The following is a 57,250-nucleotide window of genomic DNA, read 5'->3' on the forward strand; positions in this document are numbered from 1 at the left end:
ATCAGGATGAAACTCAAAGGGCTGAGCCCTGTGAAATACAGGACCCAGCCCTCAAATCATCCCAGCCTATGAACCGTCCAACTTTATGGGGTCAGTTCATCAGCGGGGTCTTTTCATTTTGCACTAAGCTGCTATCCGGCCGTTAAGCACGATACCATCCTTGCGTGCAGTTTTGCCACGGTTTGACGGATTTCGCGCGGTGCTTGATAAGGTTGGTTGCCAAAGCTTACCTTTGGCTGTATTTCGCTTTCCCGGGGTTGTATCCTAAATTGCCGGAGGGAATATGCGCATACGTGCCACGATGGCGGCGAGCCTTGTCGCTATATCAACCATTCTATCGAGCTGTCAGACACCGCAGGAATCTGCGATGAATGCGGAAATGACCTGCCAGTCGCAGGGGTTCCGTCCGGGCACGCAGCGTTATAATCGCTGCGTCGGCGCGACCTACCAGTCCAATCGCGCCCAGGCGCAACAGGCTGAAAACCAGGCTGCCGCTCTGGCTGCTGCCGGCATCATCGGTGGCGTTCTCGTCGGCGCCGCTGTCAGCGATAATCATCATCACCGCGGCTATTATGGCCGGCCCTATTATCGCCGCTGCTATCGCTGCTGGTAAGTGTGGCTTTTATCTGCATTACATCACACTCCGTCGGCTCATGCAGGCGGAGTGTTCGTTTTCAGATCCAACGAACCTCAAGAGCAAGTCCAGGAAACTGCAGCGGTTTTCCGTCCGGAGTTGCGTAAAAGGCAAAGGGATGGGCGTTTTCGCGATTCGTGGAAAAGCGCGAAGACTCTAATCTGGCGGGCTCATTTCCTGGCGGTTGACGAGCTTCACGCTTCGGTCCGGCTGGACGATATAGGTTTCGATAACATCCTGGCCCCACTGGTTCGTAAAGTGATGCTGGAATTGCGACCCGGGAGGCGATTTCGTCAGTTTCATATGCGGCTGGCCGCCATAGGTGATGCTGCCCGGGATGGGCTGCACCGATTCCGTCGTGTTGCACGCGGAGAGCAGCGATAGGCACAACAGGAGACTCATTACATGGGGCTTCATTGCTTTGACTTTCCGCCCACTTTCCGTCTTGCGAAGTCCGTCGCACATAAAGACGGAAGGGCATCTATGAGTGTGGCTCCAAATCACTATATACAGATAATGACGGCGTGCTCGGCAGCAAGGTTGTTGTGCGGATTTACTTGATGGCGCCGCCGGATTTCGAAGGAGTCGCATATGTTTACGATTGCGAGATCGATAACTGCCGCAGGCTTTGGTCTTATACTGGCGGCGGGTGCCATCATGCCGGCGAATGCCCTCACCATGCCGACCCTGACAGTGCCTGCAACCGGACGATCGGACATCATCCAGGTTCGCGATCACGGTCATGGCCACGGCCATCGGCATCATCACCATAATCGTTGGGGCAGCGGCCATCGGCTGCATGGCTCGGACAGCTATTATGACGACGATTCGGATAGCGGCGTGCTCTTCAAATCTTTTGTGACCGGCACTTTGTTCAACAGGCAAGGCTCACAGAGCTATTACGGCGCTCATGCGCGTGACTGCGCAAGCCGCTACCGCTCTTATCGCGCCTCCGATAACACCTATCAGCCGAGCCGCGGACCGAGGCAACTGTGCCGTTGAACGGCAATTTTTTCTGAGCAGGCCGACACTTTTCGCTTGCGTCGGGAAACGCTAAACTCTAAACGAAACAAGCCGTTTCGGCAGGTCGGGGCGTAGCGCAGCCCGGTAGCGCACTTGACTGGGGGTCAAGGGGTCGCTGGTTCGAGTCCAGTCGCCCCGACCATTTATCTCCTTGAACTCCCAATCGAATTTCTGAAAATCAGCTACACCAGGATGTAGCCTGGCCGGTCCACCGACGCGCGAGACCTTCCGACACCATCTGATCGCCAAGCGAGCGCCCCGCGCGCATGGCAATGCGCAGCTTGCCCCCATTCGGGTCGTCGCGGCGGCTGCTGCCGGAAAGCACGAAGTTTCCATCGTTGAGAATGGCCTGCAGGCGCAGTTTCGCGGCCACGCCCCTCTGTCTTTCGCTGGGGCAGCGCGCGGCACCGGCGTCCGGCACATCGATATCGGCCAACTGAATCCGGATGCCATCCTGCCAGAAGGTATTGCCGTCGACGACGCAGTTCGTTCCGGATCCGGCGCCGCACAGCACGAAACGACCATCCGATTGTGCACGCAAGCTAGGTATCGGCCGTTCGACCGGTATCTTATTGACCGGCATCGCCACGGGAATGGCGGCGGGTGGCACCGGCAGGGCGGATGTCGCGCGCGGCTCCGAAGTGACTGCTGCCGTCCTTATCTGCGGCTTTGCCGCCGGCACGGGCGTCTCCCGGGCCATATGCGGCATGCCGGCGGCTGCTCCGGCATGCGCCAGCATCGACGGCATATCCTTGCGATGCTGATAGGCGTAGAGGCCGGCTACCGTTGCCAGGCCGACAACGCCCCATAGCCACATCGAATTGCCCGCCTTGGACTGCGGCTTGCGCCGCGTGCGTCGTTTCGCTTTCGCCATGGTATCGTCCCTCAATTGCGAGGGGGATTATCGCCGGCATTTCTTACCGATCCGTTGGCTTCCGCGGAGATCATGAACTGCGATGGGGCAAAGCTATTTTGCGGCCGCTGTCGGCGGCTTCAGTTTCACCGACATCGTCACCTGTCCGTTGATGGAAAGTCTCGTGCCGCGATTGTCTGGATTGTTGACCGAAGTATTGCTCGACAGAGCGCTGATCTCGCAGGCATCGGCGATGGTGTCGAGCAGGGTGGTGCAGCTGCTTGCGGCAATCTTATAGAAGGATTTCAAGGCCTTCTCCTGCTACTCCTCGCTGTCGCCGTCCGCCACGGGATAGGAGATCGATATTCCCGATTGCACGGAAATATATCCTTCGGGCGGCTGATGAGGGTTGCGCAGCGGAAGATTCGAAAAATTCTGTGCGAGGGCCGGTAGCGCCGTTGCTGCAAGCGCCAAGCTGAGAGCCGTCCGTATCAGAAATTTGGTCATCATTATGCCTCCGTTTTTTCCCGCTTATTGCATATGCGGATAAAGGCTGGGTGATGCATTAACTTAAAATTGTACCCTCGATCGAATCTCCGTAAAGTTTGCGAATCAGAAATGCATCGCCCGAAATGCTTCCTTGCCAACCCCACACGCAAGGCGCATAGTCTAATCCTGTCGTCGGGAATAAAACGGGTGCCGGCGAGGTACTGCGTGCTTCTGCCCACGGACTATGAGACGCGCAAATGCTGGACACACCTATCCATCCACGAGATCTGCCGCTGTTTTCAGACGATCTGGATCGCCTCGAGAAGGTACTGGACACGGTCTGCAAGGATCGCGGCATGGACCCCCGCAGCCTTGAGGCAGAGCGCCTCGGCGCATTGATTATTCAGCTTTATCGCCAGGGCGTGAAGGACGACGCAAAACTTCTCGCGCTCGCACGGGCTTATTTCTGACGCAACTGCGTTTTTTTATGGCCGGAAATCTAATCGATTTAAGCTGATTTCACATAGCAGCAATGATGCTTTGTGCCTGTTCGAAGCGGACCGGCCTCCCTATATTTGCTGCGTTGCACAAAGAGATTCGATTTCTCGATGTCACTGATTCTGGAAAGGAACAGTGCGCGCCAGCCCGCAGCGGAGGAAAAAACCTGCCGTGGCTGACGTGGATAGAAAGGTCCATGATGAATTTTAAAGTTCCGAGCCGGCTTCGCCGCTTGCTCGTCGATTCCGTCGAGCTGCCGCAGCTCAAATTTCCGATGACGCAGCCGCAATCGCAGCCGTCGCGCCGTCGCGTTCCCACGCGCCCGTTGCCGCAGCGGCTGACGGAAGTTTTGTGGTTCGGCCGCAATCCTGGCGATTTGCGCATGCTCGAATATGTGCCGCCGGGTGTGAAGGGGCCGATGCCGCTCGTCGTTGTCCTGCACGGCTGTCATCAGAATGCCGAGGATTTCGATCGCGCGAGCGGATGGACGGCACTCGCGCGCCAGCATGGATTTACCGTGCTTTATGCGGAACAGAAGGCATCGAACAACCCGAATCTCTGTTTCAACTGGTTTCGCCCGAGCATGGTCACGCGTGATCGCGGTGAACTCGGCTCAATCAGAGAAATGATCGATTTCAGCCGTCGCCTGCATGCAATCGACGATAGGAGGATTTTCGTCATGGGCCTCTCGGCCGGTGGCGCTATGACAGCGGCATTGCTCGCGACCTATCCAGAACTCTTTGCCGCAGGCGCCATCATCGGCGGCCTGCCTTTCAGCGCTGCCCGCGATGCCATGTCGGCACTTGATGTCATGAAACGCGGCTCAAGCCGCGCAGCGGAAAAATGGGGCGAGCTCGTTCGCGAAGTTTCCCCCGAAGCTGCTCGCTATCCGGCTGTCTCCATCTGGCATGGCGATGCCGATGATGTGGTGTCCTTCACCAATGCCGAGGCATCCGTCGCGCAATGGTTGACCGCACGCGAGCGTCCGCGCACAAAGGGTCGGCTGCGCCTTTTCGAAGGTGGCGAGCGGCGCGAATGGCGCGACGACTATGGCCATATGATCCTTGAGCTCGTGACGCTCAACGATTTCGGGCATGGCCTGCCGGTTGGCTCCATTGTTGAAGGCTGGGAGCCGGCAAACAACACCGAACGCTACATCCTGCCTGCAGCCCTCTCTGCGCCCGAAGAACTTGTCAAAGGCTGGAAGCTGGCGGCCTGAAGCAGATCGCGCAAGGCTTTAAAGGCAGGAAGCGGCTCCTGGAGATTGCTACCCTGCATCAGCTATCAATCGTCATTGGTGGCATTCAGGTTCTCAGGCCGAATGCCATCATTCTCGGACCAATGCTTGAAGCGAATGCCGGGGCCGCCGGTGCCGTCACTGCCGCCGGCGAGGAAAAGCACGCCGTGGTTCTCGAGGACGGAGCGAACTGTCGCAAGCGCCCTCATATCCGCTGAGCCGATCCCTGTTTCCAGCGCTTCGATCGCCGAAACCGGAAGTTTGCTCTCGCTGGCAAGCGTTTCCACTGTCAGTCCGAGCATGGCGCGCGCGCCGCGCAATTGTGCTGAAGTAATCATAAGTTAAGTCTATCGCATCGGCTTGAAAAGCGGAACCGATTTCCGACGAAAATCCTCTGCGAGTTTAAAGGGCCACCGCGCTCTTCTCCCGGCCCTTACGCTTATTGTCCAAAGTGGAGTTTGCTATCAACTCCAGTGGGGCAGGGGCGGGGTGGCCGAGTAGGTCGAGATAAATCTTCTCGGTCGCATCAGCCATGCCGGCCAGCGTATAGCCATCCTTGCGGCGGCGGGCTTCGGCGGTAAAATTGGCCAGCAACGTCGGATCGGCAAAACGAGCCATCGCGGCCGCCAACGCTTCCGGATTATCGCTGTTCGGCACGATGTAGCCGTTCTTGCCGTGCTCCAGCACCGTGCGTGCGCCACCGACATCGGCGAGCAGCAGCGGCTTGCCCGCGGCTGCGGCTTCCAGCATCACATAGGACATTGCCTCGTAGCGGCTCGGCATGACGACGACATCGAAGGCGTCGATGGCCGTCACACCCGGCACGCTGCCATCGATGCGGGCGCGATCTTCAAGCCCGGCCGCCTTGATCATTTCTCTTGTGACATCGACCAGCTCACCGATCCCGATCATCAGCAGATGGGCCTGCGGCAATTGGGTTGCTATCCGCGCAAAAGCCGCGACTAAGCGCTCGGGCGCCTTCTGCCGCGTCATCCTGCCGACGAAGCCCAAGAGCAAAGCTTCCTGAGGAATGCCGTAGCGTCTGCGGATGGCCGCTCGCTGGCTGAGCGGAGGCGCATTGACGCCGTTGACGACGACACGCAAGCGTCTTTCCGGAATGCCGAGCGACAGGGCGTGATTATATTCATCCTGCGAAACGCAGACCAGGCGATCCGTCAGCCATGTCCCGAGAAGGCGCTCGATCCCGCCATAGATCAGGCGGCCTTTCGCACCGAGCGTCGGATCCATGGTGCGGAAGGCATGCGGCGTGTAGAGAACGGGGACATGGCGCCCTGGTAGCCGCAGGCGCGTAAGCGCGCCGGCTTTCGAGCTATGACCATGGATCAAATCGAACGGCCCATGAACGGCCGCGATCTTGCGCAGTTGCCACCATGCAGTCAGATCCCAGGGGCCGGGCGCGCGTCGCATGCCGAGCGGAATGACATTGTCCAGGCCGATATTTTCCAGTTCTGCGACGAAAGCGGGCTCGGCGCGCACCGGGGAATAGATAGCGGTCACGGAGTGGCCGCGATGCTGCATGGCCCGGCACAGGTCGAGAAAATGTCGTCCCGAGCCACCGCCGCTCGGCTCGAGAACCTGCAGCAACGACAGGTGTTTGACGTTGGTGCGAATGTTCACGAAGCAGCTTTCCTTTTGTTCAAGTCACGCTGATACTTTTGCTCCAGCGCGCCACAGCCCCAGACGATGCCGATCAGCAAGTAGAAATGGCGCCAGTGGTCGGTATCGATGACGTTGCCGATGCCGACATGGCCGAGAATGACAATCCAGGCGATCATCAGGTAGGGCTGCCAGGGACGCTCCCTGAGGAGGTTGCGGAAGCCGATATAGATGGTCCAGCAAATCATGCTGACCCAGGTGACGAAGCCGAGCCAGCCATAAGTGGTCAGCGTCTTTAGCCAGGTATTGTGTTCGTCTTCGCGGAAGATCTGGCCGAAGACCAACGGCCCGATGCCGAAAGGCCGTTCCATGGACATTTGGAAGCCGATGCTGTGGCGCTCAAAGCGGCCAAGATGTCCGCCGTCATAACTCTGAACCAGCTGCAGGCGCGTCGAAAACAGGTCGCTGACCTGTGGGAACTGCAGCGCGCCGACGAGCAGCACGACCATGAGGATGATGGCCGCCAGCGACATCACCAGAATGCGCAGCCGGAAGGTATTGCTGCGGTGCTTCAGCAACATGCAGAAGATCAGCATCACCGAAGCGAAAGCGAAGAGGGCCCAAGCGGCGCGGGAGAAGGACAGAAAAATGCCGAAGGCGAGCACGAACAGGCAGATGCCCTTGATCGGCGCCTTCTTGAGGTCGCCGATCAGCAAGCCGTGCATGAGGTAAAGGCTTGGCGCCACGAGATAAGGGCCGAAGACGTTCGGATCCTGGAACGCCCCCATGGCGCGGTCATAGCGGGTGAAGATGTCGAAGCCCGGCACGGCATGGAAGTAGCCGAGGATGCCGAGGCTTGCGGTGATCAGCGCTGCCACGACCCAGGTACTGAAGATCAGCTTCAGCCGCTTTTCGTTGTCTTCGGTGATGGCGGCATAGAAGACGGAACTCAGCGCCAGGAAGGTGGAAACGGCTATATAGATCGGGCCGGCGAGATGATCGCTGGCGGCGAGATCATGCATCTGCGTAATCGACAGCATGCCACCAATATTGAACAGCAGGAACAGCGCCAGCAGTGGCGCGACGCTGCGCGAGATTTTGAGCCCGAGAATGAACCAGGTACCGATTAGAAAAGCGAGCCACAGCTCATAGGGTGCCGGCTCGGCGATAACGAAGCCCGACAGAAACACGCCGACGGCAACGCTTGCCGTGCCGACCAGCCGCATGGCCGCCAGCTGTGGCTGCGCGACGCGCGACGATGGCAGGTTGATCGCGCTCAATAGGCATTTTCCGTATTGAGCAGACGGAACGGCGTCAGGAAGAGGATTTTCAGATCGAACAGCAGCGACCAGTTCTCGATGTAGTAAAGATCATAGGCCGTGCGGAACTTGATCTTGTCATCGGTGTCGATCTCGCCGCGCCAGCCGTTGATCTGCGCCCAGCCGGTCACGCCCGGTTTCACGCGATGGCGCGCGAAATAGCCTTCGACGACGTCGGCATAGGTGCGGTTATGGCTGGCGGCCAGAACGGCGTGAGGACGCGGTCCCACAAGCGACAGGCTGCCGAGCAGCACGTTGAAAAGCTGCGGCAACTCGTCGATCGACGTTTTGCGGATGAAGCGGCCGACGGGGGTGACGCGCGGGTCGTTCTTGGTCACGGCATTGCGCGCCGACGGATCGCTCATATGGGTGTACATCGAGCGGAACTTGAAGACGTTGATGATCTCGTTGTTGAAGCCGTGGCGCTTCTGCATGAAGAAGATCGGCCCTCTCGAGGTTGTCTTCACGGCAATTGCCGCGCCGAGCATGATCGGCCAGAGCAAAGCAAGTGCAACCAGGCTGAAGAAGATGTCGAAGATGCGTTTTGCAACGCCATCCCAGTCGCGGATCGGCTTGTTGAAGATGTCGAGCATCGGCACGGCGCCGACATGTGAGTAGGCGCGGGGGCGGAAGCGCAGTTTGTTGGCATGGGCGGCGAGACGAATGTCGACCGGCAGCACCCAGAGCATCTTCAGCAATTGCAGAATGCGATCCTCGGCGCTGATCGGCAACGCGATGATCAGCATGTCTATGCGCACGAGCCGGGCGAATTCGACCAGTTCCGATACGGTGCCCAGCTTCGGGTAACCGGCAACCATGACTGGCGAGCGCTTTTCGCCGCGATCGTCAAAAATGCCGCAGATGCGGATATCGTTGTCGGGTTGATGCTCGAGCGCCCGGATGAGTTCCTTTGCCGGTTCGCCACCACCGACGATGACGGCGCGCCGCTCCATGACGCCGTTGCGAGCCCAATGGCGGATGCCATAGGCAAACAGCAGGCGAGCCACGAGAAGGAACCCTGCGCCTGCCGCGAGCCAAAGGCTGAGAAGCGAGAGGGAGTAGATGTTGTTGATGTCGAAGGGGAGGAGGGCGATAACCATGACCGCGAAGGCGGCAGCCCAAGACCCGAGAATCCGGTGCAGGAAGTGATGCGGCGAGCGCAAGACCGGTATCTGATAGGCATCCGCAATCTGCAGGAAGACGATAGCAAGACCGCAGAGGGCGGTCGTCACCACGGTCTTCGACAGGAAGGGATGACTATCCGAGGTCCCAAAGAGGAGGATCGCAAGCCCGAATGCGAGCAGCGACAGAAATTCGAACAGCCTGTATTGTCCGACGATGATTGCCGGAGACTGGTTGGTTTCGCGAAGCTGTTCGGCGATCTGCCGCGCATAGGCATTCATGCCGTCTGGGCGATCGCCGTGAGTCTCGCTCACACCGCGGGTGCGGATTTCCGAAACCTGCTTGCGAAGATTGTCCAAGTCGAATTGCTCGGACTTTTCCGTAGTGTTCATGGCAGCTTATCCGGTCGTTACCAGACAAGGGCGTATCAGATATCAGCTAAGAAACACTTACAACACTTGGCTGTATTCTAACCGTCGCGGTTCAGGCCAAGTATATTTTGATACAGGTGCAAAGTATCCCGCGCCATGGCCGAAGCCGAAAAATTCGATCGTATCGTCCCGATATCGGGCATGTTGCGAGCACCCCATAGCGGTTCAATGATCGCTTCAGCCATGATGCGCGAGAGGTCATCGGCATCTTCGGGTTTGGCGAGTGCGGGGCTGTTGTCGCCAAGTGCTTCCGCAACGCCGCCAACGCGTGAGGCGATGACGGTCTTTCCGGCTGCGAGCGCTTCCAGAACGATATAGGGCATGGCCTCGGCGCGCGAGGGGACGACGATGTTCTGTGATACCGTGAAGGCTTCCTGCACGCGCATCGCCGGCAGCATACCGATACGGTGACCGAGGCCCCGTTCGACCATCATCCGGTGATATTTGTCTCTGTCCGGCCCGTCGCCGATCATCAGCGCGGAAAGCGGCCTGCCGATACGCCGCTCCGTTTTCGCAAAGGCGTCAACAAACAGATCGGGACCTTTGAGGTCCCGCAGCATGCCGATATAGACGAAATGCACGGAGTCCGATCGTGTCGGTATGGTGCGAAAATCTCTTTCGCTGATGCCATTATAGATCATCACCGAACGGGTGCGCGGCTTGCCGATCTTTCTTTCATAGGTGCGGCGTTCGAAATCGCAGATGAAGATCAGGCCATCGGTGAGAAACTCGAGCACCCGTTCCAGGCTGTGCACCAGCATGCCCTGGAACGAGCTGCGCGAGAAATGCAGGCTTCCGCCATGCGCAGTATAGAGGCGGGCTACGCGACACCTGTTGACCCGCAGTATCGAGCCGAGAACGCGCGCAAGCAGGCCGCCCTTGGCGCCATGCCCGTGCAGTACATCCGGCCGCAAACTCTTGATTTCCTTGTAGCTGCTCCAAAGTGTCGCAGCATCCGAGAAGGTAATTTGCCGTCGGATCGGCAGGCGAACGACGCCAAGAGCCAGGAACGGCGCGATATCGTCGAACAGACGATCCTCATGCTCGCCGCCCGTCAGGCTGTCGCAAAGGATGCCGACTTCATGGCCCGCTTTGCTCTGTTCCTCCGCCAAATCCCGGACATGGCGGAAGACGCCGCCGACGGGCGATCTGAAGCAATGAAGAATACGAAGCGGTCGGGCCATGAGCGGTCGCGGTTAGAATAACCGCTCTCTGACGTAGATGGTGTCGCCTGCCAGCACCGGATCGGAGATGCCGACCCGTCCAGTCATGACATGACCGTTGATCTTGCGGGTGACATCCGCGTTGGATTGGTTGGCCCGGCTGGTGAACCCGCCTGCGACCGCGATGGCATTCTGGATGGTCATGCCCGGCACATAGGAATATTGGCCCGGCTGGCCGACTTCGCCCATAATATAGACCGAGCGATAGCGGTCGATGTCGATGGTGACGTCTGGATCGCGAATATATCCCTGGCGAAGCTTCTGCGCGATCTGGCCGGAGAGCTGCTGCAGGGTCCTGCCGCGGGCAGCGACCTGGCCGATCAGCGGGAAGGCGATATAGCCGGCCTGATCGACCGTATAGGTGTTGGTCAGCCCGGCTTGGTCGAACACGGTCACGCGCAACCGGTCGCCGCTATCAAGCGTATAGGGCTGGATCGTGGCCTCGTTGAAGGCCTTGGGTGCCGGTTGATAGGTATTGCAGCCGGTGAGCGCGGCGCTCACGGCAGCCATGCCGAGTGCAAGGACAATCTTTGGCTTTGCGAAGGGCATTTCGCGCTCATTGGAAAGGGAAGGACACTGCTGTCGTTATCGATCCGTTAGGGTTAACGGTCGGTAAAGAGCAAATGAAAATCCAGGAAAAAATTAGCGATGCCAAAAATAATGCTGACGAAATACTATTAACGCTTGGGTTACTATAGTCGTTTACGATTAATTCCGGCTTTCTATTACGGAGTTTTGCATATGTCCGGTGTCAACAGCACCCAGCAGGATGTGGACATCGATCTCGCTCAGCTCTTTCGCGCTGTGTGGCAGCGGCGGGTGCGCGTCGTTGCCATCACGCTGGCCGGCGCCTGCGCGGCACTCGCGATTGCCAAGGTCATGTCGCCGGAATATCGCAGCGAGGCCCGCATCCTCATCGAGCAGCGTGCGCCCGCCTTTGCGGCGACGACATCGAGCAACGATGCCGGTGCCGGCCCTCTGCTGGACGAGTTGAATATTGCCAGCCAGGTGCAGATCCTGCAGTCGGCGGATCTGGTCAAGCAGGTCATCACCAATCTAAAGCTTTACGATCGCCCTGAATTCGCTGCTGGCAACAACGGCTCCGCGTTCTCTGATATTCTGATCAAGCTGCATCTGAAGCAGGCGGCAGCCGACAAGGCCCCGGAAGAGCGGATGCTGGACGCCTTCAACAGCCGCCTGCAGGTCTATCAGATCAACAGCTCGCGCGTCATCGGCATCAGCTTCACGTCCCGCAATCCGGATCTCGCCGCCAGCGTGCCGAATGCCATGGCGCAAGTCTATTTATCCATGCAAAGCGGCGCCAAGCTCGATTCCAACAGCGAGGCGACGCGCTGGCTAGAGCCGGAGATCGCCAAGCTGCGCGATAAGGTCAGCGAGGCGGAAAAGAAGGTTGCAGATTATCGTTCCGCCAACGGTCTTCTCCAGACCAGTCAGAACAACAATTTCGCCACGCAGCAGCTCGCGGATATTTCGACGCAGCTGGCACAGGTGCGTGGCGACAAGGCCAATGCCGAGGCGCGGGCGCAAGCGGTGCGCAGCGCATTGTCCAGCGGCCGCTCCACCGATACTCTTGCCGACGTCGCAGGCTCGCAGACCATTCAGCGGCTGAAGGCGACCCAGTCGAATCTCGAGTCGCAGATCTCGGATCTCTCCACGACACTGATGGATGGGCATCCGCGGCTGAAGAGCCTGCGGGCGCAGCTCGTCGATATCCGTCAGCAGATCGATCGCGAGACCCAGAGGATTCTGGCAAGCATCGAGAACGAAGCAAAGGTAGCGCAGCTGCGCGAGCAACAACTCCTCGCCCAATCGAACACGCTGAAGGCCGACAGCGCCCGGGCAGGGGAGGACGAAGTCGGCCTCAACGCCCTGGAGCGTGAAGCTACGGCCGAGCGGCAATTGCTCGAGACCTATCTCGCCCGTTATCGCGAGGCGGCCTCTCGCGTCGACAAGAATTCCAGCCCTGCCGATGCGCGCATCGTTTCCACAGCGGTCGAGCCGGTCGATCCCTCTTTCCCGAAGGTCGGTCCGATCGTCGTCGTCGCTACCCTTGCCACTTTCATTCTCACCGCCATCGTTATCATGCTCGCGGAGCTGTTCAGCGGTCGCGCTTTGCGTCCGGTTGGGCTTGTTCGCAAGGAAGATGCCGCCGCGCTGGAGACGGCGCAGCGCACTCAACCCGTCACCGAACCGGCTCCGGTTCGGCCAGTTGCGCGAGCGAGCAGCGTCGAGACGCCCGCAAGCATGCTCTCCGTCCCCGTCGAGGAAATCCCGGTTCGGGCTGCGGATACCGTAACTGCTCCAGAGCAGGCAATCGCCTTGGACACCGCAATCGCTCCGGATCACGGGCCGAAGCAGGTTGCTCAGACTGCCGCGGAGGAAGAGGAGGATTTCTCCATCCAATCCGTCGCCGATTATCTGATCGATAGCGGCTCGCGGCTGGCGATCGCCATATCACCGACCGGTGACAACGGCTCGACCGCCACCGTCATGCTGGCGCGGACCATTGCCGATGCAGGGAGCCGTATCGTGCTGGTCGATATGACCGGCACCGGATGTCCCTCCAGGCTCATGGCCGAGCACGACGAACTTCCCGGCGTAACCGACCTGCTGTGCGGCGAAGCGGCCTTTGGCGATACGATCCATCCGGATCGCCTGTCGGACGCCCATCTCGTGCCGCAAGGCATGAGCGACCTTGCCCGCGCCATGCGCGGCGCCGACCGTCTGTCGCTGATCCTCGACGCACTGGGTTCGGCCTATGACATCGTTCTGGTGGAGTGTGGCGCGGCCGAAGTCTCCGGCGTCGCACGGCTGACGCGCAGCAAGGAGACGGAAATCATCCTCTCCATGCCCGAACCCGACGAAAGCCAGTTCATCGCTGCCATGACGGAATTCCAGAAGGCCGGCTACGAACACATCATTCTGATGTCCGGCTGGCGCGAGGAGCATGATCCGGATACGCGCCGGGACGCTGCCTGATCAATCCGCGTCACCGCCTCCGTCATCCGATGCGGCGCCGGTTCCGTGTCGCGCCCGCAGCCGCTGGATGAAGGAATAAAGCTTGCGATTGGATTTGATCGCGACCTTCGTACGCGTGATGACCCGGTTCGCGATCGCCGCGAGACGCCCTATGCCTGAGACAGGCAGGAAGAGATCATACTGCACCGTCTCCATCGAGCACCAGGAACGCTTGTAAATCTGGTCGCCGATACCGAAATCGAAGAGCGCGACGCCTTCGCGATGCAGCCGCTCGATCATCAGCCAGAACAGCAATTCGCCGGGGCTCGCCTCCGCAACCAGAGCCTCGTCGATCGAGGCAAACTGGCAGATGACATGATCTCCCTTGCGGGACAGGGCGGCGATGGCCGGAATATGGCCCTCATGCTCGCCTTTCAGGCGCAGCGCATGTATCTGCAGTGTCGCGCCGATGCCATCGTCTTGGCGTCGGTGCAACATAGCGTGCAGCGCGGCCTTGATCCGGTCATCCTTGAACGCATCGGGCAAGCCGGCATCCTTGAAGCGGACTGCCTTCTGCTGGAAGAATCGATCGAGCAATGCGTCCTGCCGATCAGGACCGGCGATCACATATTCGTAGCCACCCTTGGCATCGAGAAGCCTGCTTTGATGCTTGAACTTCTTGCGGCGGCGCTTGGCATTCACCTGCTTCAGACTTGCTTCGAAACTGCCGAGGAAGGGCATCTGAAAGGCATGGTTCTGGTTTTCGATCGACGTCAGCGGCGCGAGCGGGCTTTTGCGACCGCGCCATTCGAGCGGGACGTTGCGCAGGATGACGACGTCCACCCTGCCGCGCAAAGCCGCCGAGATGGCGCTCGCCTGAGCGGCCGTCAATTCTCCATTCGCCAGGAACCGGGCTGAAAACAGGCCCGTGTTGATATTGTTATGGTGGCCTCCGATGAACTCGGCCCGCCTTGTTCCGCGACTGCGGATGATCTCGAGCGGCAGGATGAAGGCGACGTGATCTTCGATGGAGCCCCTGACGATGGCGAGAGGGCGTTCGAGGTTCTCCACCCAAGCTGCGCACCAGTCATAGCTCTGGTGCAGCGAGTTGAGATCATCCCGTTCCAGTGCGCGCCATTCGGCTTCGAGCGGTGCCATACTGTCGAAGATGTCGATCCGCAGTTGATCGGCGGCCGCGGGCTTCATGTCGATGGACGCAATCCGCTCGTCCGCTGCTTGGGCGGCCATGTGGGCGATATCTCGCGTCTGGATCTGCATCCGGTCTTCTCCGCTCCGGCGGTATTCGGACGCAGTTTGGCGGGCAACGGCTTATTTTTGGCTTAAGATGGGACAGTCATGCGGGATGGGGCGCGGATCAGGGTTAGCCTAACGTAAATCGTGCCGGGACGAGCGTCATTGCGGGCGTGGCCCGGCCATCCATTTGATGATGCCCATCGCCGGCAGCACCCAGATGATGCCGCTGAAAAGGAAATACAGGAAATGCACCCAGCCGGGTTGATCTGCAAGCGTTCGCACTGCAACGATCATGGCAACGATCGCATAGATTGCAACCAGCAGCACGAGCAGGATCATGCCAATGAATTTGCGCAGGCGAAGGGGCACGGGTTTTTCTCCTCATTATGACAGCATGCCGCGACGGCATGCCGCAAACTCCCGGGACTTGTTTTGCACGCCCCTATCGGGCAAATCAACAGCCTGATCGAAGGGAGAAGCCATGGCTGCCACTAATTTTACGACCGAACAGGCTATTTTGAAGGAAGTGGCCCGTCAGGACCGCAATCGCCGCGCCATACGCATCTGGCTCGCTTGCGTACTTCTGGTTCTCTTCGGTCTCGTGCTGGTGGGAGGTGCCACGCGCCTCACCAATTCCGGCCTGTCGATCACGCAATGGCAGCCGATCCACGGCATCATCCCGCCGCTGAATGCACAGGAATGGCAGGACGAATTCGATCTCTACAAGCGCATCCCGCAATTCCAGATTATGAACAAGGATATGACGGTCGAGGAGTTCAAGGGCATCTTCTGGTGGGAGTGGGCGCATCGCCTGCTGGCGCGCACCATCGGCATCATCTTCGGCCTGCCGTTGCTGTTCTTCGTTCTGACTGGCCGTGTCGAGCGAAAGCTCTGGCTGCCGCTGGCCGGCATTTTCCTGCTCGGCGGCCTTCAGGGTGCGATTGGCTGGTGGATGGTCTCCTCGGGATTGGAAGCACGCACCGACGTCAGCCAGTATCGGCTTGCCACACATTTGGTGACCGCCTGTCTGATCTTTGCCGCCTGCATGTGGTTCATGCGCGCTCTGTCGCCGCATTCGAACGAGCCGCCGCCAACGCGTCATTCGGCGAAACTCGCCGGTTTGATCGTCTTCATGGCTTTGTTCCAGATCTATCTCGGTGCTCTCGTAGCCGGGCTGGACGCCGGTCTCAGCTACAATACCTGGCCGCTGATGGATGGTGCCGTCGTGCCCAGCGATCTTTTCATACAGTCGCCGGGCTGGATCAATTTCTTCGAGAACCCGAAGACGGTCCAGTTCGTTCACCGTCTCGGTGCCTATGCGCTCTTCGCAGTGGTCACGATCAATATGATCCTCTCGCTACGCGCGGCGGCGCAAACGACCCATGCGCGCCGGTCCGTCGTTCTCTTCGTGCTCGTGCTGATCCAGGCGATCCTCGGCATTTCGACGCTGCTGCTGCATGTGCCGCTGCATTTGGCCCTGGCGCATCAGGCTGGCGCCCTGATCGTCTTCGGCTTCGCGATTGCCAATTGGCGCGGCTTCTATGGTGAACTGCCGCGCCAGACCTCGATCGTCGTGAGAGATTGAGGCGCTTTGCGCCTCAAATCCCTCTAACGCGCGGAAGCGACGCTTGCAGCCGACGACATCCGCGAGACGACTTTCAACCGCTTGATTTCGCCGCGTCGGAAGGCAGCCAGGAAGCGGTTGTAATCCTTGAAGACAACGCAGCCATTCGATTCGCCGCGGCCGCCTCTGAGCATGTATGTGTGAGCCAGCAGGCCGTCGCGGCCATAGACGCGGGCGCCGCTTGCGGGTGTCAGGCGCAGGGCCTGCACGCCATGGAACAGGCTTTCCCTATATGTCAGGTTATAAGTTTCAGGCGGCGTCGGCCCGGTATTCTTGCGGTCGACATAGCGGGGATTGTCACGCATGTGGCCGAGACCGGAATGGGCCTCGAGGCGTTCGCCGCTCGGCAGGTAAACGGTCTTCGCTTCGATATCGTAGATCGCAGTGCCTGGGCCGGGGCTGATGGCGGCAAACGGGTTGATGAACGGCTTATTCTTGCGGACCGAGCTGTCATCCGGATCGGCATAGGCCATCATGCGCGATGGCGGTTGCGTGGTTGTTTCGCTGCCCGTTGCCCTGGCGATGGCGCTTGTGGCGCCGGCGCGTTGCACGGGCGTTTCTCGGGCGGGACGGGCCACGGGAATGACGTTCAGCACAGCTTCCGCCACCGCAATGTCGGCGTCTTTCGCAGGCACCGGCTTTGCTTCCGCAATGGCGGGCAGACTGATCTCCGGGGCCGCGGAAGCGACCGCGGGCGGCTGCTCCGTGGCTTTCAGGGGGCCTGCAGCCGGCATCAGGGCAGCCGCATATTTTGCCTGGCTTAGCGATTGCACTGCGGTTGCGAAATTGATCGCGATAACCTTGCGCAGATGGTCGATCGTCTCAGGCGAAGCCGCAGCTACTTCGAGACGGCCGCTCTTGATGCTTGCGGCCGCAATCTGAGCTTGCTTCATATCGGATGTCTGCTGTGCGAGTGCATATGCCAGTTGCGCATGAACCGCATCCGTCCCGCCAGCTTTCGTTTGAACCTCCGCAGCGGCGACGCTGCCGAAGCGGCTTTGCCCATGCAGCGAAGTGGTTTGACTCGCATAACGGACAGGGCGCGCCACATGGCTTTGCGGAACGATGAATGCCGATGCGCGGGGTGCCAGGAAATTATCGGTCGGCGCCGCCGCGCCGGGAAGCGACAGCACCATCGATTGCGTCGTCATCAGCGTTGCAGCCACCCAGGCGAAAGCCGCGACCGCGACGCCGGTGGCCAGGGTGCCGGGACGGATGCTGAGGGATTTTTTTGATCGCGAGGCGTAGCCGGAGCGCGAATTGAAGTTACCGAACGTTTCGGTTACGAACGCCATGATACTCGTTATCCAAACTACACAGACACCAAGCCGGCTCAAGAACGCACACGCGCCCTAACGCAAGTGTCGCGTTCGGTCGCCAACTTGCCGGCTGTCTGGAAGCATGCCGAATTATGGTAACCAATTCCTTTACGATGGCTCATTCTTGGATATTCATTGAAAAAGGGATGGTTTTTAACGTCCCACCTATTCGGGCCAGCAAAGCCGTTAAAGAGCAAATCCGGCCGACAATTGGTCGCAAGCCCAACGGTTGTTCACTTTTCCGTGTAGGTTCCGCTAATTTAGGGCAACGGCAAAAATAAGGCCGAGTACGGCAGCGGAGCCTAAATTGCGCAAAACTGCTTTTGACGTGAAAAGGCCCGGCCTGAATAAACGGGCCGGGCCTATCGAATTTCAATCCGCGTTGGACTGAGTTACGCGCTCAGCATCAAGTCCATGTTCTGTACGGCTGCACCCGATGCGCCCTTGCCGAGATTGTCGAGCAGGGCAACGAGGTTGACCTGCGCTCCGCCCGGCGTGCCGAAGACGAAGAGCTTCATCGTGTCCTTGCCGGCAAGCTCGACGGCGTTGACGCGGGGCAGGGCGCGGCTCTCATCGAGCGAAACGACCTGAACGATATCCTGGCCGGTGTAATGGTCGACGAGCGCGGCGTGAATGCTCTCCAGCGTCGCGCCTTCCGCGAGATCGCCGAGATGCAGCGGCACCTGCACGATCATGCCCTGGGGGAAGCGTCCGACGGAAGGCGAGAAGATCGGCGCGCGCTCCAGCAGGCCGTGGGTGGTCATCTCGGGCACATGCTTGTGGGTCAGCGGCAGGCCATAAAGGAAATGCGGCGCGGCGATCGCATCCGGATGATCGGGATTTTCCATCTGGGCGATCATCTGCTTGCCGCCGCCGGTATAGCCGGAGACCGCATTGACCGTCACGGGATAGTCCGTCGGAAGGATGCCGGCGGCGCGCAACGGCCGGATGACACCGATCGCGCCTGTCGGATAACAGCCGGGATTGGCGACGAAACGCGCCGCCCTGATCTTGTTACCCTGGTTGCTGTCCATCTCGGCAAAGCCGTAGGCCCAGTCGGGATGGATGCGGAAGGCCGTCGAGGTGTCGATGACGCGGACATTGTTGTTGCCCGCCACCATCTTCACCGCGTCCTTCGACGCATCGTCGGGCAGGCAGAGGATGGCGATATCGGCGCTGTTCAGCATGTCCTCGCGCATGGCGGCATTGCGGCGTTCGGCTTCGGGAATGGACAGCAGTTCGACATCGCGGCGGTCGGCCATGCGCGTGCGGATCTGCAAGCCCGTGGTTCCGTGTTCGCCATCGATGAAGATTTTCGGTGCCATCTTATTCCTGCTCTTTCAATAGGTTGCGGATATTTCCGGACTCAGTTTGCCATGCAGTAGATTCAATTTCATAACGCTCGTTGCTGAAGCGGTAGGGCGGCTTTCGAAAACCTTCCTCCCTATCCCGAAATCATGTCTCAACGACCGCTCGCACGTCGTTCGGCGTGGAGACCGAGCATATACATCGCCACGGTCGCCCCCGCAATGGCGGTGATGTCGGCGTGGTCGTAGGCAGGGGAGACTTCGACGACGTCGGCGCCCCGGATATCCAGCTGATGCAGCCGCTGCAGCACCGACAGGATCTTGGCGCTGGAAGGACCTCCGGCGACCGGCGTTCCCGTGCCCGGAGCAAAGGCCGGATCGAGGCAGTCGATATCGAAAGTAAGATAGGTCGGCGCGCCCTTGGTATGCGAGATGATCGTCGAAGCAATCTCGCCGGCGTTCATGTCCTCGACCTGATGGCCATACAGAATTTGGATGCCGAAATCGTCAGGCGCATGCGTGCGGATGCCGATCTGGATGGAGCGGTCGGGGTCGATCAGCCCGTCGCGTACGGCGCGCGCAACGAAGGAGCCGTGGTCGATACGCTTGCCGTCGTCGTACCAGGTATCCTGATGGGCATCGAACTGCACCAGTGCAAGCGGCCCGTGCTTGGCGGCATGCGCCTTCAACAGCGGCCATGTGACGAAATGATCGCCACCGAGCGTCAGCAGGAAGGCGCCGCTGTCGAGGATCGTCGCCGCCTGTCTTTCGATTGCAGCGGGCGTATCCTGATGATTGCCGTAATCGAGCAGGCAGTCGCCGTAGTCGATGACGGCCATCTCGGCGAAGAGATCGCGCTCGAAGGGATATTGCGGATCATTGTCGAAGATTGCGGAGGCGCGGCGGATTGCCTGCGGCCCGAAGCGCGTTCCCGGCCGGTTCGAGGTGGCGGCATCGAAGGGGATGCCCCAGACCACGGCATCGGCGCCTTCGAGTGATTTGGTGAAGCGGCGGCGCATGAATGAGAGCGCGCCGGCAAAGGTCGGGTCGCTGGCAGCCGAGGTCAAGCTGACGGTAGTGAAGGCGTGATCAATCGAGGTGCTCGGCAAACGCGTCTCCCTCGCGCAGCTGGAAATCATAAGCCCGTTCTACCCGCGCTATGCGAACCTTATATTGCTCATACCAGCGCTCGCGGCCTAGTTTCTGCGCCGCCAGATGGGCGACGACGTTCTTCCAGGCAAGAATGCTTTCCCCGTCTCGCCAGAAGGAATTGGTGATACCGAAGCCGTCGGCGCCTCTCGCACTCTCAAGACCAAGGCAGCCGTCTTGCGCCAATGCCATTTCCTCCATGCGTTCGCCCATGGCGCCATAGCCATTGTCACCGGCTGTCCGGATCGAAGCGAAGGAGACGATATAATAGGGCGGCTCGGGAGTGGCCGCAAAGCGGGATGCCTTGTTGGTGCTCATGACGTGCCTCACGGGATGGAACGGAATTCCGTTCTGTGAATCGCAGATAGGTCGTGTTCGATGCTTATTTGCCCGATCGAGCGGTGCATTGATACGTCTTTTTCACGCAGGCGATCTGCGGCGTTGAGCAATCGGCCCGCCCATCGGTCACGACACAATAGGAGCAGCTGTCGTTGAATTCGCGACAGTCCGGGTTTGTCTGAAGAAAATCCTTCATGCTCTGCATTTCTGCGGCCTTATCGGCTGGCGGAGCGTCGTCGCACAGAGCCGGTGAGACGATGCTGATCGAGAACAGAAACGAAAAGATGAGGCCGCGCATTCAATTCCCCGATGCTTGTAGGAGGACTTTGCCATAAAAAGCATTCCCTGCCTTGGCAAATCTGCACCATTTCAATGCCGCAAAGAAAAAGGCCGGGGAAACCCCGGCCTTTCCAATAATCCGATCTCGGATAAGCGATTAACGCTTGGAGAACTGGAAGGAACGACGTGCCTTTGCACGGCCGTACTTCTTACGTTCGACAACGCGGCTGTCGCGGGTCAGGAAGCCACCCTTCTTCAGCACGGAGCGCAGGCCCGGCTCGAAGTAGGTGATCGCCTTGGACAGGCCGTGACGAACGGCACCGGCCTGGCCGGAGAGGCCGCCGCCGGCAACGGTTGCGATGATGTCGAACTGGCCGTCACGGGCAGCAGCGACGATCGGCTGACGCAGGATCATCTGCAGAACCGGACGGGCGAAGTAAGCCGTGTAGTCCTTGCCGTTGACGATGATCTTGCCGGAGCCGGCCTTGACCCAAACGCGGGCTACGGCGTCCTTGCGCTTGCCGGTCGCGTAGGAGCGGCCGAGCGAGTCAACCTTGCGGACGTGAACCGGAGCAGCAGCTGCTTCCGACGTCGTGCCGAGGTCCTTCAGGGAGGAAAGGTCAGCCATTATCAGGCGCTCCTTACGTTCTTCTTGTTCAGCTTGGCGACGTCGAGGACGACCGGCTGCTGAGCTTCGTGGGGATGGTTGGAGCCGGCGTAGACGCGCAGGTTCTTCATCTGGCGACGGCCGAGCGGGCCGCGGGGAACCATGCGCTCGACGGCCTTCTCAACGACGCGCTCCGGGAAGCGGCCTTCGATGATCTGGCGAGCCGTACGCTCCTTGATACCGCCGGCATAACCGGTGTGCCAGTAATAAACCTTGTCTTCGTACTTCTTGCCGGTGAAGACGACCTTGTCGGCATTGATGACGATGACGTTGTCGCCGTCGTCGACGTGCGGCGTGAAGGTAGCCTTATGCTTGCCGCGCAGACGCATTGCGATGATAGAAGCGAGGCGGCCAACGACAAGCCCTTCGGCGTCGATGAGAACCCACTTCTTCTCCACCTCTGCAGGCTTCTGGGAGAAGGTTGCCATGTTGCATACTCTCTTTTAGGACCCTTGGCCCGAAGGCGTCTGGGCGTTTCTTGTTGCTTGGTTTGGCACGCATGGATGGGTGCCAAAAAGAAAGCAGCCCGGAAAGGCTGCAATCTGCGGCGGCTTATAGATCGATTAAGAGCCAGGGTCAATATCGTCTGATTGGGGAGGCTGTAAAAATTATAAAGCAAAATCAACATGTTGCTTGTGTGGTAAAATAAAACCACACAATTTATCATCAACCCAGCCGCAAAACCAGCACTCCGCCAGCAATAATGGCGCCGGCAATATACCGCCAGCTGCTGGATCGCTCTTTCAAAACGACGACGGATATCACCAAAGCGAAGAGGATCGAAGTCTCGCGCAAGGCGGCGACCATGGCGACCGGCGCCTTCGTCATCGCCCACAATGCCAGTCCGTAGGAGGCGATCGAGCCGCCGCCGCCGATCAGCCCGCGCCACCAGTTGTAGCGGACGTGGGCGGCGACGGCATTAAGGCCGCGTTGCGATATCGCCCAGGCGAATAGGAGGATGGGCGGCAGGAGCGCCATCCATAGAGTATAGGAAACCGAATTGCCCGATATCCGCGCGCCGATGCCATCGACATAGGTATATGTCGCGATGACAACGGCATTGGCGAGGGCGAGAACGATCGCCCGGCGGCTGCCCTTTCGGGCCTCGAAGGCAAGCGTCAATATGCCGGCACAAATGGTCATGGTGCCGATCAATGCGCCGCCCGAAAGCGTTTCCTTCAGGATGAAGCTGCTTGTCGAGACAATGATGAGTGGCGCGACACCGCGCATCAGCGGATAGACGAGCCCGATATCCCCGGCGCGATAAGCGGCCGCCACCAACTGGAAGTAGGCGAATTGAAGGATGGCCGAGGCACCGATGAACGGCCAGGCCGCAGAGGCGGGCAGGGGAAGGAACGGTAGAAGGGGCAATGCCGCGACCGCGCCGCCGGCCGAAACCAGCGCCGCATCGAGCGACTTGTCGGTTCCGGCCTTGATGATCGCATTCCACGTCGCGTGCAGCAGGGCGCCGAAAAGAACGAGCGCGATAACGTCGAGAGACACGGAAAACCTCGGAAATTGGCAGGCGTAATGGCAATGCTTGGTATTTTGTGGGAGTGCGGTCCCCATATGATCCGCAATACATCGAAAAGCAACGAAATATCGATCATTCTGACGGCTTCCCCTTCGCTCCGGTCATGAGGGGCGCCGAGAATGGGGTTTTCGTTATGTTCCAAATCGCCCTTTCTAGAATTATAAATAACTAATTTATTGGAGTATGAAGCGCGAACAAATATCGCATGTCCTGTGAACGCGGGAGTAGCATTAGACACTTCTTACTTAAAAACGACAGAGGGCTGTGTCGCCTGCAGCGCCGTGTGTTGCCGGGCGTGCGAAAATCGCCGCGCAAACGCCGCGCGCAATCTCTTTTTTCCCCATGAATAGAGTGGATAATTCTACAAGAGATGAAAAATATTACAGCTAGCGCGCGATGCCGCTGATAAAAATCATACTAAGAGCTAAGTATAGAATCATCGAATCAAAACTTGATGGGGTATATCATTGCGCGAACTCGAAAATTATTCTGTGGAAAAAATAATGAAATAGCATATGTTCCGCGTTCGCATTCGGTTCTCGTTGGAATTGACTGTCCATGCGAAGTTTCTAATTTATATGCGAATAAATAGCGAACAAAGATTGCATTTCCTGAGAACGCAACCCTGTGGCTTCGGAAAAATTTATGAAAGCGCTTTGGGAAGGGCTTGAACGCAGGCGTATAAATGCTCGTGCACGGCCACAGTGCCGAAGATGCACCGTGCCTGCGACAATCAATGGTCGTATCGAACTCGTGAGCCGTCCGCCATATCAAGCCGTAATCTATCGCGATCAGCGTCGGAAAATCAAATCATCGTCATCGAGATCGGTTGCCGGCCGGCATATGTAGACCGGACAGGAAGCGCGATCCTTCGTGGGAAGATAATCCTGATAGGCATAAAAGCCCATGTCGCAGGCGCCGCTGTCGGCGACATAGCGATCATAGAGCGTCATGTTCGGTGTTCGTCTGGCCGGATAACGCATGATGACAGCGCGCTCCCGATTGATGACCGCCCTGGCCTCGGCGCAGGTCATGGACATGGAATTATATCGCGAAATCGCCAATGCCGGCGTCGCGGCCGAAGTGACGAGCAGGCCCAGCAGGATGAAATTTTTCATCTGAGTAATCCTCCCTGAAGTTGTTATAATACAATATATATACGCGGAGACCGCCATTGCGGTTTCCATATTTGTGACAAAACGCAAGTGTGATCGAGGTGGGAGGCTTCGTGATGAACCACGATAGTTATGACGATTCCTATATAGCCGATATCCTCTTGTCCGTAAGGACCATCGCGCTCGTCGGCGCTTCGCCCAATCCCGCGCGCCCGAGCAACGGTGTGATGGCCTATCTCCTGAACAGGGGATATCGCGTCATCCCCATCAATCCCGGACAGGCCGGTAAGGAAATTCTGGGGCAATGGGTCTATGCACGCTTGGCCGACATTCCCGAGCCTGTGGACATGGTCGATGTTTTTCGGGCGCCCGAATATCTCCGATCGGTCGTAGAGGAGACGATCATGATCGAGCCGCGGCCCCCGGTCATTTGGGGTCAGCTTGGCGTGCGTGACGACGCCGCCGCGGCAAGAGCCGAAGCCGCAGGGGTAAGGGTCGTCATGGACCGCTGCCCGGCTATTGAGTATCCGCGCCTGGTCGCTTGACCGAGATCGCGCATGACGGCTGCATTCGGCCGTTTATCGCGCGATCTCACTGAAAGATGGCAAGTTTTTTCTGCGAGCCGAGAAGCACGGCAAAGTTCGCGGTTAACTTTCATGTGCCAGGCGTTATGCTTTTCCCGTTACGAACAAGATCCGGCGGGAGGAAAGTTATGCCAACCAGCAACCCAGGTTTCGACACGCTTGCGATCCACGCCGGCGCGCAGCCGGACCCGGCGACAGGTGCACGCGCGACGCCGATCTACCAGACGACATCCTTCGTCTTTCAGGATGCGGATCATGCAGCCGCTCTGTTCGGATTGCAGCAGTTCGGCAATATCTATACCCGTATCATGAACCCGACGCAGGCCGTGCTGGAAGAGCGGGTGGCGGCCCTTGAAGGCGGCACTGCGGCTCTCGCCGTCGCCTCCGGTCATGCGGCGCAGCTCCTCATCTTCCATGCCATCATGCAGCCGGGTGACAATTTCGTCGCGGCCAAGCGGCTCTATGGTGGCTCGGTCAATCAGTTCGGGCAATCTTTCAAGAATTTCGACTGGCGGGTCCGTTGGGCCGATTCCGCCGACCCTGCTACCTTCGAAGCGCAGATCGACAGTCGCACCCGCGCCGTCTTTATCGAAAGCCTTGCCAATCCCGGCGGCACCTTCGTCGATATCGCCGCGATCGCAGCCATCGCACACAAGCATGGCCTGCCACTGATCGTCGACAATACCCTGGCCAGCCCCTATCTCATCCGGCCGTTGGAGCATGGCGCCGATATCGTCGTGCACTCGCTGACGAAGTTCCTCGGCGGCCACGGCAATTCCATGGGTGGCATCATCGTCGACGGCGGCACTTTCGACTGGTCCGCCTCCGGCAATTATCCCATGCTGTCTTCACCGCGTCCGGAATATAACGGCATCGTTCTGCATGCGACCTTCGGCAATTTCGCTTTCGCCATTGCCTGCCGCGTGCTGGGCCTGCGCGATCTCGGCCCGGCCATCTCGCCGTTCAATGCCTTTCTGATCCTGACCGGCATCGAAACGCTGCCGCTGCGCATGCAGCGCCACTCCGACAATGCGGCTGCCGTTGCACGCTGGTTGAAGGCGCAGGAGAAAGTGGCATGGATCAACTATTCTGGCCTGGAGGACGATCCGAACCACGCCCTACAGCAGCGTTACTCGCCGAAGGGCGCCGGTTCTGTCTTCACCTTCGGACTGAAGGGTGGCTATGAAGCCGGCAAGGGGTTGGTCGAAGGCCTGGAGCTCTTCTCGCATCTTGCCAATATCGGCGACACGCGTTCGCTCGTCATCCATCCTGCCTCGACGACCCACAAGCAGTTGACCGACGAGCAGAAGGTCGCGGCCGGCGCCGGTCCGGATGTGGTGCGTCTGTCCATCGGTATCGAGGACGTCAAGGATATCATCGCCGATCTGGAGCAGGCGCTGGCGAAAGTCTGATGTGGTTCCTCACATACCCTTGAGAACGCTTTTTATTAGGTTGTATTGAGTCGATCGCCGAAAAAACCTTGAAAACGCGGCGCTCGCAGATATGGCCTCGACAATTCTCATGGGTCTCTTCAAACTGACCCTATAGGATGCCGGTTACAAAGCGATCCAGCCGGGTTTCAGGTCGATAGAGCGTCTTGACCAGGATCGCCGCGAAAAAGGCGGTAAGTACCCCGCCCATGACGTCAGTGACATAATGCGTGCCGACATAGACTCGCGAGACGGATACGAGGATCGCGCCGAGTAGGAAGAAGAGGCTCCGCCCCGGCATGCGTTGAAGCGTAAATGCGGCGGCGATTGCGAACGCGGCCGTCGCGTGGTCAGAGGGAAAGGACGGGTCATTGCTGCGATCTACAAGTAGCTTGGTGACCCCGGCATCATACGGGCGAAGGCGGCTGACAAAAAGCAGGATGACCTGGTTGATACCGAGACTGACGACGAATGTCAGGCCCGCAGCAACGAGTGCGTGTCGGGTTTCCGATCGACGTTCTCCGACCCACCATTGGATAGCGACAAGAGCGATCAACAAGGGAACGCCGTATGCCGAGATTAGGATCATCAGGCGGTCGACTGTCGGGTTTCCGGCTATGCCATTGATCCACTCTGTTATAACGGCATCTAGTTCATACATGCTGGCTCCTTCTGAACCGCGATTACGATTTCGGCCCGATCGAGATGGTCGAGCCAAATTAACGAAGCGCACTAGGGCATTGTTTTCTGACGTTTCCCTGAAAGGTGGCCCTTGATATCGGGCGGCAGGTTAGGATGATGTGCGTTCCGGGTTCGCATGTCCTTGAGCTCGCGGAGAGCCACATGAGGCAATAGACAGGAGACATTCGTGACGACCTATCTGGCAGTGGACATCGGCGGCGTTGAACCGGAAACGGGCGCGCCCGCAGCGGATCGTCTCGTTTCGGGAGCCCCGACCTTCCGAACCTGGAGCCTTGATGAGGCTGAAGGCGGCCTTTACGCGGGCTTGTGGGAGGCGACTCCAGGGAAGTGGAAGATCGCCTATGACGAGTGGGAGTATTTCAGCATTCTCTTCGGCTATTCCGTTGTGACAGCCGATGACGGCGAGACGTTTCATCTGCGCGCAGGCGACCGCATGATCTTGAAGCCGGGTTTCAAGGGGACGTGGGAAGTTATTGAAACGACTCGCAAGGACTATGTAATCCGCCTTTGAGTATGGCCTTGATTTAAAACGTGAAGATCGCCTTGCTTTATGAAAGGATGCGAGCCTTTTCCTGTAGCTCGGCAACGGTCATCATGCTTGCTGCAGGTTGTGTCACCGCTGCTTCATTAAACTGTCATCAAACTGAAACAATGCGGCATTAGAGCCATCACTGTCGCCGGGAGGTCGAGGTGGGGTTCCTAACCGATGGGATACTTCGTGCTTAGCTCCTGCTCGCCATCCTTTCGTCACTCTGGGAAGTGAGTTCAATCATGTTGAATCAAAAATTTCGTTCGCTTTGCCTGACTGCAGGCTTCATCGCGGCTATGTCCGCTTCGGCCTCCGCTGCCGACATCACGGGCGCCGGCTCGAGCTTCATCGCACCGGTTCTGTCCAAGTGGGCTGAAGGCTACAAGGCTGCGACGAACAATGTCGTCAACTATCAGTCGGTCGGTTCGGGCGCCGGCATCAAGCAGCTCCTCGACAAGACCATCGTATTCGGCGCTTCGGACAAGCCGATGAGCGACGCCGACCTCGAGAAGAACGGCATTGCCCAGTTCCCGATGATCTCCGGCGGTATCGTCGTTTCCTATAACGTTGAAGGCGTAAAGCCGGGCGAACTCGTTCTTGACGGCAAGACGCTGGCCGACATCTTCCTCGGCAAGATCGCCAAGTGGGACGATGCAGCCATCAAGGCGCTCAACCCCGATGTAAAGCTGCCGTCCACGGCAATCTCGGTCGTTTACCGCGCCGACAGCTCGGGCACGACCTTCAACTTCACCGACTACCTGTCGAAGGTTTCGCCGGAGTGGAAGGAAAAGGTTGGCTCGAACACGGCCGTTGAATGGCCTGTTGGCTTCGGCGCCAAGGGTTCGGAAGGCGTTTCCACCACCGTCAACCAGACGGCTGGTTCGATCTCCTACGTTGAATATTCCTACGTCGTCGCCAACCACATCGGTTTCGCGAAGATGAAGAACGCTGCCGGCAAGGTTATCGAGCCGAGCCTCGAGACCTTCAAGGCTGCCGCTTCCAACGCCGATTGGGCCAAGGCCAAGAACTTCAACCTGATCATCACCAATCAGCCGGGCGAAAAGAGCTGGCCGATTGCAGCCTCCACCTGGGTTCTGCTCTACAAGAAGCCGGCCGATGCTGCTAAGAACGAAGAGGCACTGAAGTTCTTCAAGTGGTCCTATGAGCATGGCCAGAAGGACGCGACCGCCCTGTCGTATCTTGCGGTACCGGACAATGTTGTCGAGATCGTCGAGAAGTCCTGGAAGACGGACTTCGGCACGAAGTAATTTGTGTTAGGCGAGAAAGTTGCGGCGGACAGGGTATTGCCCTGTCCGCCTTTCGTGACAGGACAAGGGGAAATCGATGGCTGACGCGACTCAGATGGCTGGCTTCCAGGCTGTGAATACCTCCGCCGCGACCAGAAAGTTTCGGATTCAGGACCGGATTTTCTATTTGATAACGCTTGGCTCGGCTATTCTTGTCGTGCTTCTGCTGCTGGCCATCCTCGTGGTTCTTGTCATCGATGCCTTGCCCACATTTCAGACCTTTGGCTTGTCGTTCCTTTGGGGTACCAAGTGGAGCGCGCCGGCCGATATTTATGGCGCCGTCCCTGCCGTGGTCGGCACACTCGTAAGTTCGTTCATCGCCATGTTGATTGCCGTTCCCCTGGGCATCGGCATCGCCATCTTCCTCACGGAACTTTGCCCCGGCAGCCTGCGCCGTCCGATCAGCACGGCCATCGAGCTTCTGGCAGGCGTTCCCTCCATTATCTATGGCATCGTCGGCCTGTTCATTCTCGTGCCGCTGATGCAGAACAACATCCTGCCTTTCCTGATGGCGACGGTCGGCCAGGTGCCGGTGATCGGCCTGCTGTTCCAGCCGCCGGCGCCAGGCGTCGGGCTGCTGACGGCAAGCCTCGTGCTCGCCGTCATGATCCTGCCGTTCATCACCGCGATCTCCCGCGACGTGTTCAGCACCGTGCCGCCGATGCTGCGTGAATCCGCCTACGGCATGGGCATGACGACATGGGAAGTGGCCCGCCACATCCTGATCCCCTATACACGCCGCGGCCTCGTCGGCGGCATCATGCTCGGCCTCGGCCGCGCGCTTGGCGAAACCATGGCGGTCACCTTCGTCATCGGCTCGGTAAGCCGTCTGCAATCGTCGATCATCTCGCCGTCCACCACCATTTCCGCCCAGATCGCGAACAATTTCGGCGATGCCGACGGTCTGCAATTGTCGAGCCTGATTGCGCTCGGCCTGCTCCTGTTCGTCCTTTCTTTCTGCGTGCTTGCGCTTGCGAGATGGATGATCGGCCGCGGCGACTCGCACTGAGGAAAAAACCATGGACAATGCAATTCGTCAGAACCTCGTGTCGCGGCGTTATGGGAAGAACCGGGTGATGATGGTCTTGTGCTTCATCGCGGCCATCCTCGGCATCTTCTTTCTCAGCGTGATTCTTGCGACCCTGCTTTATCGCGGCATATCGGCGCTCAACCTCGACGTGTTCACCATGTCGATCCCGGCCCAGGGGTCGCGCGGCGGTCTGATCAACGCGATCTACGGCACGGTGCTGGTCACGGGCCTCGCCATCGTGATCGCCGCACCGATCGGCATTCTTGCCGCCACCTATCTTGTGGAATATGCCAACGGCAGCAAACTTGCCGAAGCTGCCAAGTTCCTCAACGACATCTTGCTGTCCGCGCCCTCGATCATCATCGGCGTGTTCGTCTACGGCGCCGTGGTCGTGCCTATGCACGGCAATTCCGCTATCGCGGGCATCCTTGCGCTGGCGCTGATCGCGCTTCCGGTCGTCAACCGCACGACACAGGACATGCTGTTGCTGGTGCCAAACGCGCTTCGTGAGGCGACCGCAGCGCTCGGCGCGCCACGCTGGAAATCCATGATGATGGTAGTTTACCGTTCCGCGTGGACCGGCATCCTCACCGGCATCCTGCTGGCCGTCGCCCGCATCAGCGGCGAAACCGCGCCATTGCTCTTTACGGCCGGTTACAGCAAATTCATGAATGCAGACCTGACCGGTCCGATCGCCACATTGCCAGTTGCGATCAATACGCTCGCTGCCGATGCCGGCGAGGATCTCAAACAGCTGGCCTGGGCCGGCGCGTTGATCATCACCGTTGCCATCCTTGCGCTTAACATCCTTGCCCGTGTCTTGAGTGGGCGCCGCCAGTGACGCAGCCGCCGAACGATAGGAATGAGACCATGAACATGAGCGACAACAAATTCCAGAGCGTCAACGCACAGCAGGGGAAGGACGCCGCTTCCCAGTCGGATCTCGGCCTGGCGAAACTTGAGGTGAAGAACCTCGATTTCACCTATCAGAACGGCCACCGCGTTCTGAAGAGCGTGAACATGAATATCCGCAAGAATGCGGTCACCGCCTTCATCGGCCCTTCGGGTTGCGGCAAATCCACGCTGCTGCGCACCTTCAACCGCATGTATGATCTCTATCCGGGCCAGACGGTCGCGGGCGAGATCCTGCTCGATGGCCGCAATATCCTCACCAAGGACGTCGATCTGAACGATCTGCGCGCCAAGGTCGGCATGGTGTTCCAGAAGCCCACGCCGTTCCCGATGTCGATCTATGAAAACGTCGCTTTCGGCATCCGGCTCTATGAGAAGATTTCCAAGGCGGAAATGGATGTCCGCGTCGAAGCGGCGCTGACGGAAACGGCACTGTGGAGCGAAGTGAAGGAAAAGCTGCACCAGAGCGGTCTTGGCCTTTCCGGTGGCCAGCAGCAGCGTCTCTGTATCGCGCGCGCCATCGCCATTCGTCCCGAAGTCCTGCTGCTCGACGAGCCGACCTCGGCTCTGGACCCGATCTCGACCGCCAAGGTCGAAGAACTCGTGTCGCAGTTGAAGGGCGATTTCACCATCGTCATCGTCACGCACAACATGCAGCAGGCGAGCCGTATCTCCGACAGCACCGCCTTCATGTATCTCGGCGAATTGATCGAATACGGTGCGACCGAGCAGATCTTCCAGGCGCCGAAGGTCAAGCGCACGGAAGACTACATCACCGGTCGTTACGGCTGATACAGCCGAAGATTGCCGCACAATTTGCGAAGGCGCGCTGTTCAGGCGCGCCTTCTGCGTTTGAGGATGGCTGTCCTTGTCCGGCGGTCGCAGGATTTGGTCAGGCCAAACGCCTCGCAGATTGGATGCGCCGGATGGGCCGGTTACATCCTCGCGAGCGTGCCCATGCGCCGCAAGGCGTGAATCTGGTCGTCGAGTGTCGGTACCAGCTCGCCTTCATCCGCCGCAGTTGTCGCGTCGGGCTCCCTGGCGGTCTCCATTTCATTGAAGACGATGGTGCAGTTGCGGCCTGCGCGCTTGGCGGCGTAAAGCGCGCGGTCTGCGAAGGAGACCAGCCGGTCCCAGCTGACAGTGTTGCGCGGCATGATCGCGACACCGACGCTGACCGTCGCCGGCACCAGCGAGCGGCCGGCGAGCAGCGGCACGCGGCAGAAATCGGCGCGGATGGTTTCCGCCAGCGCTTCGGCCTGCGATTGCTCGTCTATCGGAACGAAGGCGACGAATTCCTCTCCGCCCATTCTGCCGAATGCGCCGGTGCGAGGCACGAACTGACGGGCGATACGGGCAAACTCGACGAGAACCGCATCGCCAGCCTGGTGGCCATGGCGGTCGTTGATCTTCTTGAAATGGTCGAGATCGAACAGCAGTGCGGCGAGTTTTTGTGATTGTTGCTGCCCTTCGCCGACAAGGATCTCGTAGCTTTCCTGGAGGCCGCGCCGGTTCAGAGCTCCGGTCAAAGTATCGGTGATGGAAATCGCCCGCCAGCGTCGTTCGGCGCGTTCCATGAGAAGCTTGCCGTTGAGGATGATGGCGACGATGATGAGCAGTGCATAGCCGAGTGCCATGTAGCCGCGATAGATCATGGCCTGTCCCAATGGCGGGGCCGTCAACACCATCCAGAGAGCCGAGCCGAAGCAGAAGCAGGCGAGTGTCACGAAGACGATGCCGAGCTGCCCGCGCGCCGGCTCGCGCCGCCCATCAGCCGGTTGGACGGCAAAAGCGAGCAGGGTCGCGCCGACGGCGCCTGCGAGATCGTAGACGATAATGCGATTGATGAAATTATCGGTGACCCAAGGCAGGCTGACGCCGATCAGCCAGAGCACAGGCGGCAGGAATGCCGACCATTCCAGCTTGCGCTTGTCCATGACGCGGAAGCCGGCGATCCAGGCGCTTTCGCCAAGCAGCCCGACGGCATTGCCGATCTGGATCGACCAGATATCGGGGATGACGCCGCGAGCCGCCACCAAGGCGAATCCCGCGGCGCTGACGGTGAAACCCAGAGCCCAGATCAAATAGGCGGGGGATTTGCGATCGTGCCGCCAGGCAAGAAGGAGAACGGTCGCCAGGGTAATGGCTTCCGAACACCAGATGGTAAGGCCTGTGGTCATATTCAGCACGATCGGACATCTCCGCTGTTTTTGGGCCGTCGGCGCAAACAGCACGACGATTTCCGCGATCGGCTCATCCTTGCCCAATAAGATGGCAAGTTCCTTAAATCAGTTGGTAAATTTTGCCTGTGCTGAGGATCCCCGCCGGACCGGCACAGACCTTCATCTTTCCTTCACCTTGCGACCGCGATTTGTAGTGGGTAGCGGACGGTAGGTCGCTACGGCGTCTTGGCATTCGAGGCGCCGTGGTTAGAAATGCTTTGTCAACGCTTCGTGGGGCATTAGTGCTTTTTGACGTTATGCTTTCGGGCGTCTTGAAGTGCAGGGCAGGGACACTCTATGTAGGAGTAAAGGATTTTTACTCCGATTCCCGGCGTCTCCGTCGCCGGGGGCAAGTTTGATAAAGGACGCACATGAGAAATCCAGTCGATACAGCTATGGCTCTGGTGCCGATGGTTGTCGAGCAGACCAACCGCGGGGAGCGGTCTTACGATATCTATTCCCGCCTGCTGAAAGAGCGTATCATTTTCCTGACCGGACCGGTCGAAGACCATATGGCGACGCTGGTGTGCGCCCAGCTTCTCTTCCTTGAGGCCGAAAACCCGAAGAAGGAAATCGCGCTCTATATCAATTCGCCGGGCGGCGTCGTGACCGCCGGCATGGCGATCTACGATACGATGCAGTTCATCAAGCCGGCCGTTTCGACGCTCTGCATCGGCCAGGCCGCCTCCATGGGATCGCTGCTTCTGGCCGCCGGCGACAAGGACATGCGTTTCGCAACGCCGAATTCCCGCATCATGGTTCACCAGCCGTCGGGCGGTTTCCAGGGCCAGGCTTCGGACATCGAGCGTCATGCGCGCGACATCATCAAGATGAAGCGTCGTCTCAATGAAGTTTATGTCAAGCATTGCGGCCGGACCTATGAAGAGGTCGAGCAGACGCTCGATCGTGACCATTTCATGTCCTCGGATGAGGCCAAGGAATGGGGTCTGATCGATAAGGTGCTGACGTCGCGTACCGAAATAGAAGGTGAAACCGCCTCGTGATTATCCACTAGGCGGTGACTTCTACGCCACAGTTCTATCCCATTTGTGATCGAATAGGGGTTTAATGTGGAGCGGAACGCGGTAATAGTACGCATTAATGCTATGTAGCGTTTTTATGACATAGCATTCGGCATTCGAAGGGGGATTCGTTGCCACGCAGTTCGGGTTGGTTGCCTGGCCTGCGTTCAGTACCCTGAAGGGCGCCGCGATCTGCAAACGAGGGGCAGGTCCGGCGGGCGCATAGAGTGGACCGCAATTTCAATTTGGAAATTTGCGGCGTGCTGGAAGGAAAGTGATATGAGCAAAGTCAGCGGCAGCAACGGCGGCGACTCAAAGAACACGCTTTATTGTTCGTTCTGCGGTAAGAGCCAGCATGAAGTCCGGAAGTTGATCGCCGGACCGACCGTATTCATCTGCGACGAGTGCGTCGAGCTATGCATGGACATCATCCGCGAGGAAAACAAATCCTCGATGGTGAAGTCTCGTGACGGTGTTCCGACCCCGCAGGACATCATCAAGGTTCTTGACGAATACGTCATCGGCCAGCGGCAGGCGAAGAAGATCCTCTCCGTTGCCGTTCACAACCATTACAAGCGTCTCGCTCACGCATCGAAGAACGGTGACGTCGAGCTGGCGAAGTCGAACATCATGCTCGTCGGTCCGACAGGCTGCGGCAAGACCTATCTCGCCCAGACGCTCGCCCGCATCATCGATGTGCCGTTCACCATGGCCGATGCGACGACGCTGACGGAAGCCGGCTACGTCGGCGAGGACGTCGAAAACATCATCCTGAAGCTGCTGCAGGCCGCCGACTACAACGTCGAGCGCGCGCAGCGGGGTATCGTCTACATCGACGAAGTCGATAAGATTTCCCGCAAGTCGGACAATCCGTCGATCACGCGCGATGTCTCGGGCGAGGGCGTGCAGCAGGCGCTTCTGAAGATCATGGAAGGCACCGTGGCTTCGGTTCCCCCTCAGGGCGGCCGCAAGCATCCGCAGCAGGAATTCCTGCAGGTGGACACGACCAACATCCTCTTCATCTGCGGCGGTGCATTTGCCGGCCTCGACAAGATCATCTCCGCCCGTGGCGAGAAGACTTCGATCGGCTTCGGCGCGACCGTCAAGGCACCGGATGACCGCCGCGTCGGCGAAGTGCTGCGCGAGCTGGAGCCGGAAGATCTGGTGAAGTTCGGTCTCATCCCGGAATTCATCGGCCGCCTGCCCGTTCTGGCGACGCTGGAAGATCTGGACGCGGATGCGCTGATCCAGATCCTGTCCGAGCCGAAGAACGCGCTGGTGAAGCAATATCAGCGCCTGTTCGAGATGGAAGACGTCGAGCTCACCTTCCACGAGGATGCTCTGCGCGAAATCGCTCGCAGGGCGATCGTCCGCAAGACGGGTGCCCGCGGTCTGCGCTCCATCATGGAGAAGATCCTCCTCGATACCATGTTCGAGCTACCGGCGCTGGAAGGCGTGCGCGAAGTGGTCATTTCCGAGGAAGTGGTTCGCGGCTCGGCCCGCCCGCTCTACATCTATGCCGACCGGCAGGAGGAAAAGGCCAACGCAACGGCCTGATCCATCATCCATGATCACGAATCGGGGGCTCGTCATCGACGGGCCCCTTTCTGTTTGAAAAATCGCACGGTTTGCTGATAAAGTCTTGGATAAGCTTATGGGAATGCCGTCGAAACCGGTTGTGAAGAACCCCAGCTGCAGCCATGATGGCATGATTCTGGAGCACGAGGCGGACGGGGCGCAGGCCCGGCGTTTTTCTTCGGATCTTAACGTCGCCGGCAGCGTTCGAGTTGTCGGGCTTTGGTGTTTTGTTGTTGCGTTCCTCCTTGCGGATATGCGGGATCGTTGCCTTGTGGCGGGCGTTTCCTGTGACTTGAAATAGGCAGTGTGAAGCTCCACTTGTTTACCAAGTGAGAGAGCCGGCTAAATCCCCCCGCCGGCAGAGAGCCCGGGAACGGGACGACGGAAAGGAAATGACATGAGTAAGAAAACGTCTGCGGCACACGACAGCATTGCCTATCCGGTATTGCCGTTGCGCGACATCGTGGTCTTCCCCCACATGATCGTGCCTCTGTTCGTCGGACGGGAGAAATCCATTCGCGCGCTGGAAGAGGTCATGGGTTCGGACAAGCAGATCATGCTCGTCACCCAGATCAATGCCAGCGATGACGATCCCGCGCCGGACGCCATCCACAAGGTCGGCACCGTTGCGAATGTCCTGCAGCTGCTGAAACTGCCCGACGGCACCGTCAAGGTGCTGGTGGAAGGCCGTGCGCGCGCAGAAATCGACGAATATACCGGCCGTGAAGACTTCTACGAAGCCCTTGGCCATGTCCTGCATGAGCCGGAAGAAGACCAGGTCGAGCTCGAAGCTTTGAGCCGCTCCGTCGTTTCCGAATTCGAGAGCTATGTGAAGCTCAACAAGAAGATTTCGCCGGAAGTGGTCGGTGCAGCCAGCCAGATCGATGATTATTCGAAGCTGGCGGACACCGTTGCATCGCATCTTTCGATCAAGATCACCGAAAAGCAGGAAATGCTGGAAACCACCAGCGTCAAGGCTCGCCTGGAAAAGGCGCTCGGCTTCATGGAAGGCGAGATTTCGGTTCTGCAGGTCGAAAAGCGCATCCGCTCGCGCGTCAAGCGCCAGATGGAGAAGACGCAGCGCGAATATTACCTGAACGAACAGATGAAGGCGATCCAGAAGGAGCTTGGCGACGGCGAAGAAGGCCGTGACGAGATGGCCGAACTGGAAGAGCGCATCTCCAAGACCAAGCTGTCGAAGGAAGCCAAGGAAAAGGCCGATGCCGAGCTGAAGAAGCTCAGGCAGATGAGCCCGATGTCGGCTGAGGCGACCGTGGTGCGCAACTATCTCGACTGGCTGCTGGGCATCCCCTGGCACAAGAAGTCGAAGATCAAGGCCGACCTGAACAATGCCGAGAAGATCCTCGAAGCGGATCATTTCGGCCTGGAAAAGGTCAAGGAGCGCATCGTCGAATATCTGGCCGTCCAGGCTCGCGCGACGAAGATCAAAGGCCCGATCCTCTGCCTCGTCGGCCCTCCGGGCGTCGGCAAGACCTCGCTCGCTCAGTCGATCGCCAAGGCGACCGGCCGTGAGTATGTCCGCATGGCGCTCGGCGGCGTTCGCGACGAAGCCGAGATCCGCGGTCACCGCCGCACCTACATCGGCTCGATGCCCGGCAAGGTCATCCAGTCGATGAAGAAGGCGAAGAAGTCCAACCCGTTGTTCCTGCTCGACGAGATCGACAAGCTCGGCCAGGACTATCGCGGCGATCCGTCTTCGGCCCTGCTTGAGGTGCTGGACCCGGCGCAGAACTCGACCTTCATGGATCACTACCTGGAAGTCGAATATGACCTATCGGACGTGATGTTCATCACGACGGCGAATACTTTGAATATCCCTGCGCCCCTGATGGACCGCATGGAAGTCATCCGTATCGCCGGCTATACGGAAGATGAGAAGCGCGAGATCGCCAAGCGGCACCTGCTGCCGAAGGCCATCAAGGAACATGCGTTGCAGCCGGAGGAATTCTCTGTCACCGACGGCGCCCTGATGGCGATTAGCCAGCAGTACACCCGCGAAGCCGGTGTTCGTAACTTCGAGCGCGAATTGATGAAGCTCGCCCGCAAGGCGGTCACCGAGATCATCAAGGGCAAGGTGAAGTCGGTCGCCGTCACGGCGGAGAATATTTCCGACTATCTCGGCGTGCCGCGCTTCCGCCACGGCGAAGCCGAGCGCGACGATCAGGTCGGTGTTGTCACCGGTCTTGCCTGGACCGAAGTCGGCGGCGAACTGCTGACGATCGAAGGCGTGATGATGCCGGGCAAGGGCCGCATGACGGTCACCGGCAACCTCAAGGAAGTCATGAAGGAATCGATCTCGGCGGCGGCCTCCTACGTCCGCTCGCGCGCTGTCGATTTTGGCATCGAGCCACCTCGCTTCGACAAGAGCGACATCCACGTGCACGTGCCGGAAGGTGCGACTCCGAAGGATGGCCCGTCGGCCGGTGTCGCCATGGCAACCGCGATCGTCTCGATCATGACCGGCATCCCGGTTTCCAAGGATGTTGCCATGACGGGTGAAATCACGCTGCGCGGCCGTGTGCTGCCGATCGGCGGCCTGAAGGAAAAGCTGCTGGCAGCATTGCGCGGCGGTATCAAGAAGGTGCTGATCCCGGAAGAAAACGCCAAGGATCTGGCGGAGATTCCGGACAACGTGAAGAACAGCATGGAAATCATCCCCGTGTCGCGCATGGGGGAGGTGATCAAGCACGCGCTTGTCCGCCGTCCCGAGCCGATCGAATGGGATGGCACCGTGGAAACGCCTGTGATCGCAACGGTCGAAGGCGTCGACGAAGTGGGTTCTACCATCGCTCATTGAGCCCCTTCGCCTCAATTCTGTCGAATTGACATAAATGGACGAAAAGACCGGCATTTTTGCCGGTCTTTTTTTGTGAAAAGCGTGTGGCAACGCTTGCTTTTCCTTGATTTGCAGGGCTTTTGGGGTTGCGGCGGGTAAGAGCATTGCTATTTTGCGCCCCGCTTACTGATAAGTCGTTTCATACCAGAGAAAGGGGTGGAAACATGAACAAGAATGAGCTCGTGTCCGCAGTGGCCGAGAAGGCCGGTATCACGAAGGCTGACGCTGCTTCCGCTGTCGACGCTGTTTTCGATACTGTCCAGGCCGAACTGAAGAAGGGCGGCGACATTCGCCTTGCTGGTTTCGGCAGCTTCACCGTTTCCCACCGTGCAGCCACCAAGGGCCGTAACCCGTCCACCGGCGCCGAGGTCGATATTCCTGCCCGTAACGTACCGAAGTTCACGCCCGGCAAGGGCCTGAAGGACTCGGTCAACAGCTAATTCGTTTCACCCGCTACGAGGCTTTAGCCTTGCGGGGTGGACAAGATTGGGGCCCGCAAAAGCGGGCCCTTTTTTATGGTCCCATGCAGATTAGGCGCTGAGCAATCGATAGGAGATGCGAACATTCGCACTTTGTCAAAGCGGATGGCTCCAACCCGCGCAGATGACGAACGATATGATGGCTCTCACTTCTTCAAGACGATGTGCGTGGCTTTCGCAGTCGCCTCGTGGGCGGCGACCTGAAAGCCAAGCGAAGGCAGGTCGATGCCGGCAAACATTGCCTCGCCCCTCCCGAGCACGACTGGCGAAATGGCATAGTGTATCTCGTCGACCAAGCCCGCCTGGAGATATTGCCGCACCGCGCTGACACCGCCGCCGATCTTGATATCCTTGGCCCCGGCCGCAGCCTTGGCCTGCACGAGCGCGTCCTCGATCCCGTCCGTGACAAAATAAAAGGTCGTACCGCCTTCCATGACGATCGGCTCGCGCGGATAATGCGTCAGGATGAAGGTCGGTGCGTGATAGGGCGGATTGTCGCCCCACCAGCCTTTCCAGTTTTCATCGGGCCATTCGTCGCGGATGGGGCCGAACATATTGCGGCCGAGGATGAAGGCACCAAAACCGGTATTTGCCAACGCTGCATATTTCGCATCGGCACCCTCGGTTTCACCCTCTTTGCCGAACATCGCCTGGAATGTCTGGGTCGGGAAGAACCACTCAAACAATTCCGGCCCGCGCTTGCCCAAAGGGTCGTTCAGGCTTTGCTCCGGTCCAGCCCCGAAGCCATCGATCGAGAGCGAGAATCCTGCAACACGAACTTTCGACATGCTGTCCTCCATCTAATTGCAATTTGCAACTGGTTGTGTGTTAGCATGGCTCGCTCTACATTGCAATCGATTCACCAAAGGAAGCGAATATGGATATCGAGCGGCGGTCGGGATGCCCGATCAACCTGACAATGGAAGTGTTGGGGGATCGCTGGAGCTTGGTCGTCATTCGAGACATCATGTTCGGCAATCGCCGACATTTTCGCGAACTGCTCAATCGCTCCGAGGAGGGGATTGCCTCCAACATACTCGCCGCGCGCCTAAAGCGCCTTGTTTCACTCGGCTTGATCACCAAGCTGGACGATCCCAGCCACAGTCAGAAGGCGATTTACAGCCTGACGGAACCGGCGATTCAGCTTGTGCCGATGATCGCCATGATCGGCGCCTGGGGTAGGCGGCATCTGCCTGCCAGCGAAGACCTGAGCATCCGCGCCGAACTTCTTGAGAAAGGCGGACCGGCGCTTTGGGATGACTTCATGAACGATCTTAGAAACATTCACATTGCGGACCCGATCGGCGGAGCAAATGGGAGTGTCACATCGCCCGTTTTGATGGGTCTTACAAACGCCTTTCTCGAGGTGCGCGCAAAAATGGAACGCAAAGAGTGAGATCGTTTTGCGCCGCTAACTGCGGGAATGCTTCGATTCGGTGACTGTGCGCAGAAACCGCAATGCTCGCTGAAGATGTAAAATGGCGGTAAGCACCGCTATCTCGGTTGGAGCCGTTTGTTATAGAATCCGTTTTTCTGCCTGGCGACGTCAGAGCAGCGTCCGGCCGCCATTGACCGCAAGCTTCTGACCGGTGATGAAATCTGCCTTGCTCGAGGCGAGGAAGACGACGGCGTCGGCGATATCCTCCGGCCTGCCGAAATGGGCCATCGGCGTGTGCGCGAGATAGCCGTCCCTTGCTTCTTGCGAGGCATCGGAATGGCGCTCGACCGGTATCCATCCAGGCGCAATGAGATTGACGGTAATGCCTTCCGGCGCGAGCTCCCTTGCCCAGGACCGCGTCATCGAAAGCATCGCGCCCTTGGCGGCGGCATAATTGCCGAAATTCGGATTGCCAAGCTCAGCGATCTCGGAACCGATATTGATTATGCGGCCGGATTTGCGCGCCCGCCAATCGGGGAGCACAGCTTGGAGCAGCTCCAGAGGCGCCTTGACGAAGAATTCGAGCTGGTCGAGGTAAGTCCGCCAGGATTGCTCCATGAGCGGCATTTCGGGCTGAGGGCCTGTGGCATTGTTGACGATGAGATCGACCGGTCCGAGCGCTGCCTCGATCTTTTCCAGGCCGTCCACGAGCTGGTCCTTGTCGATCACGCTGAATTGTGCGGCATAAGCTTGCCCACCACGCTGCCGAATGGTCTCGACGATCTTCTCGGCCCCCTGAGTGTCGCTCGCATAGTTGACGGCGACGGCCCAGCCGGCCTCGGCAAGCTTCAAGGCGATCATCGCACCCAGACCGCGAGAGGCGCCCGTTACCAGCGCTACTTTCATGGCATTCCTCCTTGGGCCTGTCCGGCCCTTTCCTCAACGGCGGCGAGCTTGGCAGCAGCATATTGATGCTGTCTCTGTACCTGCGGAACAATATGCCCATCGTGGCCGAAGCTCGTTCCGGCCACGTATTTCAGATATGGATGTTACCAGCGATGATGAACATGCGGCGCGATCAGGCGCTCGTAGATCTCGCGCGTCGCCGCCATGACATCGGCCGGAAGCGGAGCGAGATCGGCCGCGGCCGCGTTGGCCTTAGCCTGCTCGGCATTGCGCGCACCCGGAATGACGACGGTGACGGCATCGTTCATCAGGATCCAGCGGAGTGCAAAGGCTGCCATGCTCGCACCGGCCGGAACCAGCTTGCGCACTTCCTCCACGGCCTGGAGACCAACCTCGAACGGCACGCCCGCAAAGGTCTCGCCGACATCGAAGGCCTCGCCGTGGCGATTGAAGTTGCGGTGGTCGTCGCTGGCGAATTGCGTATCGCGGGTGATCTTGCCGGAGAGCAGGCCGGAGGCCAGCGGCACGCGGGCGATGACAGCCACGTTCTTGCGCTTGGCTTCCTTGAAGAACAGATGGTCGGGACGCTGGCGGAAGATGTTGTAGATGATCTGGATGCTGAGCACGCCCGGATATTCGATCGCCTTCAGCGCTTCCTCGACCTTCTCGACGCTGACGCCGTATCCTTTGATCTTGCCAGCCTTCTGCAATTCGTCGAGACCGGCAAAAACTTCGGGCCGATAGAGAACTTCGGTCGGCGGGCAGTGAAGCTGGACGAGGTCGAGGCTCTCGACGCCGAGGTTCTTCAGGCTGCGGTCGATGAAGCTTTCGAGATTGGCCTTGTTATAGCCGTCGGCGACATGCGGGCTCAGCCGTCGACCGGCCTTCGTCGCCACCATCGGGCGCTCGCCGCCGCGTGCGTTCAGCACATCGGCAATGATCTTTTCCGAGCGGCCGTCGCCATAGACGTCGGCGGTGTCGATGAAGGTCATGCCGGCATCGAGAGCGGCGTTCAACGCCGCGCGGCCGTCGGCCTCGCTGACATCGCCCCATGCGCCGCCGATCTGCCAGGCCCCGAAGCCGACATCCGTCACGATAAAGGGCGTCCGTCCAAAGGCATGATGTCTCATGAAAAGTCTCCTCTCTTTTATTCGTAAGATGATAGCGCAGTAGCAGCCGTCCGACAGGGCCACAAGCGCACATTGGCGATCGAGGATCGCAATCGCGTGACTGAGAAACATGGCAGGCGCTGGCCGGCTTACGAAACCGTTGGATGAAGCCGTAGGCGCGGTATTCATCGCGCCTCCATTTCCGTACAAGGGAAGGACAGCATATCTGATTGCTATTGGAGCCCATGCCCTCTTTCAGCTTCATCCACGCCGCCGATCTCCATCTTGGCAGCCCCTTCCTGGGCCTGGCTTTGAAGGACGCCGCCGTTGCGGCGGTCTTCGTCGAAGCGAGTCGCAAGGCGTTCTCGACCCTTGTGGGCTTGGCGATCGAAAAACGCGTCGATTTCTTCGTCATTGCCGGCGATGTCTATGACGGCGATTGGAAGGACAACAAGATCGGCCTGTTCTTCAACCGCGAGATGGCGCGGCTGGAGCGGACGGGAATTCCGGTCTACCTGCTGCGCGGCAATCACGATGCGGCGAGCGTCATCACCAAGACCATCACATTGCCGCCAAACGTCCACGAATTTCCGACCAGCAAGCCGGGTAGCGTCAGACTGGAAGCGCTGAAGGTGGCACTGCATGGCCAAGGCTTTGCCGAACGCTCCGCTAACGACAATCTGGCGATCACCTATCCCGCGCCCGTTTCCGGCTGGTTCAATATCGGCATTCTCCATACCTCGCTCACCGGCCGCGAGCCGCACGCGCCCTACGCGCCGTGCTCCGTGGATGACCTGCGTTCGCGCGGCTATGATTACTGGGCGCTCGGCCATGTGCACGACTTTGAAGTGGTGGCGCAGGAACCGCTCGTCATTTTTCCCGGCAATCTGCAGGGTCGCAATATCCGCGAGCGCGGTACCAAGGGCGCAGTGCTGGTGACTGTGGAAGACGGGCGGATCGATCATGAGCGGCTGATCGTCGATGAAGCGCGTTTTGCGCAAGTCGATATCGTGGTTGGACCGGAGGACGATCAGGCGGCGATCCTGCGCCATGTGGAGCAGGCGGTGCAGCCGATTGCCGATGAGATGGCGGGGCGTATGACCGCGCTGCGCGTCCGGCTTTCCGGTGTGTCACCGTTATACGGCGCGATAGCCGCCAACCGCCAGCAATGGCGCGACGAGGTGGAAGCTGCCTGCCATCGTGTGCATGAGGATATCTGGCTGGAAAAGCTCGAACTGCGGCTGGAGCCGCCGCCGGAAAGATCGGCGGAGGCGGACGGCGCGCTCGATCTGCGCCAGCTGCTGACAGACCATGCCGGCGATACCGATATTGCGACGGAGGCAGCCCGGTTGATCGACGAGATCGCAGTGCGCCTGCCGGGCGGCCTCGGCGCGACGGAACGGCCACTGGACGACAGCATGGATGCTCTCATCGAAGAGGCTCGGCAATTGCTGCTGACGCGCGGGCAGGGGGCAGGCTGATGCGCTTTACCCGCCTCGACATTCTCCGCTACGGTGCGCTGACCGATCGAGCGATCGACTTTCGCCCCGATGCACGGCTGCATGTGATCTATGGTCCGAACGAGGCGGGTAAATCTTCGGCTTTGAGCGCGATCTCCGATCTTCTCTTCGGTTTCCCGACCGCTGCCGAGCAAAGCTTCCTGCATGAGCCCGGAGCCTTGAGGATCGGCGCTGACATCAGCGCGCGTGACGGTGCACGCTTAAGCTTCCGCCGCCGCCGCGGCCGCAAGGGCACGCTTCTCGCGCCCGACGACAAGGAGACGGCGCTCGCCGAAGATGCGCTTGCGCCCTTCCTCGGCAATCTCAGTCGCGATGTCTTCGAGCGCGCCTTCGGTCTCGATTCGCAGCGATTGCGGCAGGGCGCGTCCGCCATGCTGCGCAGCGGCGGCGAGATCGGCAGCCTGCTATTTTCGGCGGCGTCCGGACTGACCGGCCTCTCACGCCTGCGCCAGTCGCTGGAAGCGGAGGCTGACGGCATCTATGCGGCCAGGCGCTCGAAGGACCGCGGCTTCTATCAGGCCCTCGACCGTTACGAGGATGCCCGCAAGGCAGAGCGAGACAACGAGCTGAAGTCCGGCGACTGGAAGAAGCTGCTTGCCGAAGCCGCTGAACTTGAGACGGAACTGGAGCGCCTGCAGGCGGAGCGGCGCGGCACGCGCGAGTCGCTGGATCGGCTTAAGCGGCTGAAGACCCTGCAGCCTCTGCTGTCAGAAATCGATGCGGAAACTCATGCGCTCGATGGCCTTTCCGATCTTGCCGCCATACCGGACGGCTTTGCCGACAAGCTAGAACAGAGACTGCGGGATAAAGAGGCGAGCGAAGCGGAACTGCGACGCGCGCGGCAAGCCGTTCTGCGCGCGGAAGAGGATCTCTCGCGCATCCAGGTGGATGAAGCGTTACTGCGGATGTCGACCGATATCACGCAGCTCTTTGCCGATACCGGCAACTACCGCGCCCAGCGTCACGATCTGCCGCGCGTCGATCAGGAGCTTGCCGGTTACGACACAACGCTCGCGCAGCTTACCCGTCGTCTTGGTCTTGCCGAGGCTGAGCTGGAGCGGCGGCAGCCGAGCGATATCGATCGCGCGCGCCTGTCCGAATTGGTGGAGCAGGGCAGGCAGCTTGCGCGGCAGATGCAGTCGCTTGCCGAGCAAGCTGACGGTGAGCGCAGGCAGTTGGCCGCGCTCGAGAAGGACAGCCTTAACGGGCGGCTGATCGATCCGAGACCTTATATTGACCAACTCGAGGCTTTGGGCAGTGATCTCTCCGCCTTGGCCCGCCTTGATGGGTTGGAAACCCAGATACGCCGCACCGAGGCCGATCTTCACGAGACGGCCGGACGTCTGCAGCCACCGATCGGTGACATTGATATATTATTCTCGGTACCGCTGCCGGAAGTGACGGAGATTACAGGACATCGCGATGCGATCGACGCCGCGCGATCGAAGGTGCGCGACGCCACCGGCAAGCTGCAGACCTATGATGAGCAGCTTGCTGAGATAGAACGAATCCTCGCGGATGCCGAGCGCACCGGGCCGGTTGTTACGCGCGAGCAGATCGCCGCTGCACGCGAGAGCCGCGATGCGCAATGGTCATTCATACAGCAGAGATGGACGAACGGCGCAGCCCCGGAACCAAAGATCCTTGCGGGATTGACCGTCAGCGTGGCCGAGGCGGACCGTCTGGCCGATGCCGCCCTGAGTGACGCGGATCGTGTTGCACGCCACGCCGACTATCGTTTGCGGCAGGCGCGTCTGCTGCGGGAGCGGGAGGAGGCTTCCGGTCGGCTCAAGGGTTGCGAGAAAGCGCTGAAGGATGCCCAGGCAGCCTTCGCAGCGCTTTTTGAACCTTGTGGCGTCGATGCCCTCGATCCATCGGCAATGCTGGAATGGCGCCGCGCAGTGGAGCTGCTGCGACGGGAGCGCAAGGCTTTGCGGGATTTAGTCGATCAACGCGATGAGAATGCACTGGCGGAAGACCGAGTCTTGCCCGCTCTGCAGGATATCGTCGAGGCGACTGGCTACAAGAATGGCCGTCTTCCGCCGGCAGCGATTGCGGAAGGCCTGCGCAAGCATCTGCGCCTTCTGTCCGAACGCTGGAGCGAAAGCCGCACGCGGGAAGGGGAGATCGGTGCGGCGCGTGAAAGGCTGGCCCGGTTCGGCGACCAGCAACAGAGCTTGGAGCGACAGCACACCGATTGGCGCGGCGCATTCGCCAAAGCCGTAGAACTGCTTGGTCTGCCACCCGATACGACGCTGGACATGGCAAATGCCGCCTTGAAGGCATGGCAAGAACTGCCTGATGTCCTGGCGGAGCGCGAAAACCGCCTGCGCCGGGTCAGCGGCATGCGGCGCGACATGGCGGATTTTGAGCGGCGGTTGGCGACCCTTGCCGCCAATAGCGGCTATGAGCTGGATCATCTGCCGCCGGATGCCGCGGTCGAGGCGCTGCACACGCGCGTCAACGCCATGCGCGGCGAGCTGAAGAAGCGCGACGGCCTGGAAGAGGAACGGCAGCGTGGCGAAGGGCTCGTAGTACGCCAGGAAGCTGCGCTTGCCGCCATCGCTACCGATCTCGATCATCTGACCGCGGATCTCGACGGCGTCGAAGATCTGCCGGGACTTCTCTCTCGCCTGCACGAACGCTCGCGTCTTACTGCCCGGCTCGCCGAAAGCCGTGATCGATTCCGGCTGCAGGCCGACGGCAAGGCCGAAGACGAACTTCGCGCCGAGCTTGCCGGCTTCGAACGCGTTGCCGCCGATCTCGAAATGGAGCGATTGACCGAGGAAGATCAGCGGCAGTTCGCCATCCATGGCGAACTTTCCGCACGGCTGGCGGAGAACCGCCGGCAACGTCAAGCACTGGAAACGGGCGCCAGTGCCGAATACGCGGTTTTCGAGAAGCTCTCGGCCGAACAGGAGGCAAAGGATCTCGCGCGGCAATGGGTCGTGCTGAAGATTGCGGCCCGCATGCTGGCAGGATCGATGGAAGCCTATCGCGAGAAGCAGGCCGATCCCGTCATCAGCCGTGCCGGCGAGCTGTTTTCGCAGCTGACGGGTGGCCGCTTCTCCCGCCTTGTCGAAGCCCATGATGAAAGCGATGCGCTGCAGTTGCTGGCGGAACGTGCGGCCGGCGAACGCGTGCCGCTCGACGGTCTGAGCGAGGGGACGGGCGACCAGCTCTATCTCGCGTTGCGGCTGGCGTTCCTCGAAGATTACTCCGCTCGCAACGAGCCTGCGCCGTTGATCGTCGACGACATCTTCCAGACCTTCGATGACGAGCGTGTCAGCGCAGGCTTGCAGGTGCTTGCCGCGACGGCCGATCGTTTCCAGACGATCCTGTTTACCCATGAGAGAAGCGTGGTCGACATCGCCAAGAGCGAGATCGGCCGTGATCTGGACCTGATCCAGCTCTGACGCGGTTCACCGACAAATTGCACTACGGCATCGACGGGATATACAGCCGCGTCGGCACCACGATCCTGGGATCCGATTTGTCGCGGCTATAGGCTGGGTTCAGCGCGCGGTCGATGAAACCCTGCGTGGAGTGGAGCCGGCGCAAGTTCTGCTTTTCCTGCTCGAAGCGCTTCTTCCGTTCGCCGGATTTGTCCGAGCCGCGCGACAGCGATTCATGGTGATAAAGGCAAGCAAACGGCGTCCAGACGATGCGATAGCCGGCCTTGTGCGCCCGCAGACAATAATCCACGTCATTATAGGCGACCCCGAAATTCTCCTCGTCGAAGAGACCGATTTTCCGTAGGCAGTCCCCCGAGATCAGCATCACCGCTCCGGTCACGCAGGTCATGGTGTTGCGCACATGCAGCCGGTTCATCGGTCCGCCAAACTCCTTCGGCTTGTTCATGTACCAGTGACCGGCAAGACCGCCGAAACCGATGACTACACCGGCATGCTGCATCTTGTCGTTGGGGAAGAGCAGTTTGGCGCCGACGATGCCGGTCCTGTCATAGGCGAGGCAGGAGACCATTTCCTTCAACCAGTCCGCTTCGATGACCTCGACGTCGTTATTCAGGATGAGATAGTGTTCCCCCGTCGCTGCGCTCAGGCCGCGATTGACCGAGCGCGAGAAGTTGAAGGCTTCCGGTGTGATAGTTGCCGAAAATCGCGGCTCGCTCCGCCGGTAGCGCTCGTAGAGATCGAGAACCGGTTGATCCGTAGAGCCGTTGTCGATGACCAAAACTTCGAAATGCGGATAATCCGTCTTTTCAAAGAGATCGCCGAGGATGCGTGAAATCAGATCGAAATTGTTTTTGCTCGGAATGACGATCGAGATTTTCGGCCACGCATGCGGGGCTTCGAAGATGATCCGGTGCAGCGTCGTGGTGAGAGCGCCCTCGACGGCGATCGTTTGCTTTAGCCGCTCGAATCGTTCGACCAGCGCCTTTCTGGCGTTCGTGGTGGCGGCCTCCATGAACTTGCGGGAAAAGGTCTTGCCATTGCGGCGCCACCAATATGCCGGGTAGGGCAGGTGGAGGATGCTCTCCTCCGGAACGCCATCCAGATAACGCAGCAGCAGATCGTAATCCTGCGAGCCGTCGTAGCCCATGCGGAGATAGCCGATCTCGCGAAGGCGATCATGGCGGTAGATGGAAAAATGGTTGATGTAATTGACGCCCGTCAGCAGCACGGAATCATAGGCCGGCTTCAGCATGACGCCCGTCGGCTTCAAGATGTCGTCGACCACCAGTTCGTCCGTATAGAGGAAATTCGCGCCCGGATTTTGCTCCAGCGTATGCCGGATGAGCTTGAAGGCATGCGGTGCGATAACATCGTCATGATCGAGAAAAGCGATCCATTGTCCCCGTGCTTGGGAGAGACCCGCATTGGTAGCGGCCGCGATGCCGCCGTTGCGCTCATTCAGCACAAAGCGGATATCGTCTTTCGATTGCCGGCTCTGATACCATTGCCGCGTTTCCGGCGACGTCGAGCCATCATCGCTCAGGATGAGCTCGGTGCCTGTTTCGCCCTGTTCTTCGAAAGACTTGACGAGGTCGTTCAGATAGCGGGGCGGCGCATTGTAGACCGGGACGACGACGCTCAGCCAGGTTCCGGCCGTTGCAGATATTGGTGCCCTCTCCAGTGCGGAGGCAAGCCCATAGCTGGCGTCGGCATATTGCACGGTCAGACTTGCGGCGCGTCGCCCAAAGCGAAGCTTGGGCAATTTCATCCAATATTGCGGGAGCTTGCCGAGATCGACACGCTTGGTCCTTCCATCCGGTTCAAGAAGGGTCGCAATATATGCCTCGGCCGATTTTTTTGACGCAAAGGTCTTGGCGGCGAACTGGAACGTCGTCGGGAAGCTTGCCGGATCGGCACGCAGGGCGCAAATGGAGCCGACCGAACCGATATCGGCGGTAATGACGAAACGATGCCCTTCCGGAAGCGAGACCGTATCCTTCTCTCGGAAGCCATAGCCGCGATTAATATAGAACTTGGGATCTAGGGGCTCGTCGGTCGCGACCACATAGATAACGACCAGTTTCTTTCGCATGGGCAAAAATCTGATCTCGAAAGCCGGATCATCCCCCAGGGATTTCCATAGGCTGAGATCGGCATCAGTAGAGATTTCCCGTTCGAGATCGGCGTTCGGTATGATTTTGAGTGTCATCGAAATATTGATTTCTTCCACATGCGAGCAGAGGCATTGCCTGCGAAATTCCTGGCCTAGCCCGCGCCGCTGAGAGGTTCAAAACGTATGCCTGGAAATGTCGGACTGGCATATAGCCGCATTTTCTCGATCGAATATCGTGTGGCATCGCGCGCAGAAAGCCGCCGCGCGCGGTCACCTATGAGCAGGTCGATAGCGGCAAGCCACTCTTCGGCGGTATTGCCGATGTGAAGTTCCCCGGCAACGACGCATCGTTCGAAAGTCGGGCATCGGGAAAATATGGCTGCTGCCTGCAGGCGGCTGATGTCGATCCGCTTGGTATCCGAACGACTTGCATTCGTCTTTCCGGACAGAAGGGGGGCCAGAGCGATATCAGCTCGATGATGCGTTGTCTTTGCGAGATAGGCCGGCCATGGAAGCGGCGGGATGATCGTCATTCTTGCTGGATCGATCCCTTGCAAAGCCCAGCGTCGGGCGAGAGCGCCGGCGGCAAAAACCTCGAAATGCAGATTGCCGTGTTTCTCCATCGCGGCTTTGACGATGGGCATGAGGAACTCGTGTTCGCGGCGATGGACGCCGGTGGCATGATAGACCATCCTCAGCCGCGCGCCTCCGTCATCCCCGGTATTGACCACGATTTCTGCTGCGTCCGTTGGAAGCGGGGGCAGGATATCGATCCGATGGTTTCTCATCGCGAGCGCGTTTGCCAGGGGTTCGGTCGAGGTCCAGACATGAGTGAGAAGCCTATTGACCCTCGGCATTGGGCGGACGGCCAATTTGATCAGCCTGAACTTATAGAGCCAACCGGCCTCGTTGCCTGTCACGACCGCGGGAATGTCGTCATCGACGAAATAGGCGACCCCGGCAAGCGAGCCTCGTCTTTCTTCCAGCCAGCGCAATTGCGGCTGCTTGATGTAGCGGCAAATGATGACGAAGAGCCCGTCGCTATCGATAGCGTCGAGGGGGTCGTCGAGGCCTTTCATGATGACCGGAATGTGGCCGAGTGTCTTGGCCCGCTCAGCAAGATAATAGCTGAAACTCGGATTGGGATGGCGCGACAAGATCAGCAGGCGCCGAGCAACACGCTCACCATCTTCCGCCAACGCACTGGATGGCCGTGGTCTTGGAAGCAATTGATAGACGATGTCGCGCAAAATTTGCATGGGGCTTCGTGCAACTACGCCAGACGACTTCGGAGATTTGCGAGGATGCCGAAAACCGCGCCCCAGGCAAGCATTGTCACGCTAAAGATGCCGGCGATCCAGAGTGTCCGCTGCGGATACTCGGCCTCGTCGGGGAGGCTGGGCGCCAGGAACGTATCGAGGTAGAGCAGCTGCTGCTTGCTGACGAACTTGACCTGCTCGAGCGTCTTCATGCTCGTGGCGAATTGCTGTTCGGCAAGGCTCTGTTCCAGTTCGCGTTGTGACATGTCCACGGAAACGTCCGCAAGATTCTGCGCGGACTTGTTCTGTCCTGCGACTTGGCTGTTGAGCTGATCGATCTGCTTCTGCCTGCTGTCGATTTCGCGTTTCAACACGCGCATCTGCGGTGCATCGGCGGAGACAGTTCCAAGCAGCGCATCATATTTCTGTTGAAGCTCTATCCTCTCCTTCTGCACGGATGAGATCAAGTTGGTGATAACGGTCGACGATCCCTCGACGCTGAGGACGCCTGTCTGGTTGCGAGCAATCAAAAGCTGATCCCGCGCTTTCTGCAGCTGATCCCTAGCATTGTCGAGATTCGCCTGGGCGGTTGAGATGACATCGCGCCAGATGCGGGTGTTGACGTCGTTGACAACGACTTCGGACGCGGCGACGACCTCGCGCAATACCTTCTGGGCATCGGCCGCGGTGAAAGCGCGCGCCTTGACCGTCACGATGCCGCTATTCGCATCGATTTTGACGGAAACCATGTCTTCCCAGTAATCGAGCAGCTTTTCCGAGCTCGCATCCTTCTTCAGGCGCGCAATCCGATCGATCGAGTCGCTGCCGTAGATCTTTTGAAAGTCGACCCTTTCCTCGAGCGCGGTAACCATGTCCTTGCTCTTGATGAAGTTAGTGACGATCAAGGTGTTCTGTACGATCTGCGCCGGCGGCAGGCCGGTCACCTTGGTAATCTGATTGCTGCCGAGTGCGGGCGTGGAGGTGCGGACAGTAAAGCGCGTTTCCGATTGATACTGATCGGACGCGACACAGGTAAAATAGTAGACCGAAGCGACATTGGGGACGACAATCAGCAGAAAGGTCGATGCCAGCATGACTTTGCCGATGATCTGCTGCATCGGCCGCGGCCGCAGGCCGACGGCCTTGAACAGCTGGCTGCGCCTCGATGTCGAGAAGCGCAGTTTCCGCGCGGTCACCGACAGATTCGTGGCCACGTTCCGGCTATGCTCCGTCGCGCTGAGCTGAAGCGCTTTTGGCGCGTTTTCGGTATCATGAGCCATATTGGGCCTTGCCGTCGATCCCTGATCTTCTATCGATTCAATCTGTAATAGGCTTCGATAGCCTGCTCTACCTTATCGAAGACGATAAGTCTGCCATCGACAAGTACAATACCCCTGTCGCAATGTGTATTAATCATGCTCATGCTATGGGACACCATGATGATATCGGAATTCTTGCGTCTGTTCTCGAATGCGATGCGGCAGCGCTCCTGGAAGCGCGCATCGCCAACGGCAAGAACCTCGTCCACCAGATAGCATTCGAACTCGATCGCCATTGAAAGCCCGAATGCCAATCGCGCGCTCATGCCCGAGGAGTAGGTGCGCACCGGGGCGTCGAGGTAGTCTCCCAACTCGGCGAACTCTTCGACAAAGCGGGAGACGCGCCTGACATCCTCACCATAAGCGCGCGCAACGAAATGAACATTGGCTCGCCCCGTCATGAAGGGATTGAAGCCGCTGCCGAGGCCCAGCGGCCAGGATACCCGGACATTCTTGCTGATCTTGCCCGAATTCGGCAGCATCGTGCCTGCAATCATGCGGATCGTCGTCGATTTTCCGGCACCGTTCACGCCAAGCAGGCCGTAGGAATAGCCAGATTCGAACTCGCAATGCACCCGGTCGAGGATGATCTTCTTGCCGCTTTGTGTCTTGAAGAATTTGGAGACGTTCTTGAAGCTGATCATGGTGCTTTCCCGCTCATATCCGGTGATCCTCGACGGATGCCCAGATGAGAGAAAGCGTCGCCCAGGCGACAACAAGCGCAAGCAATATGATCAGCGGTGTGCTGACTCGACGCGGAAATATCGATTCGTCAGGCAGTACCGGCTTGACGAAAACGGCGAGGTAGAGAGTCTTGCGCAGAGCTTCGGCAAGTACGGCGTCATAGTTCTTCTGCGCGCTTTCGTAGAGTTTTTCAGCGATCATACGATCGGTTTCAAGCCTGGAATAATCCAGCAGAGCCTTTGCAAGGCTCGCATTCTCAGGGCCTGTCAACTCCGATCTCATCTTCTCGATCTGCGCATCGAGGCTGTCCTTGGCGAGATTGAGCTGCTGATAGGTCGGAGAATTCTGGGCGTTGGACTGTCGCATGACGAAGAGACGTGTTTCGAATTCCAGCTTTTGCGCAAGCAGCCCGGTCAGAAGCGTGCCGTTGTTCTGCGCCTGTGTCTGCGGGCTCAGAAGGCCGGATGCATTTTGGAACTGGTTGAGGGCGATCAATGTATCGCCATAGGTCTTGCCGCTTTTCTGAACGTCGGCCTTCATGCTCTGCACGATGTCGTTGCGCGCCCGTTCGGAAAGCTCGTTGATGAGCTTTTCGCTTTCCTCAATGATGGCGTCCGCGAGCTTGACGGAATCATCAGGCGTGAAAGCCCGGACCTTCAGTGTGATGATGCCGGAGGTGACGTCTATATAGGCGCTGACATGATCGTTCCAGTACTTCAGGAACTCTTCGTCGGATCGCGCCGAGCTGAATCGCGACAGGAAATCCGCATCCTGCCGGGTAAACATGGCCCGGTAATCGAGTTTCTTGCCGATCCGGTTCAAAATTTCCGTCGAGTGGATGAAGCTGGTGACGACATAAGCGTCCTGCGAAGCCGAGCGCATGTTCAGAGCGCTGGTGGCTCCGCCGGCATCACCGGCATCGCTGGTGTCGCCTGCTCCCGACACGGCACGAACGGCAAAACGTGCTTCCGCCACATATTGGTTCGAGGCAATGAAGGCGTAATATACTGAACTGGCCAGGAAAGGCAGAATAACGAGCAGGACAAAGCCGATGAGTCTCAGCGGCGGCTTGCCGCCCGACTGTGTTTCGGGCTCGTTGCCGTCATGCACTGGTATGTATTCGACGTCCTCGAGATCGGTACGCGTACGCTGCGCCGGCAGCCTGCGCCGAAACAGCGAAGGCAGGATATGCCGGCTCGTTTTTACCCGCGGAGAGTCCTGGACTATCGCGTCTTCAATGACTGTCTTCGGCATGTCAGCTTGCAATCGTTTCCGGCAGTCCGGGCGCGGTTGGTTTCATCGCCTGACGCACATAGTGGTCGAAAATCAAATCCTCTTCGAGCATAAGTTCGGCAATATGCAATGAACGCAACCTTGCTGCAACGTCTTCAAGGGTGCTGTGTCTGGGTGGCAACGGAAAATCGTCAACCGAAATACCGATGAGCTCGCTGAGCGCTTGTTGAAAATAAAGACTGTCCGTATCGAAACCGACAATGGCAAAGCGCGAGAGAAGATCGATCGCGGTAGCAACATCGCCGCGTGTCACGGTCTGTTCCGGTATGGTCGTGGCCAATTGCCGGGTGACCGGAGATACCAGAACATTTCTGACACTCTGAGGCGCTTTCTTCAGGGCTGTCTTGAGAGAGGCTTCGTTTTCGAGGCTTACCTCGGCAAAATGCTCCGCAGCAGGCGCCAGGATGATCTTGTCGCGATCGCCGAAAAAGGAAATCTGAGTTTTCGCCATTCGTTTCAGAAGGAATATCCGCAGAGCAAGTTCGTAATAGGGATCGGTAAGCAGAACGATGGCCTTGAATCCCTTGTCGAGGAATTCTTCATAATTGCGCATCAATAGCCGGCCACTAAGATAGATCGACTGGATGGCGTTCAGATGAAAGGCCTGCAGGGTGGTTTCGTGACCGAAGCGCTCGACGGATGAAAGCTCATATTGAAAGTTGCGCCCGCAATAGTAGTCGAATTTGACCATTGGCAGCAGCTGTGTCTCTAGCCTTACAATCTTTAACGGAATCGTGTTCGATACTTGCGGTCGCCGATAGATTAACAATCCGGATTTAGCGTCATGGATCATCAGCGAGGTACGTTCCATGAGGTCCGGCATGATTGTCGTATCGAGCCTGAAGCCGACATAGCCGTCTTCGTGCCGTCCTGAGTCGATGACCGCCTGTTTGAGCTGGTCGCATGGCAGGATCATCAGATCGCCATCGGCGTCCGAGATTCTGATCTGTGGTTTGTCGGAGAAGCCATCGGGGATCAGATAGCCCTCGATAACGTTGCCGCGATCATATTCGAGGTTAAAAAGCACGGAGTTTCTCCGGCGCTTTTACCAGATCGGCACAGTGCCGAAATTGGCGATGGGATGACGCTATTGCACCCTGCATAGCATCATATCTGTCAAGATGCCTATCGATATCGCGGATGTCAGGCCTTGGCATTCGAACCTCGTCAGGTCTTGCTGGGCGCTTTTCGTGCCAGCAGCGAGAAGCTGGGGCCGCCTGGATGGCTTAGATTTTCATCTCGGATGACAACGTCATTGAAGCCGAATGTACGCAGCAGCATCAAGATGTCGTCCCTGTGCATCCAAAAGTGCCGGTCCTTCATGCCACCGCAGAAAGACGCATTGGCATTGGCATGGTGATAGCTACGCTCGTAATAGCGCACCGCAATGCCGTCTATCAGTTTCGTCTCCACCTTGCCGCTGAAAGGCAGCCACCGCACGTCGCCCTCTGGCATTGCCTCCTCCAGGACGAAGTGCGTCCAGATGAAAACCGCGCTGGATCGCTTTGCCAGCAAGCGAAGAAATTCACCGGGGTCGGCCATATGATAGAGAACCCCCGATGCAAGCGCTAAATCGTAGATTTCTTCGCCTTCCGCCAGCCACGCCTGAATATCGCCGAGCATGAAAGAGGCGGTATTTATGTTCAGGATCTGCTTGGTTACCAGACATCTTAAAAAACAGAGCCGGTTTGCTTCGATTGCATCGATCCGTGCCGGGCGATGGCAATTCAGCATGTGGGTATGCATCCCCTCGAGCGGACCGACTTCGAGAACGGTCCTGCCTTCTATCGATCCGAATGTGTGCAACGCCCAATCGATGCGGTCGTCGGCATAAAGGGGCAGGTTGCCGGCGCTGAGACCGAATGCCGGCGGAAACGCACAGTTCCATCCTTGAAGTGCATCGATGGCGTTCTGGTGCGCTGGCCTGCCTTGCTCGTACTGATCGAATATCTCCAGAGGACTTTTCGATGCTTTCTTTTGGGAGCGCTTTGAAAAACCAAGCATTAATACATAACCTTCATTTCAATCGGCATTCCGCCGATCCGGAGACGTTCTCGCATTGGCGCATCGCGGCTCCCAAACCGCTGTCGCCTCGCGGCGAGTTGGCGGAATTTGTAAGTGCCGATGAACAATCGAGCATTGCCGAGGAGGCAGAAATTCGGCAAGTACCGATTGTTGTGGTCTGTCATCTCTGCATGGGTTGCGGATCAGGACTCAACTCTTTTACAGGCAATAGCAATCTTATGAAAAGCGGCATAAGTGCGATTCTGCGGAACTTTATGTCGGCGATCGGGGCGATTTTTTACTATTGCCTTTACTTAACGGCTTCTTTTTATTTTTCAGAAAATTTTAATTTTAAATTCTAAATAATACTCGTGCAAATTGCTTTAACTGCCTTTGCTCCATATAAATCCGATTTGATCGGGCGCTTCTTGAAACCCGGGTGTGTTCAGATGATCGCACCTGATATTTTTGATTGTATTCCCGGCATTTGGGCTTGTTGACGCGTGCCCGTTATGCTTTTCAAGGCGTCGATAGATTTGATGCATTCTATGTCGATGTATGCCATCAGGTAATCACGGCAGCTAATTGGTTTGAGGTTTTCAATTGTTTCGTATTGGCGCCGTACTTTGTTGCGTGGTTCTGGCGGGGTGCAATTCCGTCTCGAGCGAAGGTCCTTTAGCTGGCGCCATTGTAAAGGACGCTGGTCAATCCAGCGTTGAACTAGGCCGCAGAAATGCTGCCGTGTTCGATATCGTTGACATCGACAGCCGCAGTGCGCGTCTGGTTTCCGATTATGTTTCCTCCACGCTCAATCGTCGTTTTGGCATGGGCGGCGGCGTCGGTCCGGTCGTTATCGGTGTCGGCGATGCATTGAAGGTCACGATTTTCGAAGCTGGCGCCGATGGCCTGTTTTCGACGGCGCAATCGAAGCAGGTATCGCTCGATATCGTCGTTCAGCCGGATGGCACGGCGGCAATCCCTTATGCCGGCTCGGTTCGCTTCGCCGGCAAGACGCTTGACCAGGCTCGCAAGGCAATCCTCGCGGCTCTGGCAACCAAGGCCGTCGAGCCTGACGTTATCGTGACAAGCATGGGCACGCCCTCGCGGAGCGTCACCGTTTCGGGTGCGGTTGGCCGTCCTTCCATGGTGCCGTTGGACCTGACCAAGGAAAAAATCACCGAAGTCATCGCCAAGGCGGGTGGGCCTGCGACGCAGCCCTACGAAACCTATATTACGCTGGTTCGGGGCAGTAGAACCGGAACGGTTCTGCTGAAGTCGATCATCGAGCATCCTTCTGAAGATATCTATGTCCAGCCGGGCGACCAGATTTTCCTCGTCCGCGATCCGCGAACCTTCACCTTGCTCGGCTCTGTTCGCGGAGACGGCCGTATCGAGTTCGGCGCGAACGATCTGAATCTGCTCGAGGCCGTTGCCCTCGGTCATGGCGCGATCGACGATGCGAGCAACGCCAAAGGCTTCTTCCTGTTCCGCTACGAAGAGCCTGAAATCGCCAAGATTCTGCTCGGTCCCGCCCGTTTCCAGGACCTGCTGCGGAAGGGAATGGTGCCGGATGCCAAGGGACGCT

The 57,250-nt window shown here is 58.8% G+C and carries 54 protein-coding genes and 1 tRNA gene (1 of these 55 cut by a window edge); 23 read left to right on the top strand and 32 right to left on the bottom strand.

Annotation, left to right across the window (positions count from 1 at the left end; all coding sequences use genetic code 11):
- Positions 1-283: 283 nt before the first annotated feature.
- The gene (locus PH562_RS15785; RefSeq protein WP_069616257.1) at positions 284-613 is read left to right on the top strand and encodes a hypothetical protein; all 330 of its coding nucleotides are present in this window, start codon (positions 284-286) and stop codon (positions 611-613) included.
- Between the two features lie 177 nt (positions 614-790).
- Here the strand turns inward: PH562_RS15785 and PH562_RS15790 are convergent, their stop codons facing one another.
- Complete coding sequence (locus tag PH562_RS15790) at positions 791-1,036, bottom strand: hypothetical protein (RefSeq protein WP_483315356.1); 246 nt, start codon at positions 1,034-1,036, stop codon at positions 791-793.
- A 189-nt stretch (positions 1,037-1,225) separates the two neighbouring features.
- Here PH562_RS15790 and PH562_RS15795 point away from each other — a divergent pair, with 189 nt between their 5' ends.
- Positions 1,226-1,636: a BA14K family protein gene (locus PH562_RS15795; RefSeq protein ID WP_285174065.1), complete on the top strand. Its 411-nt coding sequence runs from the start codon at positions 1,226-1,228 to the stop codon at positions 1,634-1,636.
- Positions 1,637-1,722: 86 nt separating this feature from the next.
- Positions 1,723-1,799 (top strand) — tRNA-Pro (locus PH562_RS15800).
- Between the two features lie 36 nt (positions 1,800-1,835).
- Here the strand turns inward: PH562_RS15800 and PH562_RS15805 are convergent.
- The 3 genes from PH562_RS15805 to PH562_RS15815 form a co-directional block, all read right to left on the bottom strand.
- Entirely contained in the window at positions 1,836-2,531 is a 696-nt protein-coding gene (locus PH562_RS15805) for a thermonuclease family protein (protein ID WP_113229615.1), read from the bottom strand.
- Positions 2,532-2,624: 93 nt separating this feature from the next.
- Entirely contained in the window at positions 2,625-2,819 is a 195-nt protein-coding gene (locus tag PH562_RS15810) for a hypothetical protein (RefSeq protein WP_285174067.1), read from the bottom strand.
- Between the two features lie 12 nt (positions 2,820-2,831).
- A complete protein-coding gene (locus PH562_RS15815; RefSeq protein WP_285174069.1) occupies positions 2,832-3,020 on the bottom strand; it encodes a hypothetical protein in 189 nt (62 codons plus the stop codon).
- Positions 3,021-3,256: 236 nt separating this feature from the next.
- On the opposite strand from PH562_RS15815, the gene PH562_RS15820 reads away from it, so the two are divergent.
- Positions 3,257-3,469 carry a hypothetical protein gene (locus PH562_RS15820; protein WP_113229617.1) on the top strand — a complete coding sequence of 71 codons (213 nt, stop codon included), beginning with the start codon at positions 3,257-3,259 and terminating at the stop codon, positions 3,467-3,469.
- A gap of 224 nt (positions 3,470-3,693) precedes the next feature.
- Positions 3,694-4,716, top strand: coding sequence for an extracellular catalytic domain type 1 short-chain-length polyhydroxyalkanoate depolymerase (locus tag PH562_RS15825; RefSeq protein WP_285174071.1), 1,023 nt, complete (start codon positions 3,694-3,696; stop codon positions 4,714-4,716).
- 65 nt (positions 4,717-4,781) lie between these two features.
- On the opposite strand, the gene PH562_RS15830 is transcribed toward PH562_RS15825, so the two are convergent.
- The 6 genes from PH562_RS15830 to PH562_RS15855 form a co-directional block, all read right to left on the bottom strand.
- Positions 4,782-5,072, bottom strand: a complete 291-nt coding sequence (locus PH562_RS15830; protein WP_113229618.1) for a helix-turn-helix domain-containing protein — start codon at positions 5,070-5,072, stop codon at positions 4,782-4,784.
- A 64-nt stretch (positions 5,073-5,136) separates the two neighbouring features.
- Positions 5,137-6,372, bottom strand: coding sequence for a glycosyltransferase family 4 protein (locus PH562_RS15835; protein WP_285174074.1), 1,236 nt, complete (start codon positions 6,370-6,372; stop codon positions 5,137-5,139).
- Entirely contained in the window at positions 6,369-7,631 is a 1,263-nt protein-coding gene (locus tag PH562_RS15840; RefSeq protein ID WP_285174077.1) for an O-antigen ligase family protein, read from the bottom strand. The genes PH562_RS15835 and PH562_RS15840 overlap by 4 nt, the downstream gene beginning before the upstream one ends.
- Complete coding sequence (locus tag PH562_RS15845) at positions 7,628-9,184, bottom strand: undecaprenyl-phosphate glucose phosphotransferase (RefSeq protein WP_285174079.1); 1,557 nt, start codon at positions 9,182-9,184, stop codon at positions 7,628-7,630. Before PH562_RS15845 ends, PH562_RS15840 begins: the two co-directional genes overlap by 4 nt.
- Positions 9,185-9,261: 77 nt before the next feature.
- Complete coding sequence (locus tag PH562_RS15850) at positions 9,262-10,407, bottom strand: glycosyltransferase (protein WP_285174081.1); 1,146 nt, start codon at positions 10,405-10,407, stop codon at positions 9,262-9,264.
- A gap of 12 nt (positions 10,408-10,419) precedes the next feature.
- Positions 10,420-10,995: a polysaccharide biosynthesis/export family protein gene (locus PH562_RS15855; protein ID WP_112337566.1), complete on the bottom strand. Its 576-nt coding sequence runs from the start codon at positions 10,993-10,995 to the stop codon at positions 10,420-10,422.
- Positions 10,996-11,187: 192 nt separating this feature from the next.
- Here PH562_RS15855 and PH562_RS15860 point away from each other — a divergent pair, with 192 nt between their 5' ends.
- Positions 11,188-13,446, top strand: a complete 2,259-nt coding sequence (locus PH562_RS15860; RefSeq protein ID WP_285174088.1) for a GumC family protein — start codon at positions 11,188-11,190, stop codon at positions 13,444-13,446.
- On the opposite strand, the gene PH562_RS15865 is transcribed toward PH562_RS15860, so the two are convergent.
- Positions 13,447-14,703, bottom strand: a complete 1,257-nt coding sequence (locus tag PH562_RS15865) for a GNAT family N-acetyltransferase (protein ID WP_285174090.1) — start codon at positions 14,701-14,703, stop codon at positions 13,447-13,449.
- A gap of 135 nt (positions 14,704-14,838) precedes the next feature.
- Positions 14,839-15,048: a DUF2842 domain-containing protein gene (locus PH562_RS15870; protein ID WP_069616272.1), complete on the bottom strand. Its 210-nt coding sequence runs from the start codon at positions 15,046-15,048 to the stop codon at positions 14,839-14,841.
- A 112-nt stretch (positions 15,049-15,160) separates the two neighbouring features.
- On the opposite strand from PH562_RS15870, the gene PH562_RS15875 reads away from it, so the two are divergent.
- Positions 15,161-16,264: a COX15/CtaA family protein gene (locus PH562_RS15875; protein ID WP_113229625.1), complete on the top strand. Its 1,104-nt coding sequence runs from the start codon at positions 15,161-15,163 to the stop codon at positions 16,262-16,264.
- 23 nt (positions 16,265-16,287) lie between these two features.
- Here PH562_RS15875 and PH562_RS15880 read toward each other — a convergent pair whose 3' ends face one another.
- The 8 genes from PH562_RS15880 to PH562_RS15915 form a co-directional block, all read right to left on the bottom strand.
- Positions 16,288-17,598 (bottom strand): tlde1 domain-containing protein, encoded by a 1,311-nt coding sequence (locus tag PH562_RS15880; RefSeq protein ID WP_285174093.1) that lies wholly within the window; start codon positions 17,596-17,598, stop codon positions 16,288-16,290.
- Between the two features lie 416 nt (positions 17,599-18,014).
- The gene (argC, locus tag PH562_RS15885; RefSeq protein WP_285174099.1) at positions 18,015-18,947 is read right to left on the bottom strand and encodes an N-acetyl-gamma-glutamyl-phosphate reductase; all 933 of its coding nucleotides are present in this window, start codon (positions 18,945-18,947) and stop codon (positions 18,015-18,017) included.
- Positions 18,948-19,084: 137 nt separating this feature from the next.
- The gene (speB, locus tag PH562_RS15890) at positions 19,085-20,038 is read right to left on the bottom strand and encodes an agmatinase (RefSeq protein ID WP_285174102.1); all 954 of its coding nucleotides are present in this window, start codon (positions 20,036-20,038) and stop codon (positions 19,085-19,087) included.
- On the bottom strand, positions 20,019-20,396 hold the full coding sequence (locus PH562_RS15895) for an antibiotic biosynthesis monooxygenase family protein (protein WP_285174103.1): 378 nt from the start codon (positions 20,394-20,396) through the stop codon (positions 20,019-20,021). Before PH562_RS15895 ends, speB begins: the two co-directional genes overlap by 20 nt.
- Before the next feature lie 457 nt (positions 20,397-20,853).
- Entirely contained in the window at positions 20,854-21,324 is a 471-nt protein-coding gene (gene rpsI, locus PH562_RS15900) for a 30S ribosomal protein S9 (protein ID WP_075852256.1), read from the bottom strand.
- 2 nt (positions 21,325-21,326) lie between these two features.
- Positions 21,327-21,791, bottom strand: a complete 465-nt coding sequence (gene rplM / locus PH562_RS15905) for a 50S ribosomal protein L13 (RefSeq protein ID WP_004122374.1) — start codon at positions 21,789-21,791, stop codon at positions 21,327-21,329.
- A gap of 238 nt (positions 21,792-22,029) precedes the next feature.
- Complete coding sequence (locus PH562_RS15910) at positions 22,030-22,866, bottom strand: EamA family transporter (protein ID WP_285174106.1); 837 nt, start codon at positions 22,864-22,866, stop codon at positions 22,030-22,032.
- Positions 22,867-23,688: 822 nt separating this feature from the next.
- On the bottom strand, positions 23,689-24,015 hold the full coding sequence (locus PH562_RS15915; protein WP_095434485.1) for a hypothetical protein: 327 nt from the start codon (positions 24,013-24,015) through the stop codon (positions 23,689-23,691).
- Positions 24,016-24,128: 113 nt separating this feature from the next.
- Between PH562_RS15915 and PH562_RS15920 the strand changes: the two genes are divergently transcribed.
- Complete coding sequence (locus PH562_RS15920) at positions 24,129-24,557, top strand: CoA-binding protein (protein ID WP_015339469.1); 429 nt, start codon at positions 24,129-24,131, stop codon at positions 24,555-24,557.
- A gap of 167 nt (positions 24,558-24,724) precedes the next feature.
- Entirely contained in the window at positions 24,725-26,008 is a 1,284-nt protein-coding gene (locus tag PH562_RS15925; protein ID WP_285174111.1) for an O-acetylhomoserine aminocarboxypropyltransferase, read from the top strand.
- 130 nt (positions 26,009-26,138) lie between these two features.
- Here the strand turns inward: PH562_RS15925 and PH562_RS15930 are convergent, their stop codons facing one another.
- Complete coding sequence (locus PH562_RS15930; RefSeq protein WP_285174113.1) at positions 26,139-26,687, bottom strand: phosphatase PAP2 family protein; 549 nt, start codon at positions 26,685-26,687, stop codon at positions 26,139-26,141.
- 207 nt (positions 26,688-26,894) lie between these two features.
- On the opposite strand from PH562_RS15930, the gene PH562_RS15935 reads away from it, so the two are divergent.
- From PH562_RS15935 to pstB, 5 genes are all read left to right on the top strand, one after another.
- Positions 26,895-27,239: a cupin domain-containing protein gene (locus tag PH562_RS15935; RefSeq protein WP_285174115.1), complete on the top strand. Its 345-nt coding sequence runs from the start codon at positions 26,895-26,897 to the stop codon at positions 27,237-27,239.
- 260 nt (positions 27,240-27,499) lie between these two features.
- The gene (gene pstS, locus PH562_RS15940) at positions 27,500-28,525 is read left to right on the top strand and encodes a phosphate ABC transporter substrate-binding protein PstS (protein WP_113229635.1); all 1,026 of its coding nucleotides are present in this window, start codon (positions 27,500-27,502) and stop codon (positions 28,523-28,525) included.
- Between the two features lie 76 nt (positions 28,526-28,601).
- Positions 28,602-29,573 carry a phosphate ABC transporter permease subunit PstC gene (pstC, locus tag PH562_RS15945; protein WP_285174116.1) on the top strand — a complete coding sequence of 324 codons (972 nt, stop codon included), beginning with the start codon at positions 28,602-28,604 and terminating at the stop codon, positions 29,571-29,573.
- Positions 29,574-29,583: 10 nt separating this feature from the next.
- The gene (gene pstA / locus PH562_RS15950; RefSeq protein WP_285174118.1) at positions 29,584-30,435 is read left to right on the top strand and encodes a phosphate ABC transporter permease PstA; all 852 of its coding nucleotides are present in this window, start codon (positions 29,584-29,586) and stop codon (positions 30,433-30,435) included.
- 29 nt (positions 30,436-30,464) lie between these two features.
- Entirely contained in the window at positions 30,465-31,298 is an 834-nt protein-coding gene (gene pstB / locus PH562_RS15955) for a phosphate ABC transporter ATP-binding protein PstB (protein WP_483315357.1), read from the top strand.
- Between the two features lie 143 nt (positions 31,299-31,441).
- Here pstB and PH562_RS15960 read toward each other — a convergent pair whose 3' ends face one another.
- Positions 31,442-32,686 (bottom strand): GGDEF domain-containing protein, encoded by a 1,245-nt coding sequence (locus tag PH562_RS15960; RefSeq protein WP_285174246.1) that lies wholly within the window; start codon positions 32,684-32,686, stop codon positions 31,442-31,444.
- Between the two features lie 413 nt (positions 32,687-33,099).
- Between PH562_RS15960 and clpP the strand changes: the two genes are divergently transcribed.
- The 4 genes from clpP to hupB all read left to right on the top strand — a co-directional run bounded on the left by clpP (position 33,100) and on the right by hupB (position 38,625).
- Positions 33,100-33,732 (top strand): ATP-dependent Clp endopeptidase proteolytic subunit ClpP, encoded by a 633-nt coding sequence (gene clpP, locus PH562_RS15965; protein ID WP_015339477.1) that lies wholly within the window; start codon positions 33,100-33,102, stop codon positions 33,730-33,732.
- A gap of 297 nt (positions 33,733-34,029) precedes the next feature.
- Positions 34,030-35,307, top strand: coding sequence for an ATP-dependent Clp protease ATP-binding subunit ClpX (gene clpX, locus PH562_RS15970; protein WP_015339478.1), 1,278 nt, complete (start codon positions 34,030-34,032; stop codon positions 35,305-35,307).
- Positions 35,308-35,725: 418 nt separating this feature from the next.
- On the top strand, positions 35,726-38,146 hold the full coding sequence (gene lon / locus PH562_RS15975; protein WP_112337550.1) for an endopeptidase La: 2,421 nt from the start codon (positions 35,726-35,728) through the stop codon (positions 38,144-38,146).
- A 203-nt stretch (positions 38,147-38,349) separates the two neighbouring features.
- Positions 38,350-38,625 (top strand): DNA-binding protein HupB, encoded by a 276-nt coding sequence (gene hupB / locus PH562_RS15980; protein WP_015339480.1) that lies wholly within the window; start codon positions 38,350-38,352, stop codon positions 38,623-38,625.
- Between the two features lie 185 nt (positions 38,626-38,810).
- On the opposite strand, the gene PH562_RS15985 is transcribed toward hupB, so the two are convergent.
- On the bottom strand, positions 38,811-39,452 hold the full coding sequence (locus PH562_RS15985; RefSeq protein WP_285174120.1) for a dihydrofolate reductase family protein: 642 nt from the start codon (positions 39,450-39,452) through the stop codon (positions 38,811-38,813).
- 89 nt (positions 39,453-39,541) lie between these two features.
- Between PH562_RS15985 and PH562_RS15990 the strand changes: the two genes are divergently transcribed.
- Positions 39,542-40,060: a winged helix-turn-helix transcriptional regulator gene (locus tag PH562_RS15990; protein WP_285174121.1), complete on the top strand. Its 519-nt coding sequence runs from the start codon at positions 39,542-39,544 to the stop codon at positions 40,058-40,060.
- Positions 40,061-40,210: 150 nt separating this feature from the next.
- On the opposite strand, the gene PH562_RS15995 is transcribed toward PH562_RS15990, so the two are convergent.
- The gene (locus PH562_RS15995) at positions 40,211-40,948 is read right to left on the bottom strand and encodes an SDR family oxidoreductase (RefSeq protein WP_285174122.1); all 738 of its coding nucleotides are present in this window, start codon (positions 40,946-40,948) and stop codon (positions 40,211-40,213) included.
- A gap of 143 nt (positions 40,949-41,091) precedes the next feature.
- Complete coding sequence (locus tag PH562_RS16000; protein WP_285174123.1) at positions 41,092-42,078, bottom strand: aldo/keto reductase; 987 nt, start codon at positions 42,076-42,078, stop codon at positions 41,092-41,094.
- A 224-nt stretch (positions 42,079-42,302) separates the two neighbouring features.
- Here PH562_RS16000 and PH562_RS16005 point away from each other — a divergent pair, with 224 nt between their 5' ends.
- Together PH562_RS16005 and PH562_RS16010 are read left to right on the top strand one after the other, a co-directional pair.
- Positions 42,303-43,538, top strand: a complete 1,236-nt coding sequence (locus tag PH562_RS16005) for a metallophosphoesterase family protein (RefSeq protein WP_285174124.1) — start codon at positions 42,303-42,305, stop codon at positions 43,536-43,538.
- Complete coding sequence (locus PH562_RS16010) at positions 43,538-46,993, top strand: ATP-binding protein (protein ID WP_285174125.1); 3,456 nt, start codon at positions 43,538-43,540, stop codon at positions 46,991-46,993. Before PH562_RS16005 ends, PH562_RS16010 begins: the two co-directional genes overlap by 1 nt.
- A gap of 22 nt (positions 46,994-47,015) precedes the next feature.
- Here PH562_RS16010 and PH562_RS16015 read toward each other — a convergent pair whose 3' ends face one another.
- The 7 genes from PH562_RS16015 to PH562_RS16045 all read right to left on the bottom strand — a co-directional run bounded on the left by PH562_RS16015 (position 47,016) and on the right by PH562_RS16045 (position 55,665).
- Positions 47,016-49,202, bottom strand: a complete 2,187-nt coding sequence (locus PH562_RS16015) for a glycosyltransferase family 2 protein (protein ID WP_285174126.1) — start codon at positions 49,200-49,202, stop codon at positions 47,016-47,018.
- A 56-nt stretch (positions 49,203-49,258) separates the two neighbouring features.
- Complete coding sequence (locus tag PH562_RS16020; protein WP_285174127.1) at positions 49,259-50,365, bottom strand: hypothetical protein; 1,107 nt, start codon at positions 50,363-50,365, stop codon at positions 49,259-49,261.
- A gap of 14 nt (positions 50,366-50,379) precedes the next feature.
- Complete coding sequence (locus tag PH562_RS16025) at positions 50,380-51,579, bottom strand: KpsE/RkpR family capsule polysaccharide export protein (RefSeq protein WP_285174128.1); 1,200 nt, start codon at positions 51,577-51,579, stop codon at positions 50,380-50,382.
- A gap of 95 nt (positions 51,580-51,674) precedes the next feature.
- Positions 51,675-52,328: an ABC transporter ATP-binding protein gene (locus tag PH562_RS16030; RefSeq protein WP_069616299.1), complete on the bottom strand. Its 654-nt coding sequence runs from the start codon at positions 52,326-52,328 to the stop codon at positions 51,675-51,677.
- A gap of 13 nt (positions 52,329-52,341) precedes the next feature.
- Positions 52,342-53,622: a KpsE/RkpR family capsule polysaccharide export protein gene (locus PH562_RS16035; protein ID WP_285174129.1), complete on the bottom strand. Its 1,281-nt coding sequence runs from the start codon at positions 53,620-53,622 to the stop codon at positions 52,342-52,344.
- 1 nt (position 53,623) lies between these two features.
- Positions 53,624-54,688 (bottom strand): hypothetical protein, encoded by a 1,065-nt coding sequence (locus PH562_RS16040; protein ID WP_113229650.1) that lies wholly within the window; start codon positions 54,686-54,688, stop codon positions 53,624-53,626.
- A gap of 140 nt (positions 54,689-54,828) precedes the next feature.
- Positions 54,829-55,665: a class I SAM-dependent methyltransferase gene (locus tag PH562_RS16045; RefSeq protein WP_113229651.1), complete on the bottom strand. Its 837-nt coding sequence runs from the start codon at positions 55,663-55,665 to the stop codon at positions 54,829-54,831.
- Between PH562_RS16045 and PH562_RS16050 the strand changes: the two genes are divergently transcribed.
- Both PH562_RS16050 and PH562_RS16055 read left to right on the top strand, forming a co-directional pair.
- Entirely contained in the window at positions 55,650-56,027 is a 378-nt protein-coding gene (locus PH562_RS16050; RefSeq protein ID WP_285174130.1) for a hypothetical protein, read from the top strand. The genes PH562_RS16045 and PH562_RS16050 overlap by 16 nt on opposite strands.
- Before the next feature lie 241 nt (positions 56,028-56,268).
- Positions 56,269-57,250 carry the 5' portion of a polysaccharide biosynthesis/export family protein gene (locus PH562_RS16055; RefSeq protein WP_113229652.1) on the top strand. The gene runs 197 nt beyond the window's last position, so the window shows 982 of its 1,179 coding nt (coding positions 1-982); its start codon is at positions 56,269-56,271; its stop codon lies off the right edge, out of view.

The organism is Rhizobium centroccidentale, assembly GCF_030182565.1.
Taxonomy (GTDB): domain Bacteria; phylum Pseudomonadota; class Alphaproteobacteria; order Rhizobiales; family Rhizobiaceae; genus Rhizobium.

What these genes read in the sequence shown, in the direction of transcription:
- PH562_RS15785 (WP_069616257.1), top strand. Translation starts at nt 284, where the DNA reads ATGCGCATACGTGCCACGATGGCGGCGAGCCTTGTCGCTATATCAACC.
- PH562_RS15790 (WP_483315356.1), bottom strand. Translation starts at nt 1,036, where the DNA reads ATGAGTCTCCTGTTGTGCCTATCGCTGCTCTCCGCGTGCAACACGACG.
- PH562_RS15795 (WP_285174065.1), top strand. Translation starts at nt 1,226, where the DNA reads ATGTTTACGATTGCGAGATCGATAACTGCCGCAGGCTTTGGTCTTATA.
- PH562_RS15805 (WP_113229615.1), bottom strand. Translation starts at nt 2,531, where the DNA reads ATGGCGAAAGCGAAACGACGCACGCGGCGCAAGCCGCAGTCCAAGGCG.
- PH562_RS15815 (WP_285174069.1), bottom strand. Translation starts at nt 3,020, where the DNA reads ATGATGACCAAATTTCTGATACGGACGGCTCTCAGCTTGGCGCTTGCA.
- PH562_RS15820 (WP_113229617.1), top strand. Translation starts at nt 3,257, where the DNA reads ATGCTGGACACACCTATCCATCCACGAGATCTGCCGCTGTTTTCAGAC.
- PH562_RS15825 (WP_285174071.1), top strand. Translation starts at nt 3,694, where the DNA reads ATGATGAATTTTAAAGTTCCGAGCCGGCTTCGCCGCTTGCTCGTCGAT.
- PH562_RS15830 (WP_113229618.1), bottom strand. Translation starts at nt 5,072, where the DNA reads ATGATTACTTCAGCACAATTGCGCGGCGCGCGCGCCATGCTCGGACTG.
- PH562_RS15845 (WP_285174079.1), bottom strand. Translation starts at nt 9,184, where the DNA reads ATGAACACTACGGAAAAGTCCGAGCAATTCGACTTGGACAATCTTCGC.
- PH562_RS15850 (WP_285174081.1), bottom strand. Translation starts at nt 10,407, where the DNA reads ATGGCCCGACCGCTTCGTATTCTTCATTGCTTCAGATCGCCCGTCGGC.
- PH562_RS15855 (WP_112337566.1), bottom strand. Translation starts at nt 10,995, where the DNA reads ATGCCCTTCGCAAAGCCAAAGATTGTCCTTGCACTCGGCATGGCTGCC.
- PH562_RS15860 (WP_285174088.1), top strand. Translation starts at nt 11,188, where the DNA reads ATGTCCGGTGTCAACAGCACCCAGCAGGATGTGGACATCGATCTCGCT.
- PH562_RS15865 (WP_285174090.1), bottom strand. Translation starts at nt 14,703, where the DNA reads ATGCAGATCCAGACGCGAGATATCGCCCACATGGCCGCCCAAGCAGCG.
- PH562_RS15875 (WP_113229625.1), top strand. Translation starts at nt 15,161, where the DNA reads ATGGCTGCCACTAATTTTACGACCGAACAGGCTATTTTGAAGGAAGTG.
- PH562_RS15880 (WP_285174093.1), bottom strand. Translation starts at nt 17,598, where the DNA reads ATGGCGTTCGTAACCGAAACGTTCGGTAACTTCAATTCGCGCTCCGGC.
- argC (WP_285174099.1), bottom strand. Translation starts at nt 18,947, where the DNA reads ATGGCACCGAAAATCTTCATCGATGGCGAACACGGAACCACGGGCTTG.
- PH562_RS15895 (WP_285174103.1), bottom strand. Translation starts at nt 20,396, where the DNA reads ATGAGCACCAACAAGGCATCCCGCTTTGCGGCCACTCCCGAGCCGCCC.
- rpsI (WP_075852256.1), bottom strand. Translation starts at nt 21,324, where the DNA reads ATGGCTGACCTTTCCTCCCTGAAGGACCTCGGCACGACGTCGGAAGCA.
- rplM (WP_004122374.1), bottom strand. Translation starts at nt 21,791, where the DNA reads ATGGCAACCTTCTCCCAGAAGCCTGCAGAGGTGGAGAAGAAGTGGGTT.
- PH562_RS15915 (WP_095434485.1), bottom strand. Translation starts at nt 24,015, where the DNA reads ATGAAAAATTTCATCCTGCTGGGCCTGCTCGTCACTTCGGCCGCGACG.
- PH562_RS15920 (WP_015339469.1), top strand. Translation starts at nt 24,129, where the DNA reads ATGAACCACGATAGTTATGACGATTCCTATATAGCCGATATCCTCTTG.
- PH562_RS15925 (WP_285174111.1), top strand. Translation starts at nt 24,725, where the DNA reads ATGCCAACCAGCAACCCAGGTTTCGACACGCTTGCGATCCACGCCGGC.
- PH562_RS15930 (WP_285174113.1), bottom strand. Translation starts at nt 26,687, where the DNA reads ATGTATGAACTAGATGCCGTTATAACAGAGTGGATCAATGGCATAGCC.
- pstS (WP_113229635.1), top strand. Translation starts at nt 27,500, where the DNA reads ATGTTGAATCAAAAATTTCGTTCGCTTTGCCTGACTGCAGGCTTCATC.
- pstC (WP_285174116.1), top strand. Translation starts at nt 28,602, where the DNA reads ATGGCTGACGCGACTCAGATGGCTGGCTTCCAGGCTGTGAATACCTCC.
- pstA (WP_285174118.1), top strand. Translation starts at nt 29,584, where the DNA reads ATGGACAATGCAATTCGTCAGAACCTCGTGTCGCGGCGTTATGGGAAG.
- pstB (WP_483315357.1), top strand. Translation starts at nt 30,465, where the DNA reads ATGAACATGAGCGACAACAAATTCCAGAGCGTCAACGCACAGCAGGGG.
- PH562_RS15960 (WP_285174246.1), bottom strand. Translation starts at nt 32,686, where the DNA reads ATGACCACAGGCCTTACCATCTGGTGTTCGGAAGCCATTACCCTGGCG.
- clpP (WP_015339477.1), top strand. Translation starts at nt 33,100, where the DNA reads ATGAGAAATCCAGTCGATACAGCTATGGCTCTGGTGCCGATGGTTGTC.
- clpX (WP_015339478.1), top strand. Translation starts at nt 34,030, where the DNA reads ATGAGCAAAGTCAGCGGCAGCAACGGCGGCGACTCAAAGAACACGCTT.
- lon (WP_112337550.1), top strand. Translation starts at nt 35,726, where the DNA reads ATGAGTAAGAAAACGTCTGCGGCACACGACAGCATTGCCTATCCGGTA.
- hupB (WP_015339480.1), top strand. Translation starts at nt 38,350, where the DNA reads ATGAACAAGAATGAGCTCGTGTCCGCAGTGGCCGAGAAGGCCGGTATC.
- PH562_RS15985 (WP_285174120.1), bottom strand. Translation starts at nt 39,452, where the DNA reads ATGTCGAAAGTTCGTGTTGCAGGATTCTCGCTCTCGATCGATGGCTTC.
- PH562_RS15990 (WP_285174121.1), top strand. Translation starts at nt 39,542, where the DNA reads ATGGATATCGAGCGGCGGTCGGGATGCCCGATCAACCTGACAATGGAA.
- PH562_RS15995 (WP_285174122.1), bottom strand. Translation starts at nt 40,948, where the DNA reads ATGAAAGTAGCGCTGGTAACGGGCGCCTCTCGCGGTCTGGGTGCGATG.
- PH562_RS16000 (WP_285174123.1), bottom strand. Translation starts at nt 42,078, where the DNA reads ATGAGACATCATGCCTTTGGACGGACGCCCTTTATCGTGACGGATGTC.
- PH562_RS16005 (WP_285174124.1), top strand. Translation starts at nt 42,303, where the DNA reads ATGCCCTCTTTCAGCTTCATCCACGCCGCCGATCTCCATCTTGGCAGC.
- PH562_RS16010 (WP_285174125.1), top strand. Translation starts at nt 43,538, where the DNA reads ATGCGCTTTACCCGCCTCGACATTCTCCGCTACGGTGCGCTGACCGAT.
- PH562_RS16015 (WP_285174126.1), bottom strand. Translation starts at nt 49,202, where the DNA reads ATGACACTCAAAATCATACCGAACGCCGATCTCGAACGGGAAATCTCT.
- PH562_RS16020 (WP_285174127.1), bottom strand. Translation starts at nt 50,365, where the DNA reads ATGCAAATTTTGCGCGACATCGTCTATCAATTGCTTCCAAGACCACGG.
- PH562_RS16030 (WP_069616299.1), bottom strand. Translation starts at nt 52,328, where the DNA reads ATGATCAGCTTCAAGAACGTCTCCAAATTCTTCAAGACACAAAGCGGC.
- PH562_RS16035 (WP_285174129.1), bottom strand. Translation starts at nt 53,622, where the DNA reads ATGCCGAAGACAGTCATTGAAGACGCGATAGTCCAGGACTCTCCGCGG.
- PH562_RS16045 (WP_113229651.1), bottom strand. Translation starts at nt 55,665, where the DNA reads ATGCTTGGTTTTTCAAAGCGCTCCCAAAAGAAAGCATCGAAAAGTCCT.